Source organism: Mycobacterium sp. 1245111.1, from assembly GCF_001673405.1.
Classification (GTDB): Bacteria; Actinomycetota; Actinomycetes; order Mycobacteriales; family Mycobacteriaceae; genus Mycobacterium.
Genome location: NZ_LZLV01000122.1, coordinates 1 through 57,671, shown reverse-complemented (window position 1 = coordinate 57,671; position 57,671 = coordinate 1). Strand labels below are relative to the sequence as shown.

Here is a 57,671-nt window from a genome sequence, read left to right as displayed (position 1 = left end):
CACGTCGATTCAGCTTGGTCAGGATGTGGATGTTGATGCCTTGCACCGCAGGGAATCGTCCAGATTGAAAATGTTGGCACGACTCTTCAAAGAAGATCTCGAGGATGGAGAGAAGATCTTCGTTCTCTTTAGACGGGGTCTCTCGCTGGACGAGTTCGAGGTGTTGCCTGTCATCAGCTTGATGCGCCGATACAACCCGCAGGCGGCGCTGCTCTGGGTGGCCGTCGCTGGACCGGATGAAAGACACCTGGTCGGGCAGTGCGAGATGATCGGCAACAATCTGCTGAAGGGTTACATAGACGAATTTGCTGAGCCAAGCCGGATTGGAGCACCCTTTCGATCGGATGCTGGAAAGACATTCTGGTTTCCGCTCTGCAGGCGCTCGGCAGACCCATTCCAACTCTCGCCCAGGGTTTGCCGCCCGAGCAAAAGCGGCTTGAGATGAGTTGAGAAGACCCAGGATCAGCTGTCGATACAGAACTCGAAGGCCCGGCAACGGAGCGCCCGCACCGGGGGACACCCGCCGTTAATTCGATACTCCTCGCAGGGGCGGAAGGGCCGTTATAGTGAGGCGCGGTTGAGGCGGCGCACAAGTTCGGTTGATTACAGCGAGGTGGGATCATGACCGGGAGTGTCCCGCCCAACTCGACAGCGAACTTCGGCTCGCCCGGTGAGTTGCTGCCTCCCCGAGAGCTTCTGGATTGGCTGGGTGGCGCTGATACGTACACGGCAGCTATGCAAGAGCCTGACCGCATGCCCGGCGGTCCCGCGTCGGCCCTGAACCATCCAACGACACCCGTGTCACGGAGGGTGCATGAATATAATTCTGATCTGCCCAGGTTTGGGAGATCAATTTCTTTTGGTGGAAGTGGCCATAGCGAGGAGTTAATTGGCCCGGGATGGTCCATCCAAGAAGATTATGGCCGTTGGATGATCGGCGGATTCAGCGTGCTTGCGTTGCCGATGCCGACGGGGAGCAACGCTGCCGATTTCATTCTTATGTTGCGTGTCGCGCCCTACACTGCAAATGGTCTGATTGAGTGTCAGCGGTGCACTGTCGTTTGTGGGGCTGAGACGGTTGCCGAAATGAATCTCGAGCCATGGCCATGGCCTAGGTGGATCGGCTTTCGCATATCGGCGGAGGCGGTGGTCTCGGAGAAGCTAGCGATCATATTCATCCATCCGGATGCGGGGAGTCCGCAGAAGTTTGGTGTCTCGCCGGATACTCGCGAGTTGGCGATCGGGGTGCACGAGGCCGTTTTGCTGCCGGTGACGGAAGCGGATGAATTGATGGGCTGGCTCGGAAGGACCGGACAATTCGTGTCGAGCGATTGGCGCGCACAGGCCTTAGTCCCCGACTGGAAAAAGATCGCCTTCCAGTTTCAAGGCATGGGACAGGATTGTGAATTTGGAGTGGTCCAACGGAGGTGCGGTGCTGAGCCTTTGGGATTGTTCAGATTCGCTCGGATTCGGCAGCATTCTCTGATTCAATGTCTTCGCAGCGGGTTCTCGGAACTTAGCGATGAACAGGAATTGACCCTCGTGTCAAACAACTCGGCCGGGGAATATCTCAGTGAGTACAAAAGCCTTGAACTGGTTTTTCACACGTCGATTCAGCTTGGTCAGGATGTGGATGTTGATGCCTTGCACCGCAGGGAATCGTCCAGATTGAAAATGTTGGCACGACTCTTCAAAGAAGATCTCGAGGATGGAGAGAAGATCTTCGTTCTCTTTAGACGGGGTCTCTCGCTGGACGAGTTCGAGGTGTTGCCTGTCATCAGCTTGATGCGCCGATACAACCCGCAGGCGGCGCTGCTCTGGGTGGCCGTCGCTGGACCGGATGAAAGACACCTGGTCGGGCAGTGCGAGATGATCGGCAACAATCTGCTGAAGGGTTACATAGACGGATTTGTTGAGGCAAAGCCGGATTGGAGCACCCTTTCGATCGGATGCTGGAAAGACATTCTGGTTTCCGCTCTGCAGGCGCTCGGCCGACCCATTCCAACTCTCGCCCAGGGTTTGCCGCCCGAGCAAAAGCGGCTTGAGATGAGTTGAGAAGACCCAGGATCAGCTGTCGATACAGAACTCGAAGCCCCGGCATACGGGGTGAGTCGCCGCACTCACCCGCCGAACGCGCCGCAGCTCGAAGTGCTGGTGCTGCGGTAGGGCGGCCCGCGCTCGCTTCATTCGTGGGAATAGTTCAGGTCGTAGACGGCCGAGGCCTCCGCCTCCCAGGCGACCTGAGGCGGTCCAGTCTTCTCGACGAGGCATCCGCTGAGCAGGTACGTGGGAAATGTGCTCATGTTGTCCAAGTGCGGGGCGTTGCTATAGACGGGCACGATGCTCGCCTGAAACTGGTACTGCGCATCGACGACGCGAAATCCGGTATGAACGTTGAAGATCCCGTGCCAGGAGTCTTTCGAAAAGCGGAAAAAGTCCCACGGCACTTCGTGCAGCGGCCACGATGGATGCGAAATGATCAGCGCCTGTCCCCCGTCATTCAGCGTCTTGTTCATTTCCAGGGCGACCTTCCACGGCATGAGGAGATGTTCGAACACTGAGATGGAGAACATGAAGTCGAATCTGCGATCGACGTACCGGCTCAGGTGATGCGCATCGCCGACGACGTCGACGTTCGGCCCCGCGTGAACGTCAATTCCCACGTAGTCCAGCTTCTCCGGAAACCAGTCGCGATAGGTATTTCCGCTTCGCGCCCGGGAGCCGATCTCCAAAAGGCTGGGGTCGGGCTTCTGCGCCACCGCCGCGATGAAGGTGTTGACCATCTGAGCGAACACCTTGTCGGCGGGGACTAGGGCTGTGTTGAAGAGCTCGTTGTTGGCACTGGGAATGCCCTGGTTCAGGCGCAGTTTGAATTTCGTCCGGTCAATTTCTTTCGTCGGAAGCGTCGCGCATGCGGCGAAACCCCAACCCTCGGCTTCCTTGCCGAATAAAGGCACAAGGTCGGGCCTTTTCACGGGGGTAAGACTCACATTCAGCCTTGTATCGTCGTAATAGATCTCGATGTCGGCTTCATTCGCCCATCCTTCGAAGACGACGGCGTGATATAAAATGGAAAACTGGTCGAGGCAGCCGTGATACTTCTGGCGCAGCTTGAATTGGGACTCGTCCTCCACGAAGTCTTTGGCCTCGGCATTACCCGGCTGGCCGCGCCGCCTTTTTCGCTTGACGGGTGGCGCAACGAGCAGAAATGATGATCCTGCCACGCGCTCGCCGACCGCGAGCTCGAGCCGGCCATGCAGTACCCAGTGGTCGTAGCCCGACGAGAATTGGCCATCACGCACGGCCAGCGCGACGTCGGGAAAGGTGCGAAGGTATAGCTCCTCGTCGAACAACTCACGGTGCGGCAGATCATCCATTCCGGGAGTCTCCTAGCCTCGAATTTATATGCAGGTTGATAGCGATCGCGTGAACCGGGTTCTGATCGGCTGATAGGGACGATTGTGGCATGCGATATGACGGGTTGGCCTCAAGTACCAGCTTTGGTTCCTACTCGGTTGCAAGGGCCGGGGTTGAGTGACCTCGCAGTGGGCGAGGTACGTCGATTCCTGCGGCGCCACTCGCGAAGCCACCTGGGCTCGCCGGAGCCACCGAACCGGTGGACCTGTCCAAATGGCCGACCGGTACCCGGCTGACCCGGTAAGTTGTTGGCCGAACTGCTTCACGAGGAAGGCTTATGACCATCGTGGACGGTGCCGGCAAAAACGCTTCGACAGATCAGAGTCCGCCGAAGGTGAGCGCGGCAACGTCACCTCCTAAGCGAGCTGAGCCATTTAGCGAGACACTTTCCTCCGATGCTGTCCCGGAAGATTTTGATGAGTCAGCCTATCTCGCAGCGTTTCCGGACGTCGCGAGATCTATCAAGGACGGAGAATGTCCGTCGGCATTAGACCACTATAAAATTTGTGGTAGCCGCGAGGACCGTCTTACGCACCCTGATTATGAGGCTGTCATTCGCGCCGAAACAGCTGGATTTCCCGAAGCCCGCGTGGATAGGATATACGGTAGCAAAGCCGGTCAATGCCTGGTCTTGGGCTGGGTAAACGACGACGAACAGGACCCCGTCGGACGACTGATGCTGCGGAACGCCCTTGGTTTGCGCGGTTCAACGACGACATTTTACCGGTACCGCCGCAAGGATGTCATAAGCCATCTGAATCTGCCGGAGGACAGAGATCTCGCATTCTTGGCGATTGTAGCGACCGAAAGGCCCGAAAGTATGAGCGCGCCGGTCACCGAAGTGACCCTGTCGGTAGGATCCGAGCGCAAAACATTTAGCTGTCCGATCCTTTCGGTGGCCGATGAAAGATTCATGGAACTTGCTCTTGAGCCTCTGGGGATCCAAACCGTCGGGCATGCTCCCGTGGAAGTTTTTCGCTACCTGGACGCCGGATTAGGACGTTCGCTGATCGCGTTGAATATCGAGATTTCGACGCGGATGGCCCTAGGGGCGCAGACGGTCCAAATTGGCGTGGCGCCGGCTCGCCCAGAAGCATCAGTCATCGTATGTCTGTACGGCAGGCCGGAACTGCTTACGATTCAGTGTGCGCTCTTCTCGAAGTGCCGTGGCATCGAAAACTACGAATTCATCTACGTCTCGAATAGTCCTGAGATGGCAGAGTTGCTGATCAAGGACGCTACTATCGCGAACCGGATCTATGGTATGCCGATCACCCTGATTGTTCTGCCGGGCAACGCGGGTTTTGGCGTCGCCAATAACATTGCGGCCAACGCCGCGCGCAGCGCCCGCCTTCTGATGGTGAATCCGGACATTTTTCCGATGGATCCAGAATGGCCGTCGCAGCATAGCCGGATCGTAAACGATCTGCCCCCAGAGCAAGTTGCGATGTTCGGCGCACCGTTGTATTACGACGACGGGTCGTTGATGCATGGGGGTATGTATTTTGAAGTGGACGTAGAATTCTCTTTTCGGGATCAGCAAGCCACGCGCTGCGAGATGCTCAGAGTGGAACACTACGGCAAGGGAGCGCCGCCGCAGACGAACCCTTTTCTTGTCTCACGTCCGGTTCCAGCCGTGACCGGGGCCTTCATGTCTGTCGAACGCGAGTGGTTCGAGTCGTTGGGGGGGTTCTCGCCGGAATTCATCTACGGACACTACGAGGACGCCGACCTTTGCCTCAAGAGCTTCACCGCCGGTAAGCCGACGTGGCTCCACTACCTGCCGTTCCTGCATTTCGAGGGCAAGGGGTCTGCATACCGTCCAGCTCAAGAAGGCGGACGTCTGGTGAATCGATGGCATTTCAGCAAAGTCTGGGGCGAAATCGTGAAGGAGAGCATCCACGGGCCTGCGTCACAAGCTTTCTCAACTCCGGCGGAGCGAAATGACTGAAACGCAGGGCAATGCCAAAGTCCTCATTGTCAGTTTCCACCATCCCGAATTGATGCGGGGCGGTGCGCAGCAGGTCGCCTATGAACTATTCCAGGGATTGCAGAACGAACCGGGCATCGAACCGGTGCTTCTGGCTTCGGCCGATACGGCGTATCCCGCATTGTATAAATCCGGAGCCTGCATCACTGGCTTCGACCAACGGCCGAACGAATTCCTGTTCCTACCGGCTGAATACGACGGTGCCTGGCACCGGACACACTCAGTACGTCTTGTCGAGGCCTACTGCGAATTTCTTAGGACTATTCGGCCCGATATCGTTCATTTTCATCATTTCTTGACTTATGGCGTTGATTTCCTCAGCTTGACCAGGCAGGTTCTACCCAATGCGCGTCTTGTCTTCACGTTTCACGAATTTGTCAGCATCTGCGAAGCGAACGGACACATGGTGCGACGGAGCGATCAGTCGCTGTGCTCGCAAGCGAGTTCCGTTCGTTGTCATCAGTGCTTTCCCAACCTGTCTCCCGAACACTTCTCGTTGCGGAAGATGTGGTTCATGCGCCACCTGCAGGAAGTGGACGTTTTCACCTGTCCCAGCAGCTTCATGATCGACCGCTATGTAGCGTGGGGAATCGATGCGAGAAAGATCCGTCACGTACCGAACGGTCAATCTGACTGCACCCGCGGTGCAACGCTTCCCGCTTTTGACGGCCCAAAGAACCGCTTCGGCTTCTTTGGGCAGATGGTCGACATAAAAGGTGTTCAAATCATCCTCCGAGCGGCGGCAATCCTTCGGGAGCAGGGCTTCACATACTTCAGGGTTGAGTTGAATGGCGACAACCTCCGCTATGCAACGCAGGCGCTCACAAAGGAAATCGAAGATTTCTTCACCGCAGAGAATGAGCGTCCTTTTGCGGAACGAATCGTGCTAAGCAATGGTCCCTACCAAGTAGACCAACTTGCTAGCCGAATGGCACGCGTTGACTGGTCCATCGTGCCTTCCCTCTGGGAAGAGGCCTTCGGCCTCGTGGTATCGGAGGCATGGGCGTTCCGCCGCCCCGTCATCTGTTCCGATGTCGGGGCTCTGGCCGAGCGGGTAACCGATGACGTTGATGGCATCCATTTTACCCGGGGTGACCCTTACGCCCTGGCCGCAGTCATGCTGAGAGCCTCTACGGAAACCGGCCTTTGGGAGCGCCTTTCCGGCGCGATCCCTGAACCGCCTTCTCTTGCGGCTATGGTTGCAGGATTCCTCGACGTTTATGGCCTAAAACAAAATCCAGAAGGCTCATCGTATCTCGAAACAAAATACCCACTCGGCGATCGTACGCAGAGTACGCCGCTTCAAAAATTTCCGTGATTCCGATACATGGCGAAATGCATATTCGTAAGCCGACGCGAGGGTCCCTCACTGGGATATTCGACACCCTATGATCGCGGCCAGCGGTGTGTATGGCACGGACACCGACGCGATGGCCGCGCCCCCAACGTCGCTACCACCGTCCAGGTCTGAGGTGGCACCCCTGAGGAAAGGCCCCGGATGCTAGCAGCCGGTTTTTCCGCGGCAGAACTCCTGAAGCTGCCGGGAGAGGCCTGCCCCTCCTGGGCGACCTTCGATCCCTCCTGGTATGTGCGCACCTATTCGACCGTGTGTGACTCACTTGGTGAGACCAGCCCAACGGCGCTTCTAAGCTTCTACCTGCAGGTTGGACAGGGGCAAGGGCACTCCCCCAACCGATATTTCGACGAAACTTGGTATCGCATCGCGTACCCAGACGTCGTTCGGGCTGTGCAGGATGCCGAATACCTCTCCGGCTTCGATCACTACTGTCGCCACGGCCACCGGACCTTTTCACCGCATTGGCTCTTCAGCGAACAACATTATCGCGACAAGAATCCCGACCTAACTGACGAGATACTCGACGCGGCCAATGTCGCCAATGGTTATGATCACTTTCTCCGCACGGGTGCGCAGGAATGCCGCATAGCACATCCATTCTTTGACCCCGATATCTACCAGGAAGGACTTGGTCCCGACGCTTCCTGGGCGGGTGTTCCTACAGGGGCTTTCCACCACTTTCTCCATCGTATCGAAAATGGCCGATATGAGGTGCGCACGTCGCAGTACCTTGAACCCGCCTGGTATTTGCTACGATATCCTGAAGTTGCGTCCGCCATCGAGAAGGGTGCCTGGCGCTGCGCATTGCATCATTATCTTGCGAATGATATGCCGACGAAATTTGATCCATCACCACAATTCTCCGAAACACACTATTTGAGTCGGTATCATGACGTTGCGGCAGCCGTGCGACGCGGCGATTATCGGAATGGTTATGCCCACTTCATCGAAATTGGTTCGGCCGAAGGTCGTTTGGCCGAAGCTGCCAGCGAACCGGCTCCCGGCGAATCCGAAACCAGCACTGATAAGCAAGCGCCGGCTCTGCCGATGGAACAGTCCCCGGTAGCATCCAAGGGATCACAAGCCGCAGCTGAAGCCCCAGGAAAGCTTCCAGCGAACGCGCGCGCGTTGGCCGGGCGCAATACCGAGTATCAAGGAACCCTTGACCTGTGCACGGGCGCACGCCTGGCGGGGTGGGGCGTGAAGAACAACGTGCCCGCCGAACTGGACGTGTTGGTCAACGATCGGACAATCGCGAGGATCCGCTGCCAGTCGCCCCGCCCTGACTTAGTGCCACACGGGCTACCGATCAATGCAGGCTTCGAATTCGTCTTCGATGCACCCGTCGACCCGTTCGATGAGATTTCGGTCCGCTTTGCCGGCGGCCCTGAGCTTGCAAATTCCCCGAACGGGCCGCTTCGCAATGAAGCGTCCGGCAGGAAGCCTTGCGCCGTCCCCAGGACCAAGAGCAATGAATTTTTAGGTTATTTGGTTGACCTATGTGGATTGCAGCCAGGTGATGCAGTGCTCGACGTCGGTTGCGGCTCAGGACGGACGGCGCTGCCACTCAGCGGGTACCTGAACCGCCAGGGCCGCTACGCCGGCTTCGATATCGCGAAGGAAGCAATCGCGTGGTGCACGGAGAACATTTCAAAGTCATTCCCCAACTTCGATTTCATAGTCGCAGATGTCCAGAGGAAAAGGTACAACCCTACAGGTAAATACAGGCCGTCAGACTTCCGTTTTCCGTATCCGGACGGGTCGTTCGACGTAGTATTAGTTGTCTCGGAATTCACGCGCATGCTGCCAGCGGATGTGAAGCACTATATGTCTGAGATCGTCCGCGTGTTGAAGCCGGGCGGGCGAAGTCTTATCACCTTCTTCCTGCTCAATGAGGAGTCGTCAGCTCTCAGCGAGGAAGGAAAGGGATCAATCACGTTCGAGCATGAGATGCACGGTGCACGAGTGGCCGACGTCGAAAATCCAGAAGCGGCGATCGCCTACCCGGAAGCCGTCGTCAGGGCTCTGTATGAGGAATGCGGCCTCGAAGTTCGGGAACCGTTGCACTACGGGACGTGGTGCGGCCGAACCAACGGCATGAGCGGGCAGGACGTCGTGATCGCGGTCAAGCCGCGAGCAGGAATCGTCTAACCCAAGGAGGCGCCGGCGACGCGCGCATAAACAGATTTTATTGCCGTTACGTAGCGGGTAATTGAGTCGCGTGCCACTGGATTGTCCGGGAACCGCACCAGTAATTGAGTCTGCTTCTCAAGCCTCATGACGCGAATACTGAAATCGGGCGCGGCCGTGTTGAAGTACTGTCTGAAATTTAACCCTTCCGATTGAGAGTCGAAGATTGCAGAAAGAGGAGGAACGGTGGCATCGAAGTAGAACAGCACGGGAAGGTGGTTTCGTTCATGGAACCTCAACCAGGGCGCCAGCTCCAGCGCGAAGCGAAATGGCACGTGCGCCAATTTTTTAAACGAATCAAAGGACACTTGCGCGGCATTTGCGGTGGCATCGAAGGACGATGCGGTGACCGGGAAGGCGAACGGAACTGGGCCGGTGAACCAACCTACCGTCATGAACTCTGCCGGGGTACGGCGGGTTTCGACAGAAGTAAGTCCGCAATATACTTCTTCGCCGGTCAATTCATATTGCGCTAGCGCGGCACACGCGAACACACCACCGCTGAAACGGGCCCCGGCCGCAAGGCAAGCGGATTCGAATTCTGCTGTTTGCCGCTCGTTCATTAGCTGAAGGCTCACCGAATCAGGGGGAACCAGTTCATCGCCGAGTGGAAGCGGAAAGCGCGGAAGGGTTCCACCATTATATTCGGCGAACTCGGTCCACTGGCGTATCTCCGGGGACTCTAACGTCAGCGCGGAAAGAAACGCACGCTCCCGGACGCAGTAGTCGTGATAGCTGCCCGACTCCGCCAATCGGATGGGTCGTCCGCCGTCCGCCAGGGCGGCATACATCGCGTTGATCTCGGCGAATGCCACGCATATAGATACCGCGTCGAGGTGGAGATGATCAACACACATGAAGAATGTGAAGTGGTCCGAGCGCTGAATAACCAGGAAGCGGAAGCAATCCCACTGCAGTGGATTCGGGATGGCCAGTATGCAGTCTCGCCATTCGGCCGCTGTCACCTTGCCGTGCGCGCTCGGCACAAACTCGATGTCAGTGGGGTCAGAGATAGTGTGCCTCACAATGTGGTCGCCATCCCTGTACTCGAACCAGCTGCGGTAGGTGTCGTGGCGACGAAGGTGGGCATTTATGGCGTACGTCATGGCACGCATATCGCATTGACCGGCTATGTCCCAGGAGCTAACGACTAGTCCTGGTATCTCGCGACCCCGCGCCGCGTTTTCGCGAAAGCTACTAAGGTACTCGGCTTGCATGTAGCAAGGCGGCACTGCAGTCGTCGGTGCTCCTCGGGCTTGGGCGAGTGATACAGGCGACGGGTGCCACGACACCATGGAGCCCGGCGCTGGCGCCGCGCCGTGGATTGACCCCCAAGGCACGTTTCCCAGACGAATCACATTCGCTCCGGCGATTGAGTGCCTCAAGTCTCGGCAGACCTTCGCCATAGGTGACCTGACATCACGACGTTTCCGATAGGACCTGTGCCGTCAATGTGTCGCACAGGTGCTCGGCCAAACCCCGCACGGTGGTGACGTCGGCGGAGTTGATCCGTATTCCCGTCTCGCTCTCGATCCGGTTGCGCAGTTCGACGTTGCCCAGCGAGTCGAGTCCGTACTCGAAGAGCGGACGGTCTGCATCGACGGTGCGGCGCAGAAGCAGGCCCACCTGCTCGGAAACCAGACGCCGAAATCGGCGCGGCCACTCGTCTAGAGGTAGCTCATTCAGCTCCCTGCGTAGTTCGCTTGTGCCGGAACATGTTTGCCCCGCGGATTGGAACGCCTCAGCAAACTGGCTGCGTTGCGCGAGCGCGGTCAACCACGGTGAACCGACGACCGGCGTATAGCCGGCATACCCGCGGGTGTGGCGCAGCAGTGTGCCGAATGCGTGGGCGCCGTCGTCGGGAGTGATCATCTTGGTGTCGCCGCTTTCCGCGAGGGCCGCGGCGCGGCCGGTCCCGGCCCACGGTCCCCATGCGATTGCGGTGGCTTGCAGGCCTTGAGCCCTTCGCCAGTGGGTGAAGGCGTCTAGCCAGCTGTTGGCCGCGACGTAGGCACCCTGGCCCGGCGGCCCCAGGAGGGCGGTTGACGAGGAGAACAAGCAGAACCAGTCCAATGGCAGTCCGGCAGTAGCCTGGTGCAGGTGCCAGGCACCGTAGACCTTGGGCGCCCAGTTGCGATCGATCAGGTCGTCGGTGATGTTTCTTAGGGTGGCGTCCTCGACCACAGCCGCCGCGTGCAGCACACCGCGCAGCGGAAGCCCGTTGGCGGTGGCCAGGGAAACCAACCGAACGGCCATGCCTGGTCGGGCGATGTCGCCGCATTGAACAACGATCTCGGATCCGATCGCCCGTATGCGCTCGATTGTCTTCAGCGCTTTCTGATTGGGCGCCGAGCGCGAATTGAGTACGATCCGCCCGCAGCCGGCCACAGCCATCTTCTCGGCGAAGAATAGCCCTAGGCCACCTAGGCCGCCGGTGATGATGTAGGAACCGTCGCCACGGAAGACTGGAACCAGCTCCGGTGGTAGCGCCACAGTGCTGCTCCCCGCTCGCGGGATGTCGAGGATGAGTTTGCCCGTGTGTTGGGCCGCGCTCATCACCTGAATGGCAGTGGCCGCCTCGGCAAGCGGGTAATGGGTGCTTTGCGGTATCGGCAGCGAGCGGTCGGCGGTCCGCGTGTATACGGTGTCCAACAACTCGCGGACTCGAGCGGGGTGGGTGATCGCTAACAATGCTAAGTCGACGCCGTGAAACGACAGATTGCGTCGGAACGGGAAAAGGCCCAGCTTGCTGTCGCCAGAGATATCGCGCTTTCCGATTTCGACGAACCGTCCGCCCATCGCCAGCAGTTCGATCCCGGCACGGTGCGCGGCGCCAGTCAAGGAGTTGAGCACGATGTCGACGCCATAGCCGTCGGAGTCGCGCCGGATTTGCGCGGCAAAATCGACGCTGCGCGAATCGTAGACATGCTCAATACCCATGTCGTGCAAGAGCGCACGCCGTTGCGGGCTCCCGGCTGTCGCGAAGATCGTCGCTCCTGCGGCACGCGCGATCGCGATCGCCGCCTGTCCCACACCGCCGGTCGCGGAGTGGATCAGTACCATATCGCCGGCCCTGACCCTGGCCAGGTCACGAAGGCCGTACCAGGCGGTGGCGTAGGCAGTTGTCACCGAAGCAGCCTGGGCGTCTGTTAGTCCCGGCGGCAACGTCGCGGCCACGCGCGCGTCACAGGTGACGAACGTGCCCCAGCAACCGTTGGGGGACATGCCCCCGACACGGTCGCCGACCCTGTGGTCGGCGACATCCGGTCCGACCCTGGTCACCACCCCCGCGAAATCGATGCCCAGCTGCGGCGGTTGTCCCTCGAAGCTGGGGCATCTGCCGAACGTGGCCAGGACATCGGCGAAGTTGACGCTGGATGCGCTGACCGCGACCTCGATCTGGCCCGGCCCCGGCGAGACCCGGTCGAACGCGACAGACTCCATCGTTTGCAGGTCACCGGGGGCGCGAATCTGGAGGCGCATGCCGTCGCGCTCGTGGTCGACGATGGTGGTTCGTCGCTCCTCCGGGCGCAGCGGGTTGGGACACAGGCGCGCGGTGAACCACCCGTCGTGTCGCCAGGCGGTCTCGTCCTCGTTTGAGCCGGCGAGCAGTTGGCGCGCCACCAGCGCGACGTCAGTTTGCTCCTCGATGTCGATCTGCGTTGGGCGCAGCTGCGGATGCTCAGCGCCGATCACCCGCAGTAGGCCGCGCAGTCCGCCCTGTTCGAGATTGACGACATCATCGTCGAGCACCGCCTGCGCGTTCATCGTCACGACGTATAGCCGCGGCAATTCGCCCGCAATTTCGGGCAGCTCGCGGACAAGGCGCACGATATGCCAGACGCTTTCGGCGCCGCAGACGGCGCTCTCTTCATCCCGGCTGCTGATATGCGGCTCCGTGAACACGACGACACCGGTGAACCCGCCGGCACCAAGCTGACCGCGCAGCCGCTCGGCATTGGCCACTGGGTCGCCATGCTGCGGCCAGCACATGACCGTGCATTGCGCGCCATGGAGCTTCAACGCGTCCGCCACTTCAGTGGCCACCACATCGGGATCGGCGAAAGCGCTTACCAGCAGCCAGGTTTGGGCTTCGGCACGGCGCACCTCCGGCAGCTCTCGCGGTTGCCATTCGATCGTCAGCAGCCGCTCACTGAGCACACGATCACGGCTTGCGTGCTCGGTGGCGCCGGCTCCCAGTTGCAACCCACGCACGGCAAGCAGCACCATGCCGTGCTCGTCGAGTACATCCAGATTGGCTACGACCCCGGCAGCGTCGCCATTGGTAATCGTCGTGTGGCAATAGCGGGCGTTGCGGGTAGGCGCGTATGCGCGTATGCGCCGTACGCCCAATGGCAGCAACAGATCCCGGCTGCTTTGGGCGGCAGGGTGGGCGTAAGCGGACTGGAAACAGGCATCCAGCAGGGCGGGATGAATCCCATAGCCGCTCTGTTGCGAGCGAATCGAACCAGGCAGCGCGATGTCGGCCAGTATCGTGCTCACCGCGCTGTCGGCAGCGTGCGCGGCCGTCACACCGGTGAAAACAGGCCCATGGTGAACACCATGGTCGTCGAACCACTGTCGGAGTTCGGCCCAGTCCAACTCGAACGAATACGTTGCCAGCAGATCGGCCATGTCGTAATGCGGAGGCTGGTCCTGAGCGTCTCCCGCATGCAGCACGGCCGCGGCGCGCTGAATCCGCTGGCCTTCCTGGACGGTCTCCACGACGAAGTCGGCGACGCCCGGCGATGTCACCAACCCCTGAGCGAACACCGGTGTCTTGTCGGCGAGTAGCAGCATCTGTTCGAAGCGGATATCGCGGACCTCGGATCCTTCGCCGAGGACGGTGCGGGCGGCGGCCAATGCCATCTCACAGTAGGCGGCCCCCGGAAACGCGGCGACATCGTGGATCCGGTGATCGTCCAGCCAGGGCAGCGTCGCGATGCCCACATCGGAATGCCAGGCGTGGCGCTCCGGCTCCTCGGGCAGCGGTACATGCGCGCCCAACAAAGGTTGCGCTGCAACGGTGTTCGCCTGATGCGCTCGGCGATCCGCGACGAGAAGCAGGCGACGGTGCGTCCATGCCGGCAGCGGTGCGTCCACCAGCCGCCCACCGGGATACAGCGCCGAGAAGTCCACCGCGGCGCCCACATTGTGCAAATCCGCTAGCAGGCCACGCATCCCGTGCGGCAGCGGTTGCTCGCGCCGCATGCCGGCCAACACGGCGACCGGCATCTCGAGGCTGGCGGCGGTCTGCTCGACGGCGCGGGTGAGTAGTGGGTGTGGTGCCAGCTCGGCGAATACCCGGTGCCCGTCCTCCATTGCCGCCTGCATCGCCGCGCCGAATCGCACTGTGTGACGCAGATTCTCTACCCAATAGGCGGCGTCGCAGACCGGCCGATCAGATTGGTCAAACAGGGTTGCGGAGTAGAACGGGAGCTGCGGTGCCATAGGTGCGACCTCCGCCAACACCGCGGAAAGCTCGTCGAGGATCGGGTCGACCTGCGGACAGTGCGATGCGACGTCGACGGCGACCTCGCGAGCCATCACCTCCCGCTGCTCCCACGCTGCGACGAGGTCGCGAACCGTCTGGGCGGCACCGCCGATCACCGTGGACTGTGGCGACGCCACCACCGAGACCACGACATCGGTGACGCCGCGAGCCTCCAATTCCGCACGCACCTGCCGAGCCGGCAGATCCACCGACGCCATCGCGCCCGAACCGGCAAGTCGCGACAATAGGCGGGAGCGGCGACAAATCACGCGCACGCCGTCTTCGAGCGACAATGCTCCCGCGACGACGGCCGCCGCGACCTCCCCCATGGAATGCCCCACGACGGCACCCGGGGTAACCCCGTAAGACTTCATCGTGTCCGCCAGCGCCACCTGCATGGCGAACAAGGTCGGCTGCACCCGGTCAAGACCGGTCACGGTCTGCGCCGCCGCCATCGCCTCCGTCACCGAGAAGCCGGACTCGGCGGCAATCAGCGGTTCCACCACCGCGACGGTGGTGGCGAACACCGGTTCGTTGGCGAGCAGGTCGGCGCCCATCGCCTCCCACTGCGATCCCTGCCCCGAGAACACCCACACCGGACCACGGTCGTCCTGCCCCACCGCGTCCTGATACGGGACATCCCCCTCGGCGACCTGACGCAAACCATCAAGCAACTCGCCCCGATCAGCGGCGATGACCGCCGCGCGCACCGGCCGATGGGCACGGCGGCGCGCCAGCGTATAAGCCAGATCCGGCAGCACAATGGAGTCTTCGTGTTCTTGCACCCAATCGTCGAGCCGGCGCGCGGTGCGGCGCAGCCCGTCGGCGGAGGTCGATGACAGCGCAAACAACATTGGGGAGGGCAAACCGGATCCGGCCGCCCCGCCATTCGAGATCGTGGAATGTGGAGGTTGCTCCAAAATGGCGTGCACATTCGTTCCCGACATTCCGAACGACGACACCGCCGCCCGCCGGGGCACTTGGTTATCATCGGACGGCCACGACGTGATTTCCTGCGGAACAAAGAGATTCGTCTCGATCTGGGCAAGATCATCAGGCAGGCGGCTGAAATGCGCCATCGGCGGTACCACACCATGCCGCACCGCAAGGATCGCCTTCATCAACCCCACCGCGCCTGCCGCGGACTCAGTATGTCCGAGATTGCTTTTGACGGATCCGATCGCACACGGTGGCCCGTGGGTGCCGTAAATCGCTGCGAGGCTGCGGAATTCGATCGGGTCGCCAACCGGGGTACCGGTGCCGTGCGCCTCAACCATGCCGACGGTGCCGGCGCCCACACCGGCGGCACCTAACGCGGCCCGATACACCTCCATCTGCGCATCCAACGACGGTGTCAAGATATTCCCGGTGCGACCGTCCTGGTTGGCGGCCGTGCCACGCAATACGGCCAGGATCCGGTCACCGTCGGAGAGCGCAAGTGCCAATTGCTTGAGAAGCACCACGACACATCCCTCGGAACGTACCCACCCGTCGGCGGCGACGTCGAACGTCCGGCACCGTCCGGTAGGCGAGAGCATCCCCAGCCCGGAAGCGGACGCAAACGCGCGCGGTTCCAGTAACACCGAGCAGCCGCCTGCCAGGGCAAGGTCGCACTCGCCGTCCTGCAGACTGCGACAAGCCAGGTGCACGGCAAGCAGTCCTGAAGAGCACGAGGTGTCGAAAGTGACCGCGGGACCTCGCAGCCCCATTGCCCAGGCGACCCGCCCAGACGCCATGTTGAACGGGGTGCCGGTGAACGCGTATGCGTCGCCCAGCGCACCGGCGTCGCCGGTAACGAATGCGTAGTCGTCGTGGGCTAGCCCCACGAACACACCTGTCTGGGAGCCGGCCAACGATTTTGGCGCCAGACCGGCGTGTTCCACTGCCTCCCAAGAAGTTTCCAGCAACAAGCGGTGCTGCGGGTCGATCGCGGTTGCCTCCCGCTCGCCGATCCCGAAGAACTCGAAATCGAAGCCCGCTATATCGTCGAGGAACCCGCCCCATCGCGACACCGTCCGACCCCGCACACCCGGCTCGGGGTCGTAGTACTCGTCAGCGTCCCAGCGGTCAGCGGGAATCTCGGTGATCAGGTCGTCGCCGCGCAGCAGCGCCTCCCACAACAGGTCGGGCGAATCGATCCCGCCGGGAAGCCGGCACGCCATGCCGATCACAGCAATTGGATTCATACGCGCGTTGCTCATGGCCGGATACCTGCCATTCCGCTGAGATGCCCGGGCAGAAGACACCACGCCGTCGCGTTGAGCGACCCTTGACCTACCAACCGAAAACCACGCCAATCACGAATTCAGGAAAGCAATTTCCTTTATATCTGACTTTCCGGACTTGCGTACCCGGTTTCGGACCTCCTCGGAACGCACAACATCCGCATCCTTGGCGTACTCGCGTGGAATCGAGTCCAGATCGGCCTGCGCTACGCGCAGCGAATCCTCGTGCACGCCTTCACTATTGGCGCTGACTTGAGATGCAGAGCACTTCGTCGAGGCTGGCGGTTCGCAGTCCAGTGCTGTCCTGCACGCCGAGGGCCCGATCCAGGCGTGTGGTGTCGAACATGGCTGGGCCGACGGTCATTGCTTCGGTGAGCAGGTAGCGGCCGGCGTCGGGTGTCCGGCGCACCTCCTCCTCGGCGGCGCTGGCGCCGCTGAGCTTGACCGCATCGGCGAGGTTGATGCCCACCTGAAACACCTGGGGTTCGGCATCGAGCACCGCAGTGAGGCGGGTGATATAGCGCTCGGGGGTGAAGAATCGCCAGCCTTCGCCGAGGTGCAGCCAGAAGCGCCCGTTGATCTGGACATGGAGCTTTGCCAGTTGGGCGGCGGGGTTGTCGCCGGGATCGGCATTGGCGAATTCGAGGAACCCATAGCGCTGTTGCAGGAGCTCGCGGTCGGGCGCGGATAGGCCGGCGTCGAGAATCAGGAAGCGCCCGACCCATGACACATCGAGGCAGCAGTTCAGGAACGAGTTCAGGGTGTTTTCGGTGCTCTGCCGGTTCGGTCCGGCGGCCAGGGTGACGGTGACTTCGGCCGTGCCGAGACTGGTGGTCAGGGACTGCACCAGGGTTCCGGGATAGGGTGCGGCCGCTTCGATCATGGCCGGCACCGAGAAGTCCCGGTTGACGGCAATGCGTTGTCGATCAGGCTCGGGGAGGTCGGAGCGGGCCAGCAGGCCCCGGCACAGCGTGAACGCCTCGGCGTGCTTACCGATCCAGAACGCGCACGTCGCCTGCTCATCGGTCGCGCGCCACGCATAGATCTCTGCGAAGTATCCGAGGACAAAGAGGTCCTCCTCGGGAAAGGGGATCTCGGCGGCGCGCTGGGCAAAGTCGTACCCGGGCCAGTAGCGCTGTTCACCGCGATACCGAAAGGCGATGGCGTACAACGCCTCCGCGCGGGTCGGTCGAAACTGCCAGGCCTTAAGGTAGGCGGCCTGGACATCCGGCCAGCGTTCACCGAGTTCCGCCATCGACGCCGCAAGCCGGTACAGCGCCCAGTAGACCTCCTCGTCGCAGCCTCCCATCTCGGCTCGCCGCGCATACCACTGACACGCGTTCACGAAATCGTCTAGTTGGAAGCAGATTTCGGCCAGGAAGAAGACCGATCGTGCATCATCGGGGTCGCGCTCGACGTTGGCCAGCCACGAATCGCGGTCGGGCGCGAGCTTATGCCTGAACAGTTGGCGCTCGCGGAGTAGAAGTTCTGCGCTGTCGAGGTGCACCTCGATGCCCGAGGCATCGTGCGCAGCGGTGTCGTGCGTGGCGCCGTTGAGGTCTGCGAGCGCGCGGTCGAGGATGGCGGACTGGTCGCGAGCGGCGAAGGCCTGATAGCCCCGCTCGGCGAGTTCGCGTCGCCCGCCCTCGTCGTCGACGAGCTCCACGCAGCGATCGACCAGCTCGTCGTAGTCCGCGAACGCGATGCCCGACGCCAGGTCACCCTCCAATGTCGGATCGGCACCGCGCTCGGAGACCACCGCGCGCTTGTTGGCGAGCAGATACGAAACACGCACGATCTCAAAGATTTTCGCTTCCCAGTAGTGCAGATTCAGTACGATTTTCGAGCGCGCGATCCAGGCATCGCGGGCCGCGCCGTAGACGCCCGATAACCATTTGACGCGAAGGCCTCGGTCGCATAGGTCCCTGAGAACGGCGTAGCGGCGCTCGTAGGATGCGCCGTAGAAAAGTACGTCGATATCCTCGGCCGCGGCCGGGGCGATCCGGGTCAACTCGGGGACGTATGCAATCGGAACGTGGGCGGGCCGGGGCAGTCCCAGACCAGCGAGGTACTCGATGTTGGCTTGGCTGTAATCCCATGTCGGGTAACGCCGGAAAAGGTCAGAGAACGCCGGCAACGTCATCGACGGCAGGTCGTCACCCAACTGCTCGAGGTTGTAGAAGATCGGGCTTTTCGGCGGTTTCAAGCCGTGTCGGACGAGGACGTTTCCGCCCAAGACAATCGTGCGGCGGTCGTCGAGGTCGAGGCGGTTGGTCAGCACCGAGTCATGGCCAAGCGCAAGAAGGCCGTGATGCAGTGCCTCCGCAACTTCCTGAAATGCCTTGCTGTGCGGGAAATTCGGGGGCGACGCAATCGCGACGGCGAATTGCATGCGTGCAGAGTACAGCAAGAAGTGAGTTGTTCCCGACTGTCGGGAACGTGGCGGAAACCCATCGCACGTCTGCCGGCGTGGGGATCGAACTCCGTCGCCTTCAGATTCTGGTGACGCGGATCTCGCTAAGTGTCTTCTGAACCAGGGATGCCACGTTCTGCGCGTGCGTCCGAGCCTTGAAATGTTGGGAATCGCCCAACTCCGGCGCACCCTTGCCCGCTGTTGTTGTCAACCCACCGCAGTTACCTGACATGTGTCCCTGGGTTAGAACCCCTCTGACCTGGCACAACTTCCGGTAAATCCGGAATATCGGAAAATCATTCCGGTTTCTGGCCGATTTCTCTTCCATGTTGGGCATCGAAGGTTTACCTTAATGACACCTAAGAGGATCTCAGAAATATAGCTAGAAGATCTAAGTCGGCGCTTAAGGAAGCACAAGAACCCCATAGGAACTTCAGGGGAAGGCAAACTCCGATGGCAGGTCGGCATTCCAAGAAGCGAGCCAAGCAGCCGCGTAACGAAGCCACACGCCGCAACGTTCGGTTTATCACCCTTAGCAGTGCGGCCAGCACGTTCTTCACCCTCAGTCTGTCGCCGCTGGCTGCCACCCCGGTGGCCAGGGCTGACGGCGAAGACATCATCATCGATCAGATCATCAACTCCCTCTCCGCCATTGATCCGACGCTGGCTTTGGACCTGAGCAGTTGGCTCGACAGCCTCGATGCGGCATTGCAGGGTGCGGCGAATTTCGACCCGTCGAGTTTCGCCGACGCCTTTGATCCGTCGGCTTTGGCGGGCGTCTTCGACCCGTCGAATGTGGCCGGCGCCATCGACCCGTCGGGCATCTTCGACCCGTCCACTTTGTCCGGAGCGTTGGACCCGTCGGGCGTCTTCGACCCGTCGAGCGCGCTGGGCACAACACCCGAAATCGACCCGGGATTGTCAGCGGTCTCCGTCGATCCGGCCGCTCTGCCCGCTGCCGACCCGGCATCGTCGAACTCCCTTGCCGGGCTCTGGGACCAATGGTTGTACGAACCAGGTCACCAGTTTGATCAGGACTGGATCCACGGCACGACTTTCCTGGGCCAGCTCACGGTCCAGTGGGATAACGCGCTCAACACCTTCTGGCACGACATCGGTGGCCAGGGCATTCTGATCGGCAACGGGGTCGACGGCACCATGGCTGACCCCAACGGCGGCGCCGGCGGTTTGTGGTTCGGCGACGGTGGTGACGGCTGGACCAGCACGGTGGCCGGTGAATCCGGCGGTGCGGGCGGCATCGCCTACCTCGGCAACGGCGGCGAGGGCGGCGCCGGCTTCGAAGGAAGCGCCGGCGGTGCCGGTGGCGACAGCTTCTACGGCATAGCCGGCAACGGCGGCCAGGGCGGCGATGGCGTCACGCTCGGCACCGACGGCGGCAACGGCGGCGCCGGTGGCACCGCGGACGGCTGGTTGTTCGGCAACGGCGGCGATGGCGGCCAGGGCGGCATCGGCGCTCCCGGCGAGCCTGGAACTCCCGGCACCCTGCCGGGAGAGATGGGCGGCACCGGTGGCAGCGGCGGGACGGGCGGCGACGGCGGTGCCGGCGGCAACGGCGCATTACTGTTCGGCGATGGTGGCGGCGGTGGCAACGGCGGTGCTGGCGGTCCCGGCGGTCCCGGCGGCGCCGGAGGCCCCGGCTTAGGCCCCGGTGGGTTCGGCGGCCCCGGCGGGTACGGCGGGTACGGCGGCCAGGCAGGCTTCGGGGGCCTTTTCGGCCACAATGGGATGCCCGGGCTGAACGGCCCAACCGGTCCGACTGGCCCCAACGGCCCGACCGGCCCCTCCGGTTAGAACGTGCTTGTGGGCCGGACGCGGTTGGCCATGTCGATGAGCTTGTAGCGATGCGCCTGCGTGGGCGCCGCGCGGGCCAGCCCACGCAGCGAGGCCTCGACACCGAGCCGCAGACCGTGGTCGGTGAATGGAAAGCCGAGGATGTGGTTGGTGCTGGCCTCGTGATCGCCCAGCCAGTCCAGCGCGCTGCCTAACACCAGCGCGCGGATCTGCAACACCCGCGGCTCGGTCGGCGGCAGCGCCTCGACTCGTCGCGCCGCGTCGCGGATCTGCTCCTCGGTGATGTCAGTGGCCGAACGCCCGGACAGGAGCGTCACCGCACTGGTCAACCGCGCGGTGGTGAAATACCTTGACGTGGCCGGGACTTCGTCGAGCGTGCGTACTGCCCCGCCGCGATCGCCTTCGACCGACTGGGCCCTGGCCAACCCGAAGGCGGCTGAGATCACCCCGTCGTCGGTCTTCCACACCGCTTCGTAGTACTTGTGTTCGTCTGCGCTGCCGGCCAATTCGGCCGTCGCGGCCAGCGCCATCTTCGGCGCGAGCTCGCCGGGGAAGGTGTCCAGCACCTCGCTGAAGTGCTTGCTCGCGGAATCGTAGTCGCCGGTGAGCAATTCGGAGACGGCGCGATACCACACCAGCCGCCAGCGCCAGCCGACCCGCTCGGCCAGGTCGTCGAGTTTGCGGGTGGCCTTGGCGACGTCGCCGAGGTCGAGCAGGGCCCGCACCTCCATCAACGGCAGCTCGACCGAGTCGGATAGGTCGATTTCGTCGGTGTCCATCGCGCCGTGGCGAAATGCCCGCAGCGAATCCAGCGTCTGCACCGGCTGCGACAGCACCGTCGCCTGCAGCAGCGGCGCGGCCACGTCGGCCGGGTCCACCAGCGGCACCTGCAGCGCGGTGACGATCTCCTTGGCGGTCAGCTTTTCCGAGTGCACATGGCCGTCGAGATAGACGTCGGTGTGCGCGACCAACAGAGATTCGCCGAAGGTCGCGCGACTGCGCGAAAAGATGGTGGACAGGCCCGGTCGCCGCACACCGGTGTCTCGCGCAACCACCTCTCGCAGCACACCGGAGAGCTGTCCCGACATCTCCTCGGCGCTGGCGAACCGTCGGCTCGGGTCCGGATCGATTGCGCGGCGCAACAATCGGCCGAACGAGTCGTACTTGGCGAGCACCGGATCGTCCTCGGGCAGCCCGTCGACGTAACGGCCGCCACGGGCCCGCAGCTTCAGCGTCAGGGCGGCCAACGTGCGCCCGACCGTGTAGATGTCGGTGGCCACCGTCGGGCCGGTCCGCACGATCTCCGGTGCCTGGTAGCCCGGTGTGCCGTACAGATAGCCGAACGAGTTGATCCGCGACACCGCCCCGAGGTCGATCAGCTTCAACTGCTCCTCGGTGAGCATGATGTTCTCCGGCTTGAGGTCGTTGTAGACCAGACCGATCGAATGCAGATAGCTCAGCGCCGGAAGGATTTCCAGCACAAAGGCGATCGCTTCGGCGACGGGCAGCTTGTCACCCGTGCGACGCTTGAGCGACTGCCCACCGACATACTCCATGACGATGTAGCCGACAGGCTCACCGTGCTGATCGGTGTGCTCGACGAAGTTGAAGATCTGCACGATCGAGGGGTGGACCACCTCGGCGAGGAATCGCCGCTCGGCCATGGCGATCGCCTGCGCTTCGGCGTCACCGGAATGGACCAGACCTTTGAGCACCACCGGGCGGTCGTTGACGTTTCGGTCCAGGGCCAGGTACACCCAGCCCAGCCCGCCGTGCGCGATGCAACCCTTGATCTCGTACTGGCCGGCCACCACGTCGCCCGGATTGAGCTGGGGCAGAAACGAATACGGACTACCGCAATAGGGGCAATCGCCCTCGGACGGTGCTTTTTCTGCCTTCGCATCTTTGTTGCTGGATCGGCCTACCGGCCGCCCACAGTTCCAGCAGAACCGCTTCGACTCCGGCACCACCGGATTCGGCATCAACGCTTCGAGAGGATCGATGTCCGGCACGCGTGGAATCTCGACCAGCCCGCCGCCCAGCCGACGAACCGGGGCCCGCGTCGCCGGTTTCGACCGATCCGTTGGCGTGGTGTCGCCGATATGGATCAGGAAGTCGTCGTCATCGTCGTCGAAGTCGGGCCGGAAGATCGCCTGGGTGGCGATCGGACGGCTCTGCGACGACGAGTCCACCATCGAGTCGGCGGGCTGGGTACCCGGACCGAGGTCGTCCGGGTCCTGAATATCCGGATCGGCCATCAGTCCACGTACCTCGGACTGGGTGGCGCCGGCGCGGGGCCGAGCACGGTCAACCACTTGCGGTACAACGTATTCCACGTGCCGTCGCGACGAAGTCGCTCCAGGGTGCCGTTGACGAACCGCACCAGCCCGGTGTTGCCCAACTGGACCCCGATGCCGTAGGGCTGTGTGTCCATGTTGGGCCCGACGATATGCAGATAGGGATCCTGCGAAACCAGGCCGGCCAGAATCGAGTCGTCGGTGCTGACCGCGTCGACCTGTCGCTGCTGCAAGGTAACCAGGCAGTCGGCCCAGTTCACCACCTCGACCACGATGGGCGGCGGCGTGATCTCGCGGATCCGCTGCAGCGACGTGGTGCCCTTGGCCACGCACACCCGCTTACCGGAGAGATCCGCCGGCTTGGCGATCGGGGAGTCGCGGGGGGCCAGAATGCGTTGCGCGGCATCGAGATACACCGTGGAGAAGTTGACCAGCTTGCGCCGGTCGCAGGTGATCGTCATCGTCTTGACGACGGCGTCGACCTCGCCCTTCTGCAGGGCGGTGATCCGCTCGGCCGACGAGAGAATCCGGTACTCCACTTGCGACGGGTTGCCGAAAATGTCGCGGGCCACCTCGCCGGCGATGTCGACGTCGAAGCCGACGATCTCGCCGGTGATCGGGTCGCGAAAGCTGAACAGGTTGCTGCCGATGTCCAGGCCCACGATCAGGCGGCCGCGCGCGCGGATATTGGCCACCGCGGCGTCGGCGTCGGCCGGGTTGTCGAACGGGCGCAGGCTAGCCGTCGGATTGCAGTCGTCGGCGGTCTTGTCCGCGGGCAGCGGCGGCTCTGGCGGCATCTCCTGCATGCCGGCCGGAGTGGGCGGCGGCAACGTCGGCGCCGGCGCGACCACCATCGAACCCGACTCGGTGCAGCCGGCCAGCACCGTCGCCGCCGTCACGGCGACGCACAGCATCCTGATCGGCCGCCACATCATCGGTACTCCATCAATCGCGGCCACAGGCCGAGAGCGACCGCGACGGCCGCGCCCAGGCTCAGCACGATGCCACCGACCGTCGCGCCGGCCAGACCCTGTCGCGCGTTGAGCACGTCGTCGCGCAACTCGTGACGGCTCTGCTCCATCGCCTTGACCAACGCGCGGTCGAGTTTGTCGAAGGCGGGCGTGGAGTCGTCCTCCCCGCTACCCAGTGCGACCTGGGTGGCGGCGCGGTAATTACCGACCGAGATGTAGGCGTTGATCCGGTCATCGGCCCGGCGCCACTGATTCAGCAGTTTGTCGGCGCCCTGCAAATCGTTCTTGTCGACGGCGTCGCGTCGGCTGAGGTATTCGTCGAGTTGTCTGTGCATGGCATCGATGCGTTCGTAGAAGGACTGTTTACGGACCTCTTCGTCCCCGCGCCGAATCAGGGACAAGGTCTCGTCAGCACGTGCCTGCTGTGCACTGATGGACAGATTGGTGATCGTCTTCAGTGACTCTGCCGCAGTGTTTTTGGCGCTGCGACTGCCGCTGGTGGAGATCGCGAGCGCGGTGCCCACCCACACCACCATAACGAGAATTGCCAGCGCACCGGCGACCAGGCCGGGATTGATCCGCCGCTTGGTGCGCCGCGCGAGCCAGCGATGCGAGAACGCACCGAAGATCGCGGTGGTGAGCACGACCAGGATCACCGGCGCGGGGACTTGAGTCGACGCGGTGGTCTCGGTGTCCACCCGCTCGGAGGTCTGGCTATACAGCCGCGCCGCGTCCGGCAGGATCGTCGACTGCATCAGCGTGGACGCCTCGGACAGATACGACGAACCGACGGGGTTGCCGGCACGGTTGTTGGTCCGCGCGATCTCGATCAACCCGGTGTAGACCGCCAACTCGGCGTTCACCCGGCCGAGCAACTGGACCAGCGGCTCGTCGGTCAGACCGCTCGACGCCCTGGTCACTGCGACCGCCGCATCGGTGATCGCCTGCTCGTAGCGCTGGCGGACGGTCCGCGGCTCGGCCTGGGCGATGAATGCGGTTGCGGCGGCCGCGTCGGCCACCGACAGCGTGGTGTAGAGCCGCCCGGCCGCGAACGCCAGCGGCTCGGTGTGGCTGAGCACGGTTGTCAGCGCGTGCTGGCGCTGGTTGATGGTCGTCGAGGTGGCGAATGCGGTGAGCCCGCCGAGGATGGCCAGCACCAGACCGATCGACAGGATCCGGCCCGGCGTGGTCGCCACGAACCACCAGCGGGGGTGGGCCGGTTCGATCGGCGACCGCGAACCAAGCGGCTCAGTCGACGGGTGCGCCAACTCAACGGTCACGTGTGTTCGGACCTCATCTTTCAGCCGTGCGTGTCGCGAACTGTATTAAGTGAAGTCTAAGAGTGTTTTGCTGAGATGCGGGGACCTGCCTACTCAGATTTCCCGACTCGTTACCGGTCCGCGACACAGGCAACGCGATTCATGCGTGCTTAACATGAACGCGTGCGCGGCGACGGTGACGGATGGGTGGTGTCTGACACCGGTAGCCCACATTGGGGCCGATTCGGCGCGGCGGGTCTGCTGCTGCGAGCCCCGCAACGGGATGGTTCACCTGCGGTGTTGTTGCAGCACCGCGCGCCGTGGAGCCATCAAGGCGGGACGTGGGGGCTGCCGGGCGGTGCCCGCGACAGCCACGAGAGCCCCGAAGAGGCCGCCGTCCGGGAGGCTCAGGAAGAAGCCGGCCTGATCAGCCGGTTCGTGTCGGTGCGGGCGAGCGTGATCACCGCGACGGCGAGTGGCACCGACTGGACCTACACCACCGTCGTCGCCGACGCCGCCCAACAGCTACCGACGGTGGCCAACTTCGAGAGCGCGGAGATGCGCTGGGTCGGCGAGGACCAGGTCGACCAGCTGCCACTGCATCCCGGGTTTGCCGCCAGCTGGCAGCGGCTGCGCACGGTTCCCGAGGTCTTGCCGCTGAGCCACGACGACCAGTTGCGGGCCAGCTTGCCGCGCACGATCGAGATCGAGGAAGGCGTCTTCGTGTGGTGCACGGCGGGCGATCCCGATCAGCGACCGTCGCAGCTGAGCTCGCGGATCAGTTCACTGCTGCAAGTGCCGAACTGAGCCGTTGTGCCGCGGCCCGCGGGTCCTCGGCGGCGGTGATCGCCCGGACGACGACGATGCGCCTGGCGCCCGCGTCCAGTACGTCCGGCAACCGCGCCGCGTCGATGCCGCCGATCGCGAACCACGGCTTGTCGCTCGCCATTTCTGCCGTCGAGCGGACCAGCGGCAGCCCGGCCGCCGGGCGTCCGGGTTTGGTGGGCGTCGGCCAGCACGGTCCGACGCAGAAATAGTCGACGGCCTCGGCGACCGCGGCGGCGACCTGCGCGGCGTCGTGAGTGGACCGACCGATTAGCGGCTCGGGCCCGACGATGTCGCGTGCGACGGTCAGCGGGAGGTCGTCTTGGCCCAGGTGCAGGACGTCGGCGCCGGCGGCCCGGGCGATGTCGGCGCGGTCGTTGACCGCCAAAAGGGCGCCGTGTCGGCGCGCGGCGTCGGCGAGCACCTCCAGCGCCGCCAACTCGTCGCGGGCCTCCAGTGCGCCCAGCCGCTGCTCGCCGGCCGACCCTTTGTCGCGTAGCTGGATGATGTCGACCCCGCCGGCGAGCGCGGCATCAGCGAATTCGGCCAGGTCACCGGTGTCGCGCCGGGCGTCGGTGCAAAGGTACAGCCGGGCGCTGGCGAGTCGTTGGATGGGTGCCCCGACGACGATGCGGCCGTTTTCGGGCCGCTGAGGAGTGGGGCCATGTGGTTGGTGCACACCGCGACGCTAACGACTACCGTGGTGAGTCGACACGGGAGTCCCGGGAGTGGGGCTGAGAGTGGACACAGCACCCTGTCCTTACCGTCAAACCTGATCCGGATCATGCCGGCGAAGGGAGCGAAGAGGATGCCATCGGACGCGGGATCGCTGGCCGTCATCGGCGGCGGCGTGATCGGGCTGTCCGTGGCGCGCCGTGCCGCCCGAGCAGGTTGGTCGGTGCGGGTGCACCGCTCCGGGCAACCCGGTGCGTCGTGGGTGGCCGCGGGAATGCTGGCGCCGCACAGCGAGGGCTGGCCGGGCGAGGAGCGGCTGCTGCAGTTGGGCCTGGAATCCCTGCGGCTGTGGCGGGACGGATTCACCGACGGCCTGCCCGCGCAGGTGATCACCGCGCGCGAGTCGCTGGTGGTCGCGGTCGACCGCGCCGACGTGGCCGACCTGCGTACGGTCGCCGACTGGCTGTCCGCACAGGGGCATCCGGTGGTCTGGGACTCAGCGATCCGCGACGCGGAACCGATGCTGGCGCAAGGCATTCGGCATGGTTTTCGGGCGCCCACCGAGCTCGCGGTCGACAATCGCGCTCTGCTCGACGGGCTGACGACGGCCTGTGACCAGCTCGGTGTCGAGTGGGACGGGCCGGTGAGCGATCTGAGTTCCGTACGGGCCGACGCGGTCGTGATCGCCAACGGCATCGATGCCCCGTCGTTGTGGCCCGGTCTGCAGATTCGGCCGGTGAAGGGCGAGGTGCTGAGGCTGCGCTGGCGCAAGGGGTGTATGCCGTTGCCGCAGCGGGTAATCCGCGCTCGCGTGCACGGGCGTCAGGTATACGTGGTGCCGCGCGCCGACGGGGTCGTGGTCGGCGCCACCCAGTACGAGCACGGCCGCGACACCGCGCCCACGGTGTCCGGTGTGCGTGACCTGCTCGACGACGCGTGCACGGTGATGCCGGCGCTCGGTGAATACGAGTTCGCGGAATGCATCGCGGGGCTGCGCCCGATGACGCCCGACAACCTGCCGCTGGTGGGCCGGCTGGACGCGCGGACGTTGATCGCCGCCGGTCACGGCCGGTCGGGTTTCCTGCTGGCGCCGTGGACGGCAGAACAGATTGTGTCCGAACTAATTCCGGTGGGAGCCCACTCATGATTGTTCGCGTGAACGCCGAAGACGTCGTGGTCGACGAGAACATGACCGTGGCGGCTCTGCTGCAGTCGCTGGGCTATCCGGACCGCGGCGTCGCCGTCGCCGTCGACCAAGCGGTGCTGCCGCGATCACGCTGGGCCACAGCACTTTCCGACGGTGCCACCATCGAGGTCGTGACGGCGGTGCAAGGTGGCTGACAATAAACTGACCATCGCCGGACGCAGCTTCGCCTCCCGGTTGATCATGGGCACCGGGGGAGCGTCCAACTTGGCCGTGCTCGAGGAGGCCCTGATCGCGTCGGGCACCGAGCTGACCACCGTCGCGATGCGCCGCGTCGACGCCGAGGGCGGCACCGGCATGCTCGATCTGCTGAGCCGGCTGGGCATTACGCCGCTGCCCAACACCGCGGGCTGTCGCAGCGCCGCCGAAGCGGTGCTCACCGCGCAACTGGCCCGCGAAGCGCTCGGCACCGAATGGGTCAAGCTGGAAGTGATCGCCGAAGAACGCACACTGTTGCCCGATGCCATCGAATTAGTAAGGGCCGCTGAACAATTGGTCGACGACGGGTTTGTCGTGCTGCCTTACACCAACGACGACCCGGCGCTGGCCAAACGGCTGGAAGACACCGGATGCGTGGCGGTGATGCCGCTCGGTTCGCCGATCGGCACCGGCCTGGGCATCGCCAACCCGCACAACATCGAGATGATCGTCGCCCAATCCGGTGTTCCCGTCGTGCTCGACGCCGGTATCGGCACCGCCAGCGACGCCGCCCTCGCGATGGAATTAGGCTGTGACGCAGTGCTATTGGCCACCGCGGTGACCCGCGCCGCGGATCCGCCCGCGATGGCCGCCGCGATGGCCGCCGCCGTCACCGCGGGATACCTGGCCCGGCGAGCGGGCCGTATCCCGAAGCGATTCTGGGCCCAAGCCTCCAGTCCGGCCATATGAGCCGCTATGTGGCGCTGGGTAGTTCGATGGCGGCCGGTCCCGGTATCAAGCCGTCCGCCCCGGGTGCGCCGTTCGGCTCGGGCCGCTCGGCCCGCAACTACGCCCACCTGGTCGCCGAGCAGCTGAGCCTCGACCTCGTCGACGTCACCTTCTCCGGTGCCACCACCGCCAACATCCTCACCGAGCGGCAACGCAGCGCCGCGCCGCAGATCGACGCGCTGGACGGCTCCGAAGAATTCGTGACCATCACGATCGGCGGGAACGACGTCGGCTACGTCCCGTTGTTGATGGGCGCCGGGCTGCCGGCGCTTGTTCGCAGGCTGTCATCGATCCGCGAGCTCCTCGACCGCGACGCCCGCCAAAAGGCGCTCGACGGGGTCGGTGACGCGTTGCGCGCCGTCGGAACCGCGGTGCGCCGGCGAGCGCCGGGGGCGCGGGTGATGTTCGTCGACTACCTCACGCTGTTGCCGCCGCCGGGTGTCGCGGCCGCCCCGCTGTCGGCCGAGCACGCAGATCTGGGTCGATTCGTCGCCGAGCGGCTCGAGGAGGTCACCGCGGCGGCGGGCCAGGCCACCGGATGCGAGCTGGTGTGCGCGGGACAGGCAAGCCGCGAGCATCACCCGTGGTCAGCGGACCCTTGGACAGTGGGTGCGGGCTGGCCGTTGCCGTGGCGTCCCGCGCCGTTTCATCCGAACGCCGCGGGCATGCGCGCTGCCGCGGACCTGATTGTGGAGCGGATTAACGGCACCTGATTAGGTTTTTGGTGCCTGGGTAAATCTAACGTCGCTGCGCCGTTTAACGCAGCAAGGCCGAGGATTACTACATCGACAGAACACTGAGAGAACACGTGCACCGTCGAGGGTTCGACCATTCGGCGCTCCTGTATTACTCGGAGCGCGAATACGTCGACTCGTTGGTGCAATTCATCGAAGACGGGCTTAACCAGTTGCAGCCCGTCATGCTTGCGATTCCCGGCGGCAAACTGGGATCGATGCGCGACGCGTTGGGAGATGCCGCCGCCGACGTGACGATGGCTGACATCACCGACTTCGGCCGCAATCCCGGCCGAATTCTCGCCGGCCAGCACGCCTTCGTCGATGCCCATCCCGACCAGCACGTCCGGGTGATCGCCGAGCCGGCCTGGGCGGGGCGAACGGAGCACGAGTATCTCGCTTGCCTGCAACATGAGGCGTTGACCAACATCGCGTTCGACGGATGGAACATCACGAGTTTGTGCCCGTACGACGCGTCCGGTCTCGACGAAACCGTGTTGGGACACGTCCGCCTCACCCATCCGCAATTCTGGCAGGGCGGATCACGCAGACACTCCCCGGAGTTCGCCGTCGAAGCCGCACTCGACCGGTGCAATCAACCGTTGCAGACGCACCAGGCCGCGGTGACGCACGTCGTCGAGCAACCCGTCGACCTGGCCGGCGCCCGCCGATGCGCTGAGCGTTATGGACGACTGGTGGGAATGACAGCGGACCGAATCGCCGACCTGCTGCTCGTGACCACCGAGCTGGCCACCAACAGCCTCGACCACGCCGGCGGCCCGTGCCGGCTGGCGTTCTGGTACGACAGCGGGTTCGTGGTCTGCGAGGCGCGCGACATGGGCCACTGGCGCGACCCGCTCGCCGGCCGACGCCCCCCGGCCGGAGGCGGTGTCGGACCCTACGGGCTGTTCGTGGTGAACGCGATCGCCGACCTGCTGCGCACTCACACGACATCCGCGGGTACCACCATCCACGCATATCTGCTGCGCGACGATCCCTCAGAACAGGCCGAGTGCGTCTAACCTGGGGCGCAATGGCTATCAAATCAAGACCGCTACTTGTCGCTGTCACGACGCTGATGCTGGCAACCGGCGGCTGCGCATCGTCCGACACGGCGCATTCGTTGAAGCAGACCTCGGGCCCGGATTTCGCCGCCTCGCTGCGGGGACGGGTCGCCACGGACGCGATGATGGCCCACCTGACAAAGTTGCAGGACATCGCCAACGCGAACAACAACACTCGCGCGGTCGGCACACCGGGCTATGACGCCAGCGTCGACTACGTGGTGGGCAAGTTGCGGGACAAGGGTTTTGACGTCCAGACCATGCAGTTCGATGCGCATGTGTTCCACTCCGAACCCGGGGATGTGACCGTGGGCGACAAGAAGTTCGACGCGCGGGCGCTGGAGTACAGCATCGGCGCTCCACCGGAAGGGGTGACGGGTCCGCTCGTGGCCTTCCCGGCGGACGGAAGTCCGGGCTGTGCGGCCGCCGATTACGACCATCTGCCGGTCAGCGGCGCCGTCGTGATGGTGGATCGTGGTACCTGCCCGTTCGCGCAGAAGGCCGGCGCCGCGGCGCAGCGGGGGGCGTTGGCGATGGTCGTGGCGGACAACGTCGTCGAGGAGCACATCGCCGGGACGCTGGGCGAGACCAACAGCGTCAAGATTCCGGTCGTCGGAATCTCCAAAGCCGATGGTGCGCAACTCCGCTCGAGCGTCGGTCCGGCGACCGTGCACGTGTCCGCGGACACCCGGACCATCTCGGCGCGTAATGTGATCGCGCAGACCAAGACGGGCTCGACGAGCGATGTGGTGATGGCCGGGGCGCACCTCGACAGCGTGCCGGAAGGGCCCGGCATCAACGACAACGGGTCCGGGGTGGCCGCGGTGCTCGAGACCGCGCTGCAGTTGGGCCCGTCGCCAGGGATCCACAACGCCGTCCGATTCGGCTTCTGGGGCGCCGAGGAGCTCGGGCTGATCGGGTCGCGGAAGTACGTCGAGTCATTAGATGTGAACGCGCTCAAGGACATTGCGCTGTACCTGAACTTCGACATGCTCGCCTCGCCGAACCCGGGCTACTTCACCTATGACGGTGACCAGTCGCTGCCGGCCGACCAGCGCGGCAGCCCGGTGGTACCGGAGGGGTCAGCGGGTATCGAGCGGGAGCTGGCCGCCTACCTCAACTCCGCCGGAAAGACGCCGCAGGACACCTCTTTCGACGGCCGGTCCGATTACGACGGCTTCACGCAGGCCGGCATCCCGGCGGGCGGGCTGTTTTCCGGCGCCGAAAACAAGAAGTCCGCGACTGAGGCGAAGCTGTGGGGCGGCCCCGAGGACCAGCCGTTTGACCCCAACTATCACAAGAGCACGGACACGCTGGAGCACATCGACCGTGCGGAGTTGGGCATCAACGGCGGTGGGGTTGCCTATGCGACAGGCTTTTACGCTCAGGATCTGAGCGGTCGCAATGGCGTGCCGGTCCGCGAAGACCGGACTCGGCACCAGCTCACCAAGAAGTGATCTAGTCCCCGGTACGTTCGAACTTGTCTTCGAAATCGCCTCCGGCGCAGGCGCTTCCGGTCGTCTCATTGTGACCGTGGCCGGTGAGCAACGGGATCGGGTCCTGTAGCGGGTCGGGCAGCGGGTATTCGGCGGTGAGTTTGATATGCACGGTCCCGCCGAGATTGCAGGGCACGGTGCCCTCGTCGTTGCGGGTCCACTTGGTGCCGCTGAATACCAGCGGTACCACCCCGTCGACCGCATGGAACAGGCTGAGGCAGCGTTCGCCGGTGCGCAGGCAGACGGTGCGGACCGTCAGATCGTCTTGTCCGGGCGCGGAACCGCCGTTCGCGTAGGTGATCGTCTCGTGGTAGCGCCCGCGCAGTGCGGTGGACGGCGATGGCGACCGGGGCGGCAGCGACGCCGGGTCGGGAACCTTGGCGAGGTCGGGATCTCCCGTGCGGGTGAAGGTTACGGTGCGTTTGGCGGCGCTGCAGCTGTTGATGGTGGACCGCGTGGTTTCCCCGGTCAGCGTGCCGTCGGGCTGTGGTTGCAGGGTGAACACCACCCAGACTTCGGTGGGCGCGTCGTTGCAGGGTGTCGAAGCGAGACCCACCGCAAGCCAATTCGCGCCGATCTGATCGAACACCAGGTTCGAGACGAGCACCATGCCACTGCCGCCGGTGTACGACGCCGTCGCGACGCAGCCGCCCGCGCCACAGTTGGAGCGCACATCCCAGGTGCCCGTCATTGGGGGTGCGCCGATCACCGGTTTGCCCTCGAGATCGGTGCCCGGACCGTAGTCGGCGCGGTAGGTGCCCGAGAACGGATACGGGGCGGCCGGCGCTGGGGGTGCTGTATGGTCCTGGCGCCCGACCAGGGCGACCCCCGCGAATATCGCCGCCGCGACGATCAAGACGGTGCCCGCAAGTGCCGCAATCAATTTGGGACGCGAAACTCGTCGCGTCGGCGTCATCAGGGTGGGCGCCGGTTCGGGCCGGGTCGGTGGCGGCGGGGGAGCGTGCCGGATGTGACCGGACGGCTGGTTGAGCGCGGAGTTCAATTCCCGGGCGAACTCTCCGCAGCTGGCATACCGGTCCTTGGGCGTCTTGGCCATCGCCCTGGCCAACACAGGATCCAGTGCGGCCAACTCCGGCCGGCGCTCACTGACTGAAGGTATGGCCGCCGCAACGTGTTTGGTGATCACCACCGCGGGATTAGAGTCGACGTAGGGCGGCGATCCGGTGAGCAGATCAAAAGCCGTGCAGGCCAACGCATACTGATCGGTGCGACCATCGAGGGGCTCGCCCCGCAACTGCTCGGGCGCCGCGTAGGACATGGTGCCGACCGCCATGTTGGTTGCGGTCAATCCCGCCGGATCGTCAATGAGCCGAGCAATGCCGAAGTCGGCCAGGAAAATTCGCTGCGCCTTCGCATCCAACAGGATGTTGGCCGGTTTGATGTCGCGGTGTAACAACCCCTGTTCGTGCGCGTAATCCAACGCCGAGGCGACAGCGGTGACGATCTCGAGCGCCCGGCCGACCGGCAAGCCGTCCGGGTGGTGTTCGCGGATCAGCTTGGAGGCGTCGGTTCCCCCGACATAGTCCATCGAGATCCACAACTGCCCGTCATGTTCGCCGCGGTCGTGGACACCCAGGATGTTGGGGTGCGACAAGCTGGCGGTGAGATCCGCTTCGCGCAGAAACCGCTCCCGGTACTCCGGGTCCGCGGTCCACTGCGCGGGCAGCACCTTCAGCGCGTCCTGGCGGGGTAAGCGTGGATGCGCGGCCAAGTACACCGTGCCCATCCCGCCGGCACCGAGGACGCGCAAGATCGTGAACCCCGCGAACGTTTCGCCCACCGACACCGGCATGGGCAGATCTTAGCGGGAAGCTATGCTGCTGTAGTTGTTTAGCTGACGAACCTGGTGGGCGAAGAAACATCATGATGGCCGATGGGTTGGGCGCGGGGCAGTCCTTTGCGGCGGCCGAGTTCGGCGTATTGGGCCCGCTGCAGGTCCGCGTCGGCGATGAAGCCGTGCCATTGGGCACCCCGAAACAACGTGCGGTGCTAGCGATGTTGGTCGTCAACGCGAATCGACCGGTGAGCATCGACTCGCTCATGGGCGCCGCGTGGGACCAACGGCCGCCGTCGGGAGCGCGAGCCACGCTGCACGCCTACATCTCCAATCTGCGCCGGGCGATGGGCGATGCGGGCATCGACCGTTCCGTGCTGGCTAGCAGACCACCGGGCTACCAATTGTCCATCAGCGATGACCAGTACGACTTCGGCCGTTTTATCGCCGAGAAGAACGCCGGGGTGCAGGCCGCCGCCGCAGCGCGATTCGAGCAGGCTAGCCGGCATCTGCTTGCCGCGCTCGGCCAATGGCGCGGCCGGGTTCTTGAGGACCTCAGCGACTTTCACTTCGTCGAGACCCTGGCCGCTGCTCTCGACGAGGAGCGGGTACAGGTCTACATCGCGCGCGCCGAGGCCGAAATCGCCTGCGGTCGCCCGCATGCCGTGATCTCCGAACTCGAAGCGCTGACCGCACGGTACGGCTATCGAGAACCGTTGTGGGCGCAGCTGATTACCGCCTACTACCTGGCCGACCGCCAGGCGGATGCGCTGGACGCGTACCTGCGGCTGAAGGCGCTACTGGCGGACGACCTCGGCATCGACCCCGGGTGGACCATCCGGGAGCTGTACGAACGTATCCTGCGCCAGGAGCCGTTGGACGCTCGCAAGGCCGCCCAGTCACATGCCGAAGACACCATAGTCGCCCAGTCGGACAACGCAATTCGAGTCCGCGGCCCTGCCGTCGCGGCGTTGGTCGGTGCGGATGGACGACGTTATGCACTGGCCGGCTCGGCCACCCGAATCGGTCGAAGCCCCGACAACGACATCGTGTTATCGGACGCCAAGGTCAGCCGCCACCACGCGGTGATCGCCGACGACGGCCGGACTCTGCTCATCACCGATCTCGGATCGGCCAACGGCGTGCGGGTGGGCGGGAAGCGTATTGATCCCAGCGCGAAACTGCGCCACGGTGATCGCGTTCGAATCGGCGACGAGGAATTCACCGTCGACACGGCCTTGTCGGAGCATTAAGGATCCAGTTAGCGCTGTCCCGGACAGTGAGCGGGCACAGGTGTTGCAACGCAGCACCGCAACCTCACGAAAGGACAACGCAGATGAAGATTTTGCCCGCCAACCTCGAGGAACAGATCGACCGCGTCGATCGCAACCGTAGCCTGATCATCGGCATCAGCGCAGCTCTGACAGCCTTTTGGTGCATCTACCGCGTGCTCTGGTCGGTCTACCTCTCGCTGACCTACGACTTCCTGTTCGGCTCGCTGGTGTTCTCGATCGTCCTGTGGGGCGTGGTCGGTGTGGTCGCCGGGGTCGCCGCGTTCGGCTTCCTCACTCGCTACGCCAAGCGACCCTGAGCCGGGACGATGACCACGTCCTCTTATCGCCCCGAGCCGCCACAGTTACTGCCCACCAACGTCTCCGACGGGCGGGCTCCGGGTGTGTACTACCGCATCGACGGAGAGTTGGTGCCGGTGCTGCACATCTGGCTCGACGGCAGCGTGCCGGTGTTCTTCGAGCACCACGTCGTCTTGTGGAAGGACCCTGGGCTCGACATCGGGCTCAGGGGCAAGGGCGCGCTCAAACGGATGATCGCCGGCATGCAGTTGATGATGACCGAGGCGCGGGGACCGGGACAGGTCGCGTTTTCCCGCGATGGCACCGGACACGTCTTCCCACTCCACCTGCGACCCGGTGCTGCTGTCGAGGTACGTGAGCACCAATATCTCGCAGCCACCGGCAATTTGGAGTACGGCTACACCCGCCAAAAGGGAATCCGGAACATGATGTTCGGTGCGACGGGCTTCTTCGTGGACCGGTTCGCCGCAACCCAGTCAGAAGGTGTGGTGTGGCTGCACGGCTACGGCAATGTGTTCGAGAAGGTGCTGGCGCCCGGTGAGCAAATCGATGTGGAGCCGGGAAGTTGGATCTACCGCGACGACAGTGTCTCGATGGAGCCGAAGGTCTACGGGCTGCGCACCGGAATATTCGGTGGCACAGGAAATCTCATCTTCAATCGCTTCACCGGTCCTGGTCGCGTCGGTCTTCAGTCGATGTACCTGGACATGGCCGCCGATGCGTCCGCATGAAGGGGTGGCGGTCGGCGGCCGACGGCATTAAGGATCCATAAAGCCCACTGCCGCACAGTGATTACGCAGTACGTCAACAACGCAGACAAGGAGTCTCTCAATGAAACGCAACATTCTGATCATCGCCGGCACGGCCGCGACCTTCGCCACCGTGATGGTGGGTTGTTCACACCAGGACAGGGCCGTCAGCGTCGGCAATGCCGCCGTTGCACCCGCCGGCGCGTCCAACACCAAGGTGGTCGTCGATGGCAAAGACCAGAAAGTCACCGGCCAGGTGGCCTGCACCAAGGTCGCCGGCACGGTCAACATCGCCATCGGTGGCGGAACCGGTCCCGGTGCCACCGGCATCGGTGCCGTGCTGACCGATGCGACCCCGCCCGTCGTGAAATCCGTTGCGCTGGGCAATGTCAACGGCGTCACGCTCGCCGTCGGCGGTACCAGCGGCAAGGCTGACGCTACCAAGGACGGCAGCTCCTACAAGATCACCGGCACCGCCACCGGCGTGGACATGGCCAACCCGATGGGCGGGCAAGTCAACAAGTCGTTCGAACTCGACGTCACCTGCCCCTGACACCCATACCGTTCGGCCAGCGGTGATCGCTGGCCGAACGGTATTCGGGCCCAACTGAAAGGAACACCTGAGATGAACTCCAACAACAAGCCCGTCGTCATCCTGGCCGCGGCGATAGCCGCGCTGTTCACGCTCTCGTTCGTGGTGCGCTTCGTCGCGCTCAGCGACCTCGGCGTGTCCACCGATTGGATGTTGCTGTTGTGCTTGCCGGCCGGAGGTATCGGCCTACTCGTCATGTTGTTGCGTCTCGGCCTGCTGAACAGCGGGAGTCCGAGCCTCGGCGCGACGACGCCGGCTCCGCCCGCACGGTGGACGCCCACGTCGACCGTGGTACCAACCACGAAACGACTTCAGGAGATCGAGAACCTCCGCGCCAGCGGAGCCATCTCCGACGACGAATACGCCGCGGAGCGGGCGCGGATCATCGCCAGCCTGTAGAACCTGCGACGGCTCAACCGATCTCAGACAACCTCGGCATCACCTCGTCGCCGAACCGCTTCACGAAGCCGGCAGGATCCGGCGTGCCCGGCACCGGACCGGTGTTGATCATGTCGACACCGAGCTCGGCAAGCCGCTCGAGCTTCTTCAAGTACCCGTCGACGTCTGCAAATGGGTCCTCGAAGACGCCGACGGTTTTGCGAATCTCGGTAACGTCGCGCCCGACCGTATCGCAGTGGCGGCTCAACACGTCGATCTTGTGCTTAAGCACGTCGATCTCGGAATCAGTGGAGTTCCAGACATCGGCGTACTGCGCGACCAGCCGCAGTGTCTTCTTCTCACCCCCGCCACCGATCAGAATCGGTGGACGCCGAATCGGCTGTGGCACGCAGAGGGTTTCGGCCAGGTGATAGTGCTTGCCGTCGTAAGGACCGTCGTTGTCGCTCCACATCTGCTGACAAATCTGCAGCGTCTCTTCGAGCATCTCGAACCGCGTGCTGACCGACGGATACGGAACTCCCAGAGCGAGGTGCTCACGCTCATACCAGGCGGCCCCGAGACCGAGCATCGACCGGCCCCCCGAGAGCACGTCGAGTGTGGTCACGGTCTTGGCCAAGAGTCCCGGGTGCCGGTAGGTCACCCCGGTCACCAGCAACGCCAACTCGATATCGGTGGTCCGGCCCGCCAGGTAACCCAGCGAGGTATAGCCCTCCAAGAACGGATCTTCCGCGCGCCCAACGGCTTCCATCTGGAAGAAGTGGTCCGCCAAGGTGAACAGCGTCGCGCCGATGTCCTCGGCGGCCGTGGCGGTCGACAGCAGGGTCGGCGTCAGCGCAGCCGCATCGCCCGGCAAGAAATCGATGAAGTGTATGCCTAATTCCATGGGATCTTCCCTTCGTTAGTCGGTCAAGCGCTCAAGCAACGACAACGCCTCATTGATGACGCGGCGTTCCCGCTCCGAGTAGCGCTCCTGCATGGCACGGGCCAGCCATTCCTCGCGGACCTGACGATCGCTCTGCGCCCGCCGGCGTCCGGCCGCCGTCAGCGAAATGACTTGCCGCCGGCCATCGTCGGGGTCGGGCGCGCGTCGAATCAGGCCATGCTCGTCCAGCGCGGTCACGATGGCGGCCATCGACTGCGGCCGCACCTGTTCGGCGCTGGCCAAACCACTAGTCGTCGATGCGCCGTCCTTCCACAACCGGTTGAGCACCGCGGTCTGCGACGGCGTCAGGCCGCCACCGGTGGCGACGCTTTTGAGTCGACGCCGCAACCGGCTGAACAGCACACGTAGGTCCCGCGCGGCGGATACCGCAGAATCGCTGATCCCGTCCACTTGATCCACCGTACATCAGGCAGCTCAAACTGTACAGTTTCAACTGTCTAAATGTCAGGTGGCGTCGCCCCGCAGCTCCCAGAAACGTGTGCTCTCTTCGGCGTTTTCGGGTGTGCTGCGGACCCAGATCGCCACGGTGATCATCACCAGCACCCAACCGACGACGGCGGCGGGGATGGCCCAGAGCCGACGCAGCAGCAACGCCGACCCGCACTGACCGGTGTAGTCGGCGCCATAAGACTCGGCCGGCTCCAGAGCGCTCGCGCTGAAGCCTCGGCCGCAACTGATCTGCATCCCCCAGCGGTCGTACTGGTCCAAGTGCACCGGGAACCACATGGCCGACAGCCCCGCGACGACCAACGCGGCCCCCAGGATTCCGAGCGTTAGCTGGCGATTGCTCATCGTTCTCCTCTCCGTCGAGCGCGCGCATGTGAATACCTGTTATGTCATGCAGACGTTCGAGAACAGCAGCACCGGCCACGTCAAGATCGACCCGGGGAACGGCACGACCAGTTCGGTTACCTCCGTCCGTGGCCCCTGACCGACCGCATAACGCGGCGAGTGCTGATTATGTTAATAGCGATTCTGACCCGGCGGTAGGTTTTTTCGCCAGCCACCCGGCGGTTAGGGTGGGGCGGTGACGACAGCGCGAGCCCAGGGCGCCGCGGTCGTACGCCGTCGTCCCAAAGACCGTAAGGACCAGATCGCGCGGGCGTCTGCCGAGGCGTTCAGCGCGCAGGGCTACCACGCCGTCAGCATGGAGGCGATCGCCGCCAAGGTCGGAATTTCGGCGCCGGCACTTTACCGCCACCATGCGAGCAAATACGATCTGTTCCGTAATGCGGTTCTGGCACTTGGCCAGCAACTGGTCGACTGCACCGATTTCGCCGACGCCGATGACAGCGACCCCGGCGAAACGCTGGATCGGCTGATCGACGCGCTGATCGACGTGACGCTGGCCAACCGCGAGTCGGGCGGGTTGTACCGGTGGCAGGCCCGCTACCTGCACGGCGACGATCAGTCCGCGCTTGGCGACCAACTCCGGTTGGTCAATCGCCGAATTCAACGGCCGCTCATGGTGATTCGCCCGCACCTCACATCCCCGCAGCGGTGGATGGCCTCGGCCGGAATGCTCAGCGTGATCGGTAGCGTGGTCGACCACCGGGTACAGCTGCCCGCCGACGAGCTTCGTGCGTTGTTGCGGGCAGCCGCGTCGGCCGTGATCGGCGCCGACCTGCCCGAACCGGAAGACGCCTTCGAGCGGCCCTGCTCATGGCGGATCTTCGAAGCCGATACCGGGGTTTATGAAGCCTTGCTGCAGGCGTCGATGGTCTTGTTCAACGCCAAGGGTTATCCCGAGACCAGCATGGCCGAAATCGCGTCGGCGGTCGGCATTCCGGTCTCGGGGATCTACCGGTACTTTCCCGGCAAGTGCGACATCCTCGCGACGGGTCTACGTCGCGCGGCCGATCGGGTGTCAGGCCGGCTGTCGGCGATCCTGACCGGGCTGAGCGAACCCGGCCACATGCTCACGTTGTTGATCGAGGCTTACGTCGCAACGTCATTCGCCAACCCGGATCTGGCCGCGATCTATTACACCGAGCGGGTGAACCTGACCCGGGTGGACCAGGAGTTGCTTCGCGCTGTGCAGCGCTCGACGATCGACGCGTGGATGCGCCTGCTGGCGGCGGCGCGTCCAGCGCTGACCGAGACCCAGGCGCGAATTCTGGTGCACGCGGCGATGGCTTTGGTGGTCGACGTCGGCCGGCTGGTGCACTACGAGGACACGGAAGACAATTCCGCCTATGCGCAGGCGTGTGTGCGAAAACTGATGAACGCTACGCTTTTTGGTACTGCCGGATAGCGTTGCCGCCGAGGTATGCCAAGTATCCGATGATTCCGACGACGCCCAGGCTGCGAGTCTGACGACTCGCGAAGCTCAATCCCAACACGGTTTCGATGCTGCCATTGGTATAGAGGTGCTGGCGGGTGTTACGCGGGAAGGCGGACTTCGTTATCGGCTCGAACAGCGCCGGGTTGGTGAAGTGGGCCAGCCCAGCGCCGGCCAGCGCCAGACCTGAAAAGCGGGCCAAGCGGTTGCTTGTGCGAGACATGCCTCTCCTTAGCTGATCGCGTAGTCGCTGATCGGAAAATTCGACGCCTCCTCGATCGCTGTCGAGGTGGCCATCGGGCGCAGCAGCGAGGGTTCTCCGCTGGGGTTGAAGTAGTAGGAACGTGAGGTGGCGCAGTTGCCGAGAATCCACAACGAGTCGCCCAGCAGTTCGGTCATGCGGTCGAGGTAGCGCGCGTTGGCTTCTTCGGTCACCTCGAACGTGTCGGCGCCCCGACGCTTGAGCTCACCGAAAAGCCGGTCCATCAGCCGCATCTGGTACTCCATCGTGTTGAAGAAGTTCAGACCCAAGAAGGCGAACGGGCTGGCCAGGCTCAGGTAGTTCGGGAAGTAGGGCATCGACACGCCTTGATAGGCCTGAAAACGCGTGTCCCGCCACCACTTTCCGAGATTGCGGCCGTCGCGGCCGATCACTTCGATGGCCGGGAAGTTGGCCTCCCACAGGTCGAATCCGGTGGCCAGCACCAGCGTGTCGATGTGCGTCTTCGAGCCGTCGGCGTTGATGATGCCGTCGCCCTCGATACGTTCGATGCCATCGGCCTGCAGGTGTACGTGTGGCTTGGTGAAGGTGCGAAAGTACGTGTTGGAGAACGTCGGCCGCTTGCATCCGAGGTCGTAGTCGGGGGTCAGCTTGCGGCGCAGTTCCTTGTCGCGAATCGCGACGAACTGATTGATCTTGCACAGATCCATCGCGGAGATGTTGAGCCGCTTGAACAGCGGAACTCGATAGCGCACCAAGCCGACCGTAATCATCATCTCGTAGACGGTGTCGGTGATCGACCGGATCGCCCGCTGGGTCCACGGCAGGCGCGCGAACAGGCGCTTGGCGCGATCCGAGAACCGTAGGTCGATCTTCGGGGCGACCCAGATCGGGGTGCGCTGATAGACGGTGAGATCGGCCGCCTTCTCCGCGAGTTTGGGGATGAGCTGGACAGCGGTCGCACCGGTCCCGATGATCCCGACGCGGTGACCGGTCGGGTCGAAGTCGTCCTCCCACGCAGTGGTGTGGATGACCTTGCCCTCGAACGTGGTGATCCCGGGAATGTCGGGTGTCTTCGGCTGCGACAGGAACCCGGTGGCGGTGATCAGGTAGCGCGCCGATAGCACGTCGCCGCCGGAAAGCGCGACCTGCCAGTGGCGGGTCTCCTCATCCCAGCGGGCGCTTTCCACCACGGTGTTGAACCGCATGTGCCGCCGAACGTCGTACTTGTCGGCCACGCCCGCGGCGTACTGCTTGATCTCGGGCCCGGGGGTGAACAACCGCGACCAGTTCGGGTTCGGCTCGAAAAAGTACGAGTAGGTGGTGGTCGGGACGTCGACGGCCAGGCCCGGGTAGTGATTGACGTGCCAGGTCCCGCCGAGGTCGTCCTCGCGGTCGAGAATGACGAAGTCCTCGATACCCATCCGCTTGAGCTGAATGGCCGCACCGATGCCGCCGAACCCGGCACCGACGATGAGGGCTTCGAAGCGCTCCGAACTCATGGCACGACAATATACGCAGTACCCGCGGTACCGGTAAACCCTCAGCGCGATCTGGGCGACGTCTTTTTGGCTCTCATCGCCCGGTTGGCCGCCTGGAGTTCGGCGTTGTCGTCCTCGAGATCAAGGATGCGTGCGATGCCGGCCAGATTCACCCCGGCATCGACCAGTTCGCTGATGCGTCGCAGGCGGACAAGATCATCGGCGCTGTAGCGCCTGGTCCCACCGTCGCTACGGGCCGGGCTGAGGAGGCCGTGCCGCTCGTAGAGCCGCAACGACTGCACCGCGACGCCGGAAAGCTCGGCGGCGATGGAGATCCCGTAGACGCCGTGATCAGCGGGGGGCGTGCCCGGGCTGTCGGATCGGTCGGTCATCTGATCATCATCCTTGGCTCTGTCTACAGAAAATATTTGTATCACACTTGCGTCTATCTTTCTAAAGTGCTATATCAAATCTGTGTCAATCGGCACAGGTTATACATGGCAGTTTGCAAGGATTGGAGATCAGAGGTGACCACCATGCTGATGCGTACCGACCCATTCCGGGACCTGGACCGTTTCGCCCAGCAGGTGATGGGCACCGCCGCGCGACCCGCGGTCATGCCCATGGACGCGTGGCGCGAAGGGGATGCGTTTTTCGTGGAGTTCGATCTTCCGGGTGTCGACTCGGAATCACTCGACCTGGACATCGAACGCAACGTGGTGACGGTTCGGGCCGACCGTCCCGCTGTCGACCCAAATCGGGACATGCTCGCCAACGAGCGGCCGCGCGGTGTCTTCAGCCGTCAGCTCGTGCTGGGCGACAACCTCGACACCGAGCACATCGACGCGTCGTACGAGGGGGGCGTGTTGCGCCTTCGGATTCCGGTATGCGAACGGGCCAAACCGCGCAAGATCGCCATCGGTCGCGGCGCCAAGGCGCCCGAGGCCGTCAACGCCTAATCCGTGGATGGGCGGCAGCGCTACGCGAACCCGCTGCCGCCCATCGATTTTCAGTTCCGAAGGAGACCACCGTGCCGTCCCGCATACGACCCGATGCGGCACGCGTGTTCACCTCGCTGGCGGACGTCGTTCGTCGAAGTGACAATCCGCAGGAGGTGTATTCCGCGATATGTGTGGCCGCGACGCTGACCGTCCCCGGCTGCGACCACGCCAGCCTGATGGTCTGCCGCGACGGCACGTGCCGGACGGCAGGTGTCAGCGATGACGTCGCACGCCACGTCGATCGGCTCGAACTGGCGCTAGGAATCGGCCCATGTGTCGAGACCATCGAAAGTCGCGGCGCTCAGCTCGAATCGGATTTGGCCTCCAGCAGTCGTTGGCCGGAGCTGACGGAGCGGGTGATCGCCGAGACGCCGGTTCGGGGCGCGATGAGCGTTCGAGTCCCGGTGGATGGGGCGAAGATCGGCGCGCTGAACGTGTTTTCGGACGTGCCCGACGCGCTTGGCAGCGAGTCGGTAGAACACGCGGTCGTGCTGGGGGCGTTCGCCACGGTGGCGACCACTGCGGCGGCGCACAGCGAGGACGCGGCCACCCTACGGCGAGGGTTGACCAGCAACCGCTCGATCGGCCAGGCCATCGGAATCCTGATGGCGCTCAACGACATTTCCGACTCCGACGCGTTCGACATCCTCCGCAAGACGTCGCAGACCTCGAACACCAAGCTGGTGGACGTCGCGGCGACCGTCATTCGCGAGCGCGGTCTGCACGAGACCGACAAGAGCGCGTGATTCAGTCGCGGCCGAGCAAGCGCAGCGCCGCCGCCACGGCCAACCCGGGCACGTCCAGGGTTTTGGAGCCGAGGTCGTGGCGCGCCCCCGCGATCTCGACGATCTGAGTAGGGGCGGCAATCAATGCGGCGGCGTCGCGCACCTCATCCGGGGAGCCGAACGGATCCGACGTGCCGTGGGTGAACACGGTCGGCACGGCGATATCGGGCAGATGCTCTGTGCGGGCCCGCTCCGGCTTGCCGGGCGGATGCACGGGGTAGGAGAACAGCGTCAGCACATCGACGTTCGCCTCTTTCGCGGCGACCACCATCGACGTCATTCGACCGCCGTAGGAGTGACCCCCGGCGATCAGCGGACCGGTGGCCAGCCTGCGGCACACCGCGATGGCCTCGACGACCCCGGCGCGGTCGGTGGCCGACGACCCAGACGGCGGACCTTTCGGACGTCGCCGCCGGTACGGCAGGTCGTAGCGGACTGCCAGCCAGCCGCGCCGGGCCCACTCGTCGCAAAGTCGTTGCAGCATAGGCGATTCACGGTTGCCACCGGCGCCGTGCGTCAGCACCACCACGCCGGCCGGTGTGCCGTCGGGTTCGTGGGCGATGCCCGCGATGTCGTCGAGACCAGTCATGGCTGCAGCCTAAACAGCGGCGAGACCGGGCCGTGGCCGTGCCCGAGCGGATACGAGGCCCGCAGACTCTCGGTCACCCAGCCTTTTCCGAACGCGACCGCGTCGAGCAGGGCGTAGCCATTCGCCAGCGCGCACGCCGTCGCCGCGGCCAGGGTGTCGCCGGCGCCGTGGTCGTGGGTGGTGTGCACCCGCGGCGACTCGAACTCGTGAAAGTCGTTCCCGTCGAACAACAGATCGGTACTGCTGGCCGACCTCGACAGGTGCCCGCCCTTGACCATGGCCCATTGCGGCCCCAGCGCATGCAGGGCGCGGGCGGCCTCGGCCTGCGTTGTCGCGTCGACGACGTCGATCTCCACCAGCAGCCGCACCTCATGCAGGTTGGGCGTCACCAGCGTGGCGAGCGGAAACAGTTCGGTGCGAAGCGCATTCAGCGCCGAACCGTCGAGCAGCGCGTCGCCGTGCATCGACGCGCACACCGGATCGACCACCAGGGGCACGCCCGCCCCGTGCTCACGCCAGCTGCTCGCGATGGCCCCGATGATCTCGGCCGTCGCGAGCATCCCGGTCTTGGCGGCCTGCGGCACGATGTCGCCGCACACCGCCGCGATCTGGGCCGCGACCACGTCGGGCGGAACCGGGTGAAAGTCCTTGACGCCCACCGTGTTCTGTACCGTCACCGCCGTCACGGCGCACAGCGTGTGGACACCGAGCAGGGTGCAGGTGCGGATGTCGGCCTGCATACCGGCGCCGCCGCCGGAGTCGGACCCCGCGATCGTGAGCACCCGCGGTGGCGTCGCACCAGGCGGCGCCAGCGGAAGATAGCTCACGCCTGGGCCTTTGAGGCGCGACCCGCTGCGCCCGGCTTCGCCGCGCTGGCGATCACGCCTGGGCAAGCGGCAGATACACCCGGTTGCCGTGCTCGGCGAACTCGACCGACTTCTCCGCCATGGCCGCCTCGATGGCTTCGGCGCTGTCGAGTCCATGCTTGGCCGCGTAGTCCCGGACGTCCTGCGTGATGCGCATCGAGCAGAACTTCGGGCCGCACATCGAGCAGAAGTGCGCGGTCTTGGCGGGTTCGGCCGGCAGCGTCTCGTCGTGGTACTCCCGCGCGGTGTCGGGGTCGAGCGATAACGCGAACTGGTCGTGCCAGCGAAACTCGAAACGCGCTTGCGACAACGCATTATCGCGCTGCTGCGCGTGCGGATGTCCCTTGGCGAGGTCACCGGCATGCGCGGCGATCTTGTACGCGATCACACCGTCCTTGACGTCCTTGCGGTCCGGCAGGCCAAGGTGTTCCTTGGGCGTGACGTAGCACAGCATCGCCGTACCCGCCTGCGCGATGATCGCCGCGCCGATCGCGGAGGTGATGTGGTCGTATGCCGGTGCGATGTCGGTGGTCAGCGGTCCCAACGTGTAGAACGGGGCCTCCTCGCACAGCTCCTCTTCGAGCCGCACGTTCTCGACGATCTTGTGCATCGGGACGTGCCCTGGGCCCTCGATCATCACTTGTGCGCCATGGGCTTTGGCGATCTTGGTCAGCTCGCCCAGCGTGCGCAGCTCGGCGAACTGGGCGGCGTCATTGGCGTCGGCGATGGATCCGGGCCGCAGACCGTCGCCCAGGGAGAACGTCACGTCGTACTGAGCGAAGATGTCGCACAGCTCGGCAAAGTTGGTGTACAGGAACGATTCCCGGTGATGCGCCAGGCACCAGGCGGCCATGATCGAGCCGCCGCGGGACACGATCCCCGTCACCCGCTGGGCCGTCAGGGGCACGTACCGCAGCAGCACACCGGCGTGCACGGTCATGTAGTCGACACCTTGCTCGCACTGCTCGATCACGGTGTCGCGGTACAGCTCCCAGGTCAGCTCCGTCGGGTCGCCGTTGACCTTCTCCAGCGCCTGATAGATCGGCACCGTGCCGACCGGCACCGGCGAGTTACGCATGATCCACTCGCGGGTGGCGTGGATGTCCTTGCCGGTGGACAGATCCATGATCGTGTCGGCGCCCCATCGGGTGGCCCACACCATCTTGTCGACTTCCTCGGCGATCGACGAGGTGACCGCCGAGTTGCCGATGTTGGCGTTGACCTTGACTGCGAACGCCTTGCCGATGATCATCGGCTCGCTCTCGGGGTGGTTGTGGTTGGCCGGGATCACCGCGCGGCCCAGCGCCACTTCGTCGCGAACCAGTTCGGCGGGCATCTGCTCGCGTGCGGCGATGAACGCCATTTCGGCGGTGATCTCGCCGGCGCGGGCCCGCTGCAGCTGGGTGCCGCGGTCACGGACCACGCCGGGCCGGGCCGGCAGGCCCGCGTGCACGTCGATGACGGCGTCGGGATCGGTGTACGGACCCGAGGTGTCGTAGAGGTCGAGGTGCTCGCCGTTGGACAGATGTACCCGCCGGAACGGCACCTTCGCGCCCGGAACGCCCTCGAGCTCGCGGTAGATCTTGCTGCTGCCGGCGATCGGGCCGGTGGTCACGGTCGGTTCGACTGCCAAATCGGTCATTTCTTCTCTCCCTACGTCGGCATTACCCGGTCAGGTTCTTACGGTCGACGGCCCCGAGCCGTCCTCTCAGCGCACCGGGTGTGCGCTCCCGCTTCTTGCCCGGCTCCTCCTCGGACCGCTGCACGGTCCGCATCGTCGCCGGGCGCGTGTTCTCAACGCAGCCTCCACGCTAGCGCAGGCCGTCCGCGGTGCGCAGGCGAGAAGATCAAGTGCCGCGTAATCGGTGGGCAAGCAGGGGCATCGGTGGAAGGATGGTCGGCGTGCGAAAGGTGGGTGAAACGAGCACTGGCCCCGATGCTTGGCCCGCCCGGTGGCCGGCCGTCGACGCCGACAAACCCGCCGTTGGCTCGTTTCGATTCTGGTTCGTCGGGCAGCACTGGGAATGGTCCGACGAATTGGCCCGCATGCACGGCTACGAACCCGGGACGGTCGAGCCGACGACTGAATTGCTGATGTCGCACAAGCATCCCGACGACCGCGGCCACGTTCAGGATCTGCTCGACCGCGCACTGCTGTCCAAGACCTCGTTTTCCAACCGCCACCGCTTCATCGACACGAGCGGCCACGTGCACGACGCGATCGTGGTGGCCGACCGGATGTCCGATGAGACCGGCACGGTGGTCGGAACCGCCGGCTATTACCTGGACCTCACCGCGACCTTCGTCGAGAACCGGCAGAACGCGCTCGACGAGGCGCTGCCCGATCTGTTCGAGGCACGCGCGGTGATCGAGCAGGCCAAAGGCATCTTGATGGCCATCTACCGGGTCAGCCCCGAGCAGGCCTTCGGCGTGCTGAGATGGCGGTCGCAGGAGACCAACACCAAACTGCGTTCGCTGGCCAAGCAACTCATCTCCGAAATCTCCACGCTGCCACCGCCGTCGGCGGACACTCAGGCCGCCTTCGACCACCTGTTGTTGACCGTGCATCAACGTATTCCGGGTGAGTCCACCGGATAGGCTCCAGGCCGGGGACTGTGAGCGCGTCGAAGCGGGTGAACCTGATGGAACTGTTGGTGGTCGACTCCGAAGTCCGACCCGAAGCTGTGGTGGTACGTGCCTCCGGAGAGATCGACTCCAGTACCGCAGGCGAGCTGAGGTCCCAGCTGGAGTCGGCATTGGAGCAGGCCGGTGGCCACGATTCTCGGTTGCTCATCGTGGATCTGAACGACGTGACGTACTTCGGTAGCGCAGGGCTGAACGCGGTGCTCGACGTCCACGAGCATGGGCTGCGGGCCGGCACAACGGTCCGGCTGGTCGCCGACAACGGCTTGGTGGTCCGCCCGATCGAGGTGACGAACCTCGACAGCCGGCTCGAGTTGTACTCCACATTCCCGGATGCATTGGAAGGCCGTGATTCCGGACCGGGATCGTGAGCGGACACGAACGCCCCGGCTGGCCACGCGACCCGAGGGTGCTGCCCCCTGATCTCGCGGCCGCGGTGGCGCTCGGGGGCGAAATGGGCCGCAGGTTCGCCGAATTCGACTGGACCGCACACCCTCTCGGGCCGCCACACGCATGGCCGACCGAAATGCGCTCGGCGGTCGCGATGGTGCTCGCGTCGAGCTTTCCGATCGTGTTGTGGCTGGACACCGAAGAACTCTTCCTGATCTACAACGACGCCTACATTCCCATCCTGGCCGACCGGCACCCGGCGGCGCTGGGGCAGCGCGGACAGTACGCGTGGTGGGACGTGTGGGAATCGATCCGCCCGATGCTGGCCGGTGTCATCGCCACCGGGGAAGCCACCTGGTCGCACGATTTGATGCTGCCGATCGTGACCGAGGGCCGGCGGCGCGAGCGGTATTTCACCTTTACCTACAGCCCGCTGGTCCGCGCTGACGGCACGACGTTCGGGCTCATCGGCCCGTCGTTCGAAACCACCGACCGGGTGCTGAGCGAACGTCGGTTGCACCTGCTCAACGGCGTGGCCTCGGCCGTGATGGACACCAACACGATTGACGATGTCGTGCGGGCGGCCGTCGCGGTCTGCGCCGAACGACCGGCCGACGTGCCGTTCGTCGCCATGTACGTCGGGGACCCAGACGTATCCGAGGTCACGCTGCGCGCCGCGACGCGGTCGGTGCTGCCGTTGCTGCCGCCGACGTTGGCGAAACTGACCAAATCTCGGGACGTGCCGCGGACGCGGTCGCAGACGCGGGTGATCGACAACGTCGCTGCGTTGATCGACGGCCTCCACGCGGCATTGGGCAGCGACTGTCCCGACCATGCGCTGCTACTGCCGCTGGGCGAGGGGCCTGCCGCCGGGGCCCTGTTGCTCGGCACGAATCCGCTCTGCGTGCTCGACGACCAATACGTCGGCTTCTGTCAGCTCTTCGCCGACCAGCTGTCCTCGGCGATGGCCTCGGCGGTGTCCTACGAACAGCAGCGCCGGCGGGCCGACGCCTTCGCCGAACTGGACCACGTCAAGACGGCGTTTCTGACCAACGTAAGCCACGAATTCCGTACTCCGCTCACGCTTTTGCTGGGGCCACTCGACGATGCGTTGGCCGAAGCCAGCGCAGACAGCGCGATGGCGAATCGCCTGAGTGCCGCGCGACGCAATGTCGGTCGCCTGCAGCGACTGGTCGACTCGCTGTTGGACTTCTCCCGCATCGAAGCCGGTCGTGCCACCGCCACGTTGGTGTGCACCGACGTCGGCGCGCTGACGTCGCACATCGCGTCGTCGTTCGCCGAACTGTGTCAGCGTGCCGACCTCGAGTTGGTGATCGACTGCCGACCCGCGCTGGCCGACATCGATCCGGGCCTGTGGGAGACCATCGTGCTCAACTTGATGTCCAATGCGGTGAAATACACCCTGAGCGGTTCCATCACCGTCACGACACACAGCGACGCATCCTCGTGCCACATCACGGTACGCGACACCGGCGTCGGGATCGCCGAGGGTGACCTGAAGCGGTTGGGGGAGCGGTTCTTTCGTGCGAACAGTGCCCGCGGGCGCAGCGTCGAGGGCACTGGAATCGGATTGTCGTTGGTGCAGGGCCTCGTCGACTTGCAACACGGAACCGTGGAGTTCGACAGCCAACTCGGCCGCGGCACCGCGGTCACCGTCCGGCTGCCCCGATCGGTGGACGGCGAGCCCGTCGAGCACTCGCCCGCGGGACTGCTGGAAAACCCGTACGTTGTCGAGGCGGATCAGTGGGTGACGCCCCGGCCGGGATCGGCGAGCGACGTCCCGCCCGTTCCCGACGGGCGCGAGTTGGTACTGATCGCCGACGACAACGCCGATATGCGAGCACATTTGGAGCGCGTGCTGTCGACACGATGGCGGACGGTGCTCGTCAACGACGGGAAGGACGCCATCGAATCCGTCCGCAAGCTCCGCCCGGACATCGTCGTCACCGACGTGATGATGCCGCGCCTCAACGGCTTCGAGCTGGTCGCAGCTCTTCGGGCCGATCCGGCGCTGGCGGCGACACCGGTGCTGATGCTATCGGCGCGGGCCGGGTCGGAAGCCGTCAGCCAAGGATTCGCCGGGGGCGCGGATGACTACTTGCTAAAACCGTTCAGGTCACAGGATTTAATCGACCGCGTCGCGGCGCGGCTGGCAGCGGTGGCCCGTGAACGCGCGAGCCGGCGATCCAGTGATGCGCGCGCGCAGATCGCCCTTGATTTCGCGCAGCTGGACGCCGCCCTGCAGGCTGCCGATTCGAGTGTGGCGATCGTCGAGGCGCTGCAGGGCGCCGCGTTGGGCACCGGCGAGCCGCCGATTGTCTGCCTGGGTTTGCTTGACGCCGAAGGAAAGAACCTCCGATTCGACTACGGCGCTCCGGTGCCGCCGGAGATGCGGGACCGCTACCACGTCGCGTCGATGGACACCCCGATCGTGCCTGTCGACGTTATCAAAACCGGTCAGCCGATGATCATCACCGACACCCTCAACCTGCCGCCGCGTTACGGGCACGTGGTAGGCGAAACGGCGGACTCGGTGCGGTCGTGCATCAGCCAGCCGCTGCGCGGGCTGGACGGCAAAATCATCGGCACGCTCGGAATGCTCTGGTCGACGCCGCGCGAATTCGATCCCGCCGAACTCGATTGGGCCGCACAGGTTGCCAGGGCCACCCAGTCGGCCGTCGACCGCATCCGCACTGTGCAGCGCGAGCACCGGATCGCCGTCGACTTCCAGGACCACCTGCTCGATCTCGACCACGGGTCGACGGCGGCCGTCGTCGCGGCGGTCTACCAGCCCGGCGGCGAGGCGATGCGCGTCGGCGGTGACTGGTACCTGGTGATCCCGCTGGAACGCCAAGGCCGGATTGCGATTTCGGTTGGTGACGTGGTCGGGCACGGTCTGCCCGCGGCGATCGCGATGAGTAGATTGCGCGCGGGGCTGGCAGCCGGCGCGCTGACTGACGCCGACCCTGCCGCGGTGCTGGCCAACTTGGACAGGTATGCCGCCAAAGTGCCGGGGGCGCGGTGCGCGACGGTCAGTTACGCCGTGATCGACGACGGCTCGGACCCCGACACCGGCGACGGCATCGGTCGGATCAGCTATTCGTGTGCGGGACACCCCTATCCGCTACTGGTGGCTCCGAACCAACCGCCGGTGTTCTTGTCCGAGGGGCGGCGGCCCCCGGTGGCGGCGTGGGACAGCCCGCTGAAGCGCGACACCGCGGTGCACGAATTACCCACCGGCAGTGTGATTCTGCTCTACACCGACGGGCTGATCGAGCGGCCGGGCGAGGCGCTCGATCACGGCTTCAACCGGCTACAGGGCGCCGCCGCATATCGCGCCGACCTTCCGGTCGGGGACCTGTGCGACGAGTTGCTCGAACGGATGACCCCGCCGGGCGGATACACCGACGACGTCGTGCTGCTGGCGCTGCGCCCCTGCCACAGCTCGGGACGCAGCTTCGCCACGGTGGTGCCCGCGTCGCTGGACAACATCGCCGACGCGCGACATCGGTTGCGCGACTGGCTTTCCGGCCTCGACCTGGAGCCGGCACGGGAATCCGACATCCTGTTGGCCACCGGCGAGGCGGTGACGAATGCGATCGAGCACGGCAGCGGTGCCGATCCCAGCAAGACGGTTTCCGTGGAAGCGTTCGTGCGCGGGGCGACCGTCACCGTCACGGTCAGCGATGCGGGTCAGTGGTCGGGCGATTCGTCGGCCAGTCAACGCAGCCACCGGCGCGGGCGAGGGCTGACCATGATCAACGGTCTGGCGGACGATGTCAGAACGGTCCGCAGCGCGGCCGGCACGCGAATCACGTTGACGTTCGAGCGCGCAGTGCTGCCCGAGTCCGGACTCGTGGAAGGCGTGACGTTATGAGCCGCGCGGAGTTTGAGCTTCAGACCGGCCCGGAGCCGACGCCGGTCGAGGTAACCGTGACGGGCGAGGTCGATGCGTCCAATGTCGTCGACTTCGATCGGTCGGTGCGCGAGCTGCCCGGCGAGCGGCCGATGATCCTTCACCTCAGCAGCGTGAAATACCTGGACAGCGCCGGATTCGCGGCCCTGGATCGACTGTTCGCGGACAATCAAATCGTCATCGTCTTATCGCCGACGAGCTTCATGTACCGGGTGGCGGAGTTGATGTGCATGCCGATCCACCACGACGTCGAGGCCGCCCGCCGCGCGCTGCGCAACGGCGCCGGCTGACTTCGCTACTCGGCGTCTTCGATGGCCTCGCCGAGCTCCTCGAGCAGTTTGTTGTGGTGGTTGCTGGCCAGCAGGTGACCTGCGGCGATAACCACCGCGACCGGCCAGTCGATCAGCTCGAACGCGGCTAAGGCCGCTAAACCGCCGTAATAGGCCAAAGCTTCGGGTCGCGGGATCTCGACTTGTCCGAAAACCGGCAGGTTGAGCGCGAAAGTCTCGCCTTCACGGATCTGCGCCACCGCGTCTGCCTGCGACGTTGCGCGGCGAGAATTCTTTTCGGCCATCATTTGCCTTTCAGTAACGTTGCCGTTGCCATTGGGACTGGTGGTGCGGTCACCGTCGGGGTTATGTCGACGACTGATTCTCTCGCCGACCCACTAGGCGGAGCTGTGGCTGGCCTGCTGACCGTCCCCTTGACCCAGTTGTACGCCGTTCTGTGGCGCCTCGGCGCTGTGGAGGTCGTGACTCGGTCGGAGTCGACGGGCCGGACTCCAGCTCGGCGGACCGCTTATCAGCGAATGCACGGGTCGCGACGGCCACGGCGCCGGTCGCAACCCCGGCTGAGCCCAGCGCCTGCGCCCAGGCGAGGGGGCCCAGCGGGGTACAGCCAAGCAATTGGCTGACGCCGGGGATGCTGATCAGCGTCCCCATCACGGCCAACGATCCGCCCGCGGTCAACACGACCAGCGGAGTGCGTGAGTCCAGCAGCGTCTGACCCAGCTGCGCAGAAACCAGGGCAACCAGCGCCACCGTCGACGCCCGTTGCGGCCGTCCGGTGAACCCGGCCATCGTCCACGCCGCCGTCGCCGCCGCCGCGGTGGTCGCGCCACGGATCGCGACGGCCTCCCAGAGCGCCCGCTGGTCGGGGCCTCTCCCTTTGGGTCCGTCGGCCCCAGCCGGCCCGCTGGGCTTGCTGACCGCCAATGCGGCCGCGGGCAGCGCGTCGGTGAAGATGTTGACCAGCAGCAGCTGTCGGGTGTTCAGCGGCGAATCGCCGGTGATCGCGCTGCCGATGATCGCGAACGCGACTTCGCCGGCGTTGCCGCCGAGCAGCACCGACACCGCGGCCTGTACCCGCCGCCACAGCTCGCGGCCCTCGTCGATCGCGTTCAACAACGCTTCGATGCGGGCGTCCAGAAGCACCACGTCGGCCGCGACGCTGGACGAGTCGCTGCCGCGGGCGACGACGCCGATGCCGACGGTGGCCGCGCGGATCGCGGCGGCGTCGTTGGCGCCGTCGCCGACCATCGCGCAGACCTTGCCGGCGCGTTCCAGTGTCTGGACCACCTGGACCTTGTTCTCCGGCGACATCCGGGCGAAGATCACCCGCTCGGTCACCACCCGTTCCTGATCCTTGCGGGACAGCGCGTCCCACTCGGCGCCGCTGATCACCTGGTCGGCGGTGATCGACATGCCCATCTCGCGCGCGATCGCCGCCGCGGTGATGGGGTGGTCGCCGGTGATCAGCCGGATGCCGATTTCCCGCTGGGTGAGCGCCGCCAGCAGCGCCGGCGCCTCGGCGCGCGGGGTGTCGGACAACCCGAGGAAACCGGCCAGCGACAGCTCGCCGCCGGCCAGATCGACGATGGCATCCTCGTCCTCGGCGACCAGTTGGGCCTGTTGCGGGCTCAACCGGCGGCGCGCGACGGCGATGACGCGCAGGCCCTCAGCCGCCAGCCCACGGACGGTCGCGTCGATCTCGGGTCCGACGCCGGTGCAGGCGGCCAGCACGACCTCGGGTGCGCCCTTGACGGTGAGCTCGTCACCGAACACCGATGCCGAGAACGAGCGGCCCGACCGGAACGGCAGATGCGCGTCGGCTTCGGCGGTCACGTCGGCGACCGACTTCGCCGCCTCGATGATCGCCCGGTCGGTCGCGTGCACCTGCGGGCCGCCGTTGGCGTCCGGTGCGGCGCTGGCCGCGCAGCGCAGCACTTCGTCGTCGGAGAAGCCTTCGGCGGGATGCACCTGCGACACCCGCAACCGGTTCTCAGAAAGAGTGCCCGTCTTGTCGAAGCACACCACGTCGATGCGGCCCAGCGCCTCCACCGATCGTGGAACCCGCACCACCGCACCGAAATTCGTCAATCGTCGGGCCGATGCCGCCTGCGCGAGGGTCGCCACCAGCGGCATGCCCTCGGGCACCGCGGCCACGGTGATCGCGATCCCGCTGGCCACGGCCTGACGAATGCCCTTGGCGCGCAACAGACCAAGACCGCTGACCAGAAGTCCGCCGGTGACACTGACCGGGAAGGCCCGGTTGGTCAGCTGGCTGAGCTGATGCTCCAGACCGATTTGGGGGAGTTCGCTGGAGACCAGTTCGGCGGCACGACGGGCCTGGGTATCGGCGCCGACGGCCGTCACCAGCGCCACCGCGGTGCCCGCGACGATGGTGGTTCCGCCGTAGAGCATGCAGCGCCGCTCGGCCAGATCGGCACCCGGGGTGGCGTCGACCTGCTTTTCCACCGGCAACGATTCGCCGGTGAGCGTGGACTCGTCGACCTCGAGGTCTTCTTCTTCGATGAGCCGGGCGTCGGCGGGTACCACCTCGTGGGTGCGAACCTCGATGACGTCGCCGGGCCGCAGTTCCGCGGCCAGCACGTCGGTGTAGACCGGTGAGCCGTCGGGTGTGAACGCGACCTTGCGGGCTGGCGGAATCTGTTGGGCCAGAAGCTCATTGAGTCGGCTCTCGGCGCGCAGCCGTTGGCTGGCCGCCAGCATCGAGTTCCCGGTGAGCACCGAACCGACCAGCACCGCGTCGACCGGCGAGCCCAGCACCGCACTGGCCGCCGAGCCGAGGGCCAGCACCGGTGTCAGCGGATCGGACAACTCGGCGCGCACCGCCTTGAGAAACTGCCAGACAGCCTGGCGCGGACGGTCGGTGAACTGGGCGCCGCGATAAGCGGTGTCCATGGCCCGGGTCGCGATGCCGTGGCGTGGCTCCGCCACCAGTTCAGCTTCAGGCGGCGGCAACATCTTTCGGACCTGATCGATCGACATGGCGTGCCAGTCGTGGATCGGGGCGGGCAGCGGGGTCGGCGCGCGCAACACCCGGCGGGCCATCAGGTAGCCCGACAGCAGACCGGCGGCCGCGCCCGTCGTCACCGGCCCAGGGCCACGCCCGCGGACGCCGGGCACCATCAGCAGTGCCCCCAATGCAGTTGCACCGGTTGCTATTTCGATGCCACGGCGACTCGCCGACTTGGCGGCGGGAATGGCGTGCAGTAGCCGCCACACCCCGTCGAGGTCGTTCAGGATCACATCTGCGGTCCAGGGTGGCGGCTCGGAGTCGGAGTTGGGCATCAAGCCCAGTCCGACGTCGGCCGACGAAAGTGCTTGTGCCGCAGCCGACGAGATGACCGCGACGGTGTGTCCCGCCTCCTGCAGATCGGCCAGCGCGGCGGCAAGCGCCGAATCCATGGATGCCGGTTGCAGGGGTCGCAGGTCGTCGAATGCGGGATGCAGCTCACCGAGATCGTCGATTTCGACGGAGATCAGCTCCAGACCCGCGCGTCGCGCTTCGGCCAGCACAGCGGAGGCCAGCGGGTCGTGCGCCGGACCGATCAGCGCCTCGACATTCGCGTCGACCGAATGCCAGCCGACGGTGAGACCTTTCTTCTCCAGGAGCAACTGGGCGCGATTCCATGCCGGCGTCAGCTCGTCCTCCCCGGCGCCCCGGACACGCACGACGCGCAGGGTGTTGGTGCACAACACGCGGGGGTCGACCAGCAGCGCGTCCACGCGGTCGAGCCAACGGAGCTTCTCCGGATGCAACGGCAACACTTCGTGTTGCGCAGCCAAGCCCTGCCCCAGGGCTGCGGCGAACGATTCGCGGGTGGTCCGGCTGGCTTTTGGCGTGGTAACCAGGGTTGCCGTGGCGGCCATCCCCGGGTTCCGGGTGAACGCCCCGACGGCCGCGGTCCCGATCACCTGGCCCCAGGCGCTGCGCCGGGCGTGCCGCTCGACCGGCCCCTCGGCCGGTGGCACCGGCCGCGACGGCGGGTGCACCTCGGAATGTTCGGCATGGCGGGCCAGCGCGGGTTCGTGACGATTCCAGGCCTGCGCTTCGGCCTGGAACTCGGCGGCTTTCAGGATCTCCATCGCGAGGTCGACGGCCAGCGACGCCGGTGACAGTTCGAGGACGTGGGCCACCACCATCGCCACGCTCAGCACCGCGTCGGCGGACGAGTGGCCGATGCTGTCTTCGAGCAGCTTGCGCACCCGTGGCTGGTAGTCGACGGCCACCACCAACGCCTCGACGCCGTCGAGCAGGTGTGGCCACCGCAGGAGCCGGCCCGCGACCGCCGCGCTGACGCCCACCGCGGTGGCGCCGACTCCCAGCGCATTGGTGGCCAGCAGCAGTCCGTCTCCCGGGAGCGGCTTCGGACGGGTGGTGCTACGTTTTTGGTCGACGGTACCGCTTGCCCGCCAGCGCTTTTCGGCCTCGTCGACGTCGCGGCAGAGATCCCGCAGCGAGATCTGGTCGTGGGCGATTGTCACCACGATGCGGGACAGCGGGCGGTTGACGCTGACGGACTTCACGCCCGACCGGGCGCTGACGGCGTCGACCACGAAGCGTCCGAGCTCGGCGCCGTCCGGCCCGTCGAGGCCGCGGACCTCGACCCAGGCGCGGCCTCGTCCGCGCCAGCTGTGCCGGCTCAGCGTGGGTGCGGCCAGGCCGGCCGACAGCGCTCGGGCGCCTTCGCGCACGGGGATGACGGCCATGCTCAGGCCGGTCGAGGCGGCCGTGCCCAACGAGTCGACCAGC

At 64.9% G+C, this 57,671-nt stretch carries 45 protein-coding genes, 1 pseudogene and 2 riboswitches (1 of these 48 running past the window's edge); of the genes and pseudogenes, 26 read left to right on the top strand and 20 right to left on the bottom strand.

Features of this window, described 5'->3' with window-relative positions; genetic code table 11:
* Together A5658_RS20035 and A5658_RS20030 are read left to right on the top strand one after the other, a co-directional pair.
* Positions 1–445, top strand: partial view of a hypothetical protein gene (locus tag A5658_RS20035; RefSeq protein ID WP_156751566.1) — the 3' end only. 941 nt of this gene lie to the left of the window's left edge; only the last 445 of its 1,386 coding nucleotides appear in the window; its start codon lies off the left edge, out of view; the stop codon is at positions 443–445.
* Between the two features lie 176 nt (positions 446–621).
* On the top strand, positions 622–2,055 hold the full coding sequence (locus A5658_RS20030) for a hypothetical protein (protein ID WP_156751565.1): 1,434 nt from the start codon (positions 622–624) through the stop codon (positions 2,053–2,055).
* Positions 2,056–2,183: 128 nt separating this feature from the next.
* Here the strand turns inward: A5658_RS20030 and A5658_RS20025 are convergent, their stop codons facing one another.
* Positions 2,184–3,377 carry a class I SAM-dependent methyltransferase gene (locus A5658_RS20025; protein WP_197503172.1) on the bottom strand — a complete coding sequence of 398 codons (1,194 nt, stop codon included), beginning with the start codon at positions 3,375–3,377 and terminating at the stop codon, positions 2,184–2,186.
* 317 nt (positions 3,378–3,694) lie between these two features.
* Here A5658_RS20025 and A5658_RS20020 point away from each other — a divergent pair, with 317 nt between their 5' ends.
* The 3 genes from A5658_RS20020 to A5658_RS28935 all read left to right on the top strand — a co-directional run bounded on the left by A5658_RS20020 (position 3,695) and on the right by A5658_RS28935 (position 8,915).
* Positions 3,695–5,368, top strand: coding sequence for a hypothetical protein (locus tag A5658_RS20020; protein WP_156751564.1), 1,674 nt, complete (start codon positions 3,695–3,697; stop codon positions 5,366–5,368).
* Positions 5,361–6,725 (top strand): glycosyltransferase, encoded by a 1,365-nt coding sequence (locus tag A5658_RS20015; protein ID WP_067339266.1) that lies wholly within the window; start codon positions 5,361–5,363, stop codon positions 6,723–6,725. Before A5658_RS20020 ends, A5658_RS20015 begins: the two co-directional genes overlap by 8 nt.
* Before the next feature lie 180 nt (positions 6,726–6,905).
* The gene (locus A5658_RS28935; protein WP_231997389.1) at positions 6,906–8,915 is read left to right on the top strand and encodes a class I SAM-dependent methyltransferase; all 2,010 of its coding nucleotides are present in this window, start codon (positions 6,906–6,908) and stop codon (positions 8,913–8,915) included.
* On the opposite strand, the gene A5658_RS20000 is transcribed toward A5658_RS28935, so the two are convergent.
* The 3 genes from A5658_RS20000 to A5658_RS19990 form a co-directional block, all read right to left on the bottom strand.
* Positions 8,912–10,249 (bottom strand): condensation domain-containing protein, encoded by a 1,338-nt coding sequence (locus A5658_RS20000; protein WP_255361355.1) that lies wholly within the window; start codon positions 10,247–10,249, stop codon positions 8,912–8,914. The genes A5658_RS28935 and A5658_RS20000 overlap by 4 nt on opposite strands.
* A gap of 124 nt (positions 10,250–10,373) precedes the next feature.
* A complete protein-coding gene (gene pks2, locus A5658_RS19995) occupies positions 10,374–16,649 on the bottom strand; it encodes a type I polyketide synthase (RefSeq protein WP_067339259.1) in 6,276 nt (2,091 codons plus the stop codon).
* Between the two features lie 262 nt (positions 16,650–16,911).
* Positions 16,912–19,065 (bottom strand): glycosyltransferase, encoded by a 2,154-nt coding sequence (locus A5658_RS19990; RefSeq protein ID WP_067339257.1) that lies wholly within the window; start codon positions 19,063–19,065, stop codon positions 16,912–16,914.
* Positions 19,066–19,539: 474 nt separating this feature from the next.
* Between A5658_RS19990 and A5658_RS29220 the strand changes: the two genes are divergently transcribed.
* Positions 19,540–20,898, top strand: a complete 1,359-nt coding sequence (locus tag A5658_RS29220; protein ID WP_067339255.1) for a PGRS repeat-containing protein — start codon at positions 19,540–19,542, stop codon at positions 20,896–20,898.
* Here A5658_RS29220 and A5658_RS19980 read toward each other — a convergent pair.
* Genes A5658_RS19980 through glnX form a run of 3 tightly spaced genes read right to left on the bottom strand, consistent with a single transcriptional unit; the run spans position 20,895 to position 25,446 of the window.
* Entirely contained in the window at positions 20,895–23,156 is a 2,262-nt protein-coding gene (locus A5658_RS19980) for a serine/threonine-protein kinase PknG (protein WP_067339300.1), read from the bottom strand. The genes A5658_RS29220 and A5658_RS19980 overlap by 4 nt on opposite strands.
* On the bottom strand, positions 23,156–24,130 hold the full coding sequence (locus tag A5658_RS19975; RefSeq protein WP_067339253.1) for a glutamate ABC transporter substrate-binding protein: 975 nt from the start codon (positions 24,128–24,130) through the stop codon (positions 23,156–23,158). The genes A5658_RS19980 and A5658_RS19975 overlap by 1 nt, the downstream gene beginning before the upstream one ends.
* Positions 24,127–25,446 carry a protein kinase G-activating protein GlnX gene (gene glnX, locus A5658_RS19970; RefSeq protein WP_067339251.1) on the bottom strand — a complete coding sequence of 440 codons (1,320 nt, stop codon included), beginning with the start codon at positions 25,444–25,446 and terminating at the stop codon, positions 24,127–24,129. The genes A5658_RS19975 and glnX overlap by 4 nt, the downstream gene beginning before the upstream one ends.
* 162 nt (positions 25,447–25,608) lie before the next feature.
* Here glnX and A5658_RS19965 point away from each other — a divergent pair, with 162 nt between their 5' ends.
* Positions 25,609–26,232 carry an NUDIX hydrolase gene (locus A5658_RS19965; RefSeq protein WP_067339249.1) on the top strand — a complete coding sequence of 208 codons (624 nt, stop codon included), beginning with the start codon at positions 25,609–25,611 and terminating at the stop codon, positions 26,230–26,232.
* Here A5658_RS19965 and thiE read toward each other — a convergent pair.
* Positions 26,204–26,863, bottom strand: a complete 660-nt coding sequence (gene thiE / locus A5658_RS19960) for a thiamine phosphate synthase (RefSeq protein ID WP_197503176.1) — start codon at positions 26,861–26,863, stop codon at positions 26,204–26,206. The genes A5658_RS19965 and thiE overlap by 29 nt on opposite strands.
* A 90-nt stretch (positions 26,864–26,953) precedes the next feature.
* Positions 26,954–27,065: riboswitch (TPP riboswitch) on the top strand.
* Between thiE and thiO the strand changes: the two genes are divergently transcribed.
* The 6 genes from thiO (at position 27,059) to A5658_RS19930 (ending at position 32,311) form a co-directional block, all read left to right on the top strand.
* Complete coding sequence (thiO, locus tag A5658_RS19955) at positions 27,059–28,072, top strand: glycine oxidase ThiO (protein WP_067339247.1); 1,014 nt, start codon at positions 27,059–27,061, stop codon at positions 28,070–28,072. Its footprint overlaps the riboswitch before it by 7 nt.
* Entirely contained in the window at positions 28,069–28,266 is a 198-nt protein-coding gene (gene thiS, locus A5658_RS19950; protein WP_067339244.1) for a sulfur carrier protein ThiS, read from the top strand. Before thiO ends, thiS begins: the two co-directional genes overlap by 4 nt.
* Positions 28,259–29,017: a thiazole synthase gene (locus A5658_RS19945; protein ID WP_067339241.1), complete on the top strand. Its 759-nt coding sequence runs from the start codon at positions 28,259–28,261 to the stop codon at positions 29,015–29,017. Before thiS ends, A5658_RS19945 begins: the two co-directional genes overlap by 8 nt.
* Positions 29,014–29,769, top strand: a complete 756-nt coding sequence (locus A5658_RS19940) for an SGNH/GDSL hydrolase family protein (RefSeq protein ID WP_067339239.1) — start codon at positions 29,014–29,016, stop codon at positions 29,767–29,769. Before A5658_RS19945 ends, A5658_RS19940 begins: the two co-directional genes overlap by 4 nt.
* Before the next feature lie 95 nt (positions 29,770–29,864).
* Complete coding sequence (locus A5658_RS19935) at positions 29,865–30,812, top strand: anti-sigma factor RsbA family regulatory protein (RefSeq protein WP_231997387.1); 948 nt, start codon at positions 29,865–29,867, stop codon at positions 30,810–30,812.
* Positions 30,813–30,823: 11 nt separating this feature from the next.
* On the top strand, positions 30,824–32,311 hold the full coding sequence (locus A5658_RS19930; RefSeq protein ID WP_067339235.1) for a M28 family metallopeptidase: 1,488 nt from the start codon (positions 30,824–30,826) through the stop codon (positions 32,309–32,311).
* Between the two features lies 1 nt (position 32,312).
* Here the strand turns inward: A5658_RS19930 and A5658_RS19925 are convergent, their stop codons facing one another.
* Positions 32,313–34,163 (bottom strand): serine/threonine-protein kinase, encoded by a 1,851-nt coding sequence (locus tag A5658_RS19925; RefSeq protein WP_067339232.1) that lies wholly within the window; start codon positions 34,161–34,163, stop codon positions 32,313–32,315.
* A gap of 74 nt (positions 34,164–34,237) precedes the next feature.
* Between A5658_RS19925 and A5658_RS19920 the strand changes: the two genes are divergently transcribed.
* The 5 genes from A5658_RS19920 to A5658_RS19900 all read left to right on the top strand — a co-directional run bounded on the left by A5658_RS19920 (position 34,238) and on the right by A5658_RS19900 (position 37,477).
* Positions 34,238–35,398: a BTAD domain-containing putative transcriptional regulator gene (locus tag A5658_RS19920; protein WP_067339295.1), complete on the top strand. Its 1,161-nt coding sequence runs from the start codon at positions 34,238–34,240 to the stop codon at positions 35,396–35,398.
* Positions 35,399–35,481: 83 nt separating this feature from the next.
* On the top strand, positions 35,482–35,736 hold the full coding sequence (locus A5658_RS19915) for a hypothetical protein (RefSeq protein ID WP_067339230.1): 255 nt from the start codon (positions 35,482–35,484) through the stop codon (positions 35,734–35,736).
* Positions 35,737–35,745: 9 nt separating this feature from the next.
* The gene (locus tag A5658_RS19910) at positions 35,746–36,468 is read left to right on the top strand and encodes an AIM24 family protein (protein WP_067339228.1); all 723 of its coding nucleotides are present in this window, start codon (positions 35,746–35,748) and stop codon (positions 36,466–36,468) included.
* A gap of 100 nt (positions 36,469–36,568) precedes the next feature.
* Positions 36,569–37,039, top strand: a complete 471-nt coding sequence (locus A5658_RS19905) for a lipoprotein LpqH (RefSeq protein WP_067339227.1) — start codon at positions 36,569–36,571, stop codon at positions 37,037–37,039.
* A 72-nt stretch (positions 37,040–37,111) separates the two neighbouring features.
* Positions 37,112–37,477, top strand: a complete 366-nt coding sequence (locus tag A5658_RS19900) for an SHOCT domain-containing protein (protein ID WP_067339225.1) — start codon at positions 37,112–37,114, stop codon at positions 37,475–37,477.
* 13 nt (positions 37,478–37,490) lie between these two features.
* Here A5658_RS19900 and A5658_RS19895 read toward each other — a convergent pair whose 3' ends face one another.
* The 3 genes from A5658_RS19895 to A5658_RS19885 are packed head-to-tail and all read right to left on the bottom strand — an operon-like array spanning position 37,491 to position 39,212.
* Complete coding sequence (locus A5658_RS19895) at positions 37,491–38,360, bottom strand: LLM class F420-dependent oxidoreductase (protein WP_067339223.1); 870 nt, start codon at positions 38,358–38,360, stop codon at positions 37,491–37,493.
* 15 nt (positions 38,361–38,375) lie between these two features.
* Entirely contained in the window at positions 38,376–38,810 is a 435-nt protein-coding gene (locus A5658_RS19890; protein ID WP_067339293.1) for a MarR family winged helix-turn-helix transcriptional regulator, read from the bottom strand.
* Between the two features lie 54 nt (positions 38,811–38,864).
* Positions 38,865–39,212 (bottom strand): hypothetical protein, encoded by a 348-nt coding sequence (locus tag A5658_RS19885; protein ID WP_067339221.1) that lies wholly within the window; start codon positions 39,210–39,212, stop codon positions 38,865–38,867.
* Between the two features lie 235 nt (positions 39,213–39,447).
* Between A5658_RS19885 and A5658_RS19880 the strand changes: the two genes are divergently transcribed.
* Entirely contained in the window at positions 39,448–40,674 is a 1,227-nt protein-coding gene (locus A5658_RS19880; RefSeq protein WP_067339218.1) for a TetR/AcrR family transcriptional regulator, read from the top strand.
* On the opposite strand, the gene A5658_RS19875 is transcribed toward A5658_RS19880, so the two are convergent.
* From A5658_RS19875 to A5658_RS19865, 3 genes are read right to left on the bottom strand one after another with little or no spacing between them, the layout of a single operon-like run.
* A complete protein-coding gene (locus tag A5658_RS19875; RefSeq protein ID WP_067339215.1) occupies positions 40,649–40,924 on the bottom strand; it encodes a hypothetical protein in 276 nt (91 codons plus the stop codon). The genes A5658_RS19880 and A5658_RS19875 overlap by 26 nt on opposite strands.
* An 8-nt stretch (positions 40,925–40,932) precedes the next feature.
* Positions 40,933–42,423, bottom strand: a complete 1,491-nt coding sequence (locus A5658_RS19870; RefSeq protein WP_067339213.1) for an NAD(P)/FAD-dependent oxidoreductase — start codon at positions 42,421–42,423, stop codon at positions 40,933–40,935.
* A 41-nt stretch (positions 42,424–42,464) separates the two neighbouring features.
* Entirely contained in the window at positions 42,465–42,794 is a 330-nt protein-coding gene (locus tag A5658_RS19865) for a helix-turn-helix transcriptional regulator (RefSeq protein ID WP_067339211.1), read from the bottom strand.
* 144 nt (positions 42,795–42,938) lie between these two features.
* Here A5658_RS19865 and A5658_RS19860 point away from each other — a divergent pair, with 144 nt between their 5' ends.
* Together A5658_RS19860 and A5658_RS19855 are read left to right on the top strand one after the other, a co-directional pair.
* Positions 42,939–43,361 carry an Hsp20/alpha crystallin family protein gene (locus A5658_RS19860; RefSeq protein WP_067339291.1) on the top strand — a complete coding sequence of 141 codons (423 nt, stop codon included), beginning with the start codon at positions 42,939–42,941 and terminating at the stop codon, positions 43,359–43,361.
* Positions 43,362–43,432: 71 nt separating this feature from the next.
* On the top strand, positions 43,433–44,149 hold the full coding sequence (locus tag A5658_RS19855; protein WP_067339209.1) for a GAF and ANTAR domain-containing protein: 717 nt from the start codon (positions 43,433–43,435) through the stop codon (positions 44,147–44,149).
* 1 nt (position 44,150) lies between these two features.
* Here the strand turns inward: A5658_RS19855 and A5658_RS19850 are convergent, their stop codons facing one another.
* The 3 genes from A5658_RS19850 to thiC form a co-directional block, all read right to left on the bottom strand.
* On the bottom strand, positions 44,151–44,777 hold the full coding sequence (locus A5658_RS19850; protein ID WP_067339207.1) for an alpha/beta family hydrolase: 627 nt from the start codon (positions 44,775–44,777) through the stop codon (positions 44,151–44,153).
* Positions 44,774–45,604 (bottom strand): bifunctional hydroxymethylpyrimidine kinase/phosphomethylpyrimidine kinase, encoded by an 831-nt coding sequence (gene thiD / locus A5658_RS19845; protein WP_067339204.1) that lies wholly within the window; start codon positions 45,602–45,604, stop codon positions 44,774–44,776. The genes A5658_RS19850 and thiD overlap by 4 nt, the downstream gene beginning before the upstream one ends.
* Before the next feature lie 52 nt (positions 45,605–45,656).
* Positions 45,657–47,285: a phosphomethylpyrimidine synthase ThiC gene (thiC, locus tag A5658_RS19840; RefSeq protein WP_067339288.1), complete on the bottom strand. Its 1,629-nt coding sequence runs from the start codon at positions 47,283–47,285 to the stop codon at positions 45,657–45,659.
* Positions 47,277–47,382: riboswitch (TPP riboswitch) on the bottom strand. Its footprint overlaps the gene before it by 9 nt.
* 154 nt (positions 47,383–47,536) lie before the next feature.
* Here thiC and A5658_RS19835 point away from each other — a divergent pair.
* From A5658_RS19835 to A5658_RS19820, 4 genes are read left to right on the top strand one after another with little or no spacing between them, the layout of a single operon-like run.
* Positions 47,537–48,241: a PAS and ANTAR domain-containing protein gene (locus A5658_RS19835; RefSeq protein ID WP_067339202.1), complete on the top strand. Its 705-nt coding sequence runs from the start codon at positions 47,537–47,539 to the stop codon at positions 48,239–48,241.
* A gap of 17 nt (positions 48,242–48,258) precedes the next feature.
* Positions 48,259–48,657 carry an STAS domain-containing protein gene (locus A5658_RS19830; RefSeq protein ID WP_231997386.1) on the top strand — a complete coding sequence of 133 codons (399 nt, stop codon included), beginning with the start codon at positions 48,259–48,261 and terminating at the stop codon, positions 48,655–48,657.
* Complete coding sequence (locus A5658_RS19825) at positions 48,654–52,574, top strand: SpoIIE family protein phosphatase (protein ID WP_231997385.1); 3,921 nt, start codon at positions 48,654–48,656, stop codon at positions 52,572–52,574. Before A5658_RS19830 ends, A5658_RS19825 begins: the two co-directional genes overlap by 4 nt.
* The gene (locus tag A5658_RS19820) at positions 52,571–52,903 is read left to right on the top strand and encodes an STAS domain-containing protein (protein ID WP_067339198.1); all 333 of its coding nucleotides are present in this window, start codon (positions 52,571–52,573) and stop codon (positions 52,901–52,903) included. Before A5658_RS19825 ends, A5658_RS19820 begins: the two co-directional genes overlap by 4 nt.
* A 5-nt stretch (positions 52,904–52,908) precedes the next feature.
* On the opposite strand, the gene A5658_RS19815 is transcribed toward A5658_RS19820, so the two are convergent.
* Positions 52,909–53,187, bottom strand: a complete 279-nt coding sequence (locus A5658_RS19815) for a hypothetical protein (protein WP_156751568.1) — start codon at positions 53,185–53,187, stop codon at positions 52,909–52,911.
* Positions 53,188–53,250: 63 nt separating this feature from the next.
* On the opposite strand from A5658_RS19815, the gene A5658_RS29135 reads away from it, so the two are divergent.
* Positions 53,251–53,526, top strand: coding sequence for an Rv1535 domain-containing protein (locus tag A5658_RS29135; RefSeq protein ID WP_255361356.1), 276 nt, complete (start codon positions 53,251–53,253; stop codon positions 53,524–53,526).
* Here the strand turns inward: A5658_RS29135 and A5658_RS29420 are convergent.
* Positions 53,501–55,624: pseudogene (locus A5658_RS29420) on the bottom strand (cation-translocating P-type ATPase); the annotation flags it as partial. The gene A5658_RS29135 and the pseudogene A5658_RS29420 overlap by 26 nt on opposite strands.
* Positions 55,625–57,671 lie beyond the last annotated feature (2,047 nt).

What these genes read in the sequence shown, in the direction of transcription:
- A5658_RS19900 (WP_067339225.1), top strand. Translation starts at nt 37,112, where the DNA reads ATGAACTCCAACAACAAGCCCGTCGTCATCCTGGCCGCGGCGATAGCC.
- A5658_RS28935 (WP_231997389.1), top strand. Translation starts at nt 6,906, where the DNA reads ATGCTAGCAGCCGGTTTTTCCGCGGCAGAACTCCTGAAGCTGCCGGGA.
- A5658_RS19860 (WP_067339291.1), top strand. Translation starts at nt 42,939, where the DNA reads ATGCTGATGCGTACCGACCCATTCCGGGACCTGGACCGTTTCGCCCAG.
- A5658_RS19895 (WP_067339223.1), bottom strand. Translation starts at nt 38,360, where the DNA reads ATGGAATTAGGCATACACTTCATCGATTTCTTGCCGGGCGATGCGGCT.
- A5658_RS19925 (WP_067339232.1), bottom strand. Translation starts at nt 34,163, where the DNA reads ATGCCGGTGTCGGTGGGCGAAACGTTCGCGGGGTTCACGATCTTGCGC.
- A5658_RS20020 (WP_156751564.1), top strand. Translation starts at nt 3,695, where the DNA reads ATGACCATCGTGGACGGTGCCGGCAAAAACGCTTCGACAGATCAGAGT.
- A5658_RS20025 (WP_197503172.1), bottom strand. Translation starts at nt 3,377, where the DNA reads ATGGATGATCTGCCGCACCGTGAGTTGTTCGACGAGGAGCTATACCTT.
- A5658_RS19870 (WP_067339213.1), bottom strand. Translation starts at nt 42,423, where the DNA reads ATGAGTTCGGAGCGCTTCGAAGCCCTCATCGTCGGTGCCGGGTTCGGC.
- A5658_RS19910 (WP_067339228.1), top strand. Translation starts at nt 35,746, where the DNA reads ATGACCACGTCCTCTTATCGCCCCGAGCCGCCACAGTTACTGCCCACC.
- thiO (WP_067339247.1), top strand. Translation starts at nt 27,059, where the DNA reads ATGCCATCGGACGCGGGATCGCTGGCCGTCATCGGCGGCGGCGTGATC.
- A5658_RS20015 (WP_067339266.1), top strand. Translation starts at nt 5,361, where the DNA reads ATGACTGAAACGCAGGGCAATGCCAAAGTCCTCATTGTCAGTTTCCAC.
- A5658_RS19930 (WP_067339235.1), top strand. Translation starts at nt 30,824, where the DNA reads ATGGCTATCAAATCAAGACCGCTACTTGTCGCTGTCACGACGCTGATG.
- A5658_RS19920 (WP_067339295.1), top strand. Translation starts at nt 34,238, where the DNA reads ATGGCCGATGGGTTGGGCGCGGGGCAGTCCTTTGCGGCGGCCGAGTTC.
- A5658_RS19875 (WP_067339215.1), bottom strand. Translation starts at nt 40,924, where the DNA reads ATGTCTCGCACAAGCAACCGCTTGGCCCGCTTTTCAGGTCTGGCGCTG.
- A5658_RS19835 (WP_067339202.1), top strand. Translation starts at nt 47,537, where the DNA reads ATGGTCGGCGTGCGAAAGGTGGGTGAAACGAGCACTGGCCCCGATGCT.
- pks2 (WP_067339259.1), bottom strand. Translation starts at nt 16,649, where the DNA reads ATGAGCAACGCGCGTATGAATCCAATTGCTGTGATCGGCATGGCGTGC.
- A5658_RS20000 (WP_255361355.1), bottom strand. Translation starts at nt 10,249, where the DNA reads ATGGTGTCGTGGCACCCGTCGCCTGTATCACTCGCCCAAGCCCGAGGA.
- A5658_RS19905 (WP_067339227.1), top strand. Translation starts at nt 36,569, where the DNA reads ATGAAACGCAACATTCTGATCATCGCCGGCACGGCCGCGACCTTCGCC.
- A5658_RS19850 (WP_067339207.1), bottom strand. Translation starts at nt 44,777, where the DNA reads ATGACTGGTCTCGACGACATCGCGGGCATCGCCCACGAACCCGACGGC.
- A5658_RS20030 (WP_156751565.1), top strand. Translation starts at nt 622, where the DNA reads ATGACCGGGAGTGTCCCGCCCAACTCGACAGCGAACTTCGGCTCGCCC.
- thiC (WP_067339288.1), bottom strand. Translation starts at nt 47,285, where the DNA reads ATGACCGATTTGGCAGTCGAACCGACCGTGACCACCGGCCCGATCGCC.
- A5658_RS19865 (WP_067339211.1), bottom strand. Translation starts at nt 42,794, where the DNA reads ATGACCGACCGATCCGACAGCCCGGGCACGCCCCCCGCTGATCACGGC.
- A5658_RS19815 (WP_156751568.1), bottom strand. Translation starts at nt 53,187, where the DNA reads ATGGCCGAAAAGAATTCTCGCCGCGCAACGTCGCAGGCAGACGCGGTG.
- A5658_RS19940 (WP_067339239.1), top strand. Translation starts at nt 29,014, where the DNA reads ATGAGCCGCTATGTGGCGCTGGGTAGTTCGATGGCGGCCGGTCCCGGT.
- A5658_RS19915 (WP_067339230.1), top strand. Translation starts at nt 35,482, where the DNA reads ATGAAGATTTTGCCCGCCAACCTCGAGGAACAGATCGACCGCGTCGAT.
- A5658_RS29220 (WP_067339255.1), top strand. Translation starts at nt 19,540, where the DNA reads ATGGCAGGTCGGCATTCCAAGAAGCGAGCCAAGCAGCCGCGTAACGAA.
- A5658_RS19975 (WP_067339253.1), bottom strand. Translation starts at nt 24,130, where the DNA reads ATGATGTGGCGGCCGATCAGGATGCTGTGCGTCGCCGTGACGGCGGCG.
- A5658_RS19820 (WP_067339198.1), top strand. Translation starts at nt 52,571, where the DNA reads ATGAGCCGCGCGGAGTTTGAGCTTCAGACCGGCCCGGAGCCGACGCCG.
- A5658_RS19885 (WP_067339221.1), bottom strand. Translation starts at nt 39,212, where the DNA reads ATGAGCAATCGCCAGCTAACGCTCGGAATCCTGGGGGCCGCGTTGGTC.
- A5658_RS19980 (WP_067339300.1), bottom strand. Translation starts at nt 23,156, where the DNA reads ATGGCCGATCCGGATATTCAGGACCCGGACGACCTCGGTCCGGGTACC.
- A5658_RS19990 (WP_067339257.1), bottom strand. Translation starts at nt 19,065, where the DNA reads ATGCAATTCGCCGTCGCGATTGCGTCGCCCCCGAATTTCCCGCACAGC.
- thiS (WP_067339244.1), top strand. Translation starts at nt 28,069, where the DNA reads ATGATTGTTCGCGTGAACGCCGAAGACGTCGTGGTCGACGAGAACATG.
- A5658_RS29135 (WP_255361356.1), top strand. Translation starts at nt 53,251, where the DNA reads ATGTCGACGACTGATTCTCTCGCCGACCCACTAGGCGGAGCTGTGGCT.